General features: G+C 69.3%; 43 protein-coding genes and 1 pseudogene (1 of these 44 running past the window's edge). 17 read left to right on the top strand and 27 right to left on the bottom strand.

Annotated elements, in window-relative coordinates; genetic code table 11:
• Both ACZ7OI_RS16690 and ACZ7OI_RS16685 read right to left on the bottom strand, forming a co-directional pair.
• A protein-coding gene (locus tag ACZ7OI_RS16690) for a hypothetical protein (RefSeq protein WP_470265075.1) crosses the window boundary here: on the bottom strand, positions 1-724 show its 5' portion. It extends 107 nt beyond the left edge of the window; only the first 724 of its 831 coding nucleotides appear in the window; the start codon lies at positions 722-724; the stop codon falls past the left edge of the window.
• A 356-nt stretch (positions 725-1,080) separates the two neighbouring features.
• Positions 1,081-1,272 carry a hypothetical protein gene (locus ACZ7OI_RS16685; protein WP_470265074.1) on the bottom strand — a complete coding sequence of 64 codons (192 nt, stop codon included), beginning with the start codon at positions 1,270-1,272 and terminating at the stop codon, positions 1,081-1,083.
• 304 nt (positions 1,273-1,576) lie between these two features.
• Between ACZ7OI_RS16685 and ACZ7OI_RS16680 the strand changes: the two genes are divergently transcribed.
• Positions 1,577-2,563, top strand: coding sequence for an endonuclease/exonuclease/phosphatase family protein (locus ACZ7OI_RS16680; RefSeq protein ID WP_470265073.1), 987 nt, complete (start codon positions 1,577-1,579; stop codon positions 2,561-2,563).
• A 13-nt stretch (positions 2,564-2,576) separates the two neighbouring features.
• Here the strand turns inward: ACZ7OI_RS16680 and ACZ7OI_RS16675 are convergent, their stop codons facing one another.
• Positions 2,577-3,224 carry a hypothetical protein gene (locus tag ACZ7OI_RS16675; RefSeq protein ID WP_470265072.1) on the bottom strand — a complete coding sequence of 216 codons (648 nt, stop codon included), beginning with the start codon at positions 3,222-3,224 and terminating at the stop codon, positions 2,577-2,579.
• Between the two features lie 473 nt (positions 3,225-3,697).
• Between ACZ7OI_RS16675 and ACZ7OI_RS16670 the strand changes: the two genes are divergently transcribed.
• Positions 3,698-5,659 (top strand): pentapeptide repeat-containing protein, encoded by a 1,962-nt coding sequence (locus tag ACZ7OI_RS16670; protein WP_470265071.1) that lies wholly within the window; start codon positions 3,698-3,700, stop codon positions 5,657-5,659.
• Positions 5,660-5,749: 90 nt separating this feature from the next.
• On the opposite strand, the gene ACZ7OI_RS16665 is transcribed toward ACZ7OI_RS16670, so the two are convergent.
• Entirely contained in the window at positions 5,750-6,829 is a 1,080-nt protein-coding gene (locus ACZ7OI_RS16665; protein ID WP_470265070.1) for a TolB family protein, read from the bottom strand.
• Positions 6,830-7,725: 896 nt separating this feature from the next.
• Between ACZ7OI_RS16665 and ACZ7OI_RS16660 the strand changes: the two genes are divergently transcribed.
• The 6 genes from ACZ7OI_RS16660 to ACZ7OI_RS16635 all read left to right on the top strand — a co-directional run bounded on the left by ACZ7OI_RS16660 (position 7,726) and on the right by ACZ7OI_RS16635 (position 18,608).
• Positions 7,726-8,943, top strand: a complete 1,218-nt coding sequence (locus ACZ7OI_RS16660; protein ID WP_470265069.1) for a NucA/NucB deoxyribonuclease domain-containing protein — start codon at positions 7,726-7,728, stop codon at positions 8,941-8,943.
• Between the two features lie 19 nt (positions 8,944-8,962).
• The gene (locus ACZ7OI_RS16655; RefSeq protein WP_470265068.1) at positions 8,963-9,484 is read left to right on the top strand and encodes a hypothetical protein; all 522 of its coding nucleotides are present in this window, start codon (positions 8,963-8,965) and stop codon (positions 9,482-9,484) included.
• A 1,552-nt stretch (positions 9,485-11,036) separates the two neighbouring features.
• On the top strand, positions 11,037-15,518 hold the full coding sequence (locus tag ACZ7OI_RS16650; RefSeq protein ID WP_470265067.1) for an nSTAND1 domain-containing NTPase: 4,482 nt from the start codon (positions 11,037-11,039) through the stop codon (positions 15,516-15,518).
• Positions 15,455-15,772 (top strand): transposase, encoded by a 318-nt coding sequence (locus tag ACZ7OI_RS16645; protein ID WP_470265066.1) that lies wholly within the window; start codon positions 15,455-15,457, stop codon positions 15,770-15,772. The genes ACZ7OI_RS16650 and ACZ7OI_RS16645 overlap by 64 nt, the downstream gene beginning before the upstream one ends.
• A gap of 543 nt (positions 15,773-16,315) precedes the next feature.
• Positions 16,316-17,566, top strand: a complete 1,251-nt coding sequence (gene ltrA / locus ACZ7OI_RS16640) for a group II intron reverse transcriptase/maturase (protein WP_470265065.1) — start codon at positions 16,316-16,318, stop codon at positions 17,564-17,566.
• 133 nt (positions 17,567-17,699) lie between these two features.
• On the top strand, positions 17,700-18,608 hold the full coding sequence (locus ACZ7OI_RS16635) for an IS3 family transposase (protein ID WP_470265064.1): 909 nt from the start codon (positions 17,700-17,702) through the stop codon (positions 18,606-18,608).
• Positions 18,609-18,719: 111 nt separating this feature from the next.
• On the opposite strand, the gene ACZ7OI_RS16630 is transcribed toward ACZ7OI_RS16635, so the two are convergent.
• Complete coding sequence (locus ACZ7OI_RS16630) at positions 18,720-19,265, bottom strand: hypothetical protein (protein WP_470265063.1); 546 nt, start codon at positions 19,263-19,265, stop codon at positions 18,720-18,722.
• A gap of 379 nt (positions 19,266-19,644) precedes the next feature.
• On the opposite strand from ACZ7OI_RS16630, the gene ACZ7OI_RS16625 reads away from it, so the two are divergent.
• The gene (locus tag ACZ7OI_RS16625) at positions 19,645-19,965 is read left to right on the top strand and encodes a MerR family transcriptional regulator (RefSeq protein WP_470265062.1); all 321 of its coding nucleotides are present in this window, start codon (positions 19,645-19,647) and stop codon (positions 19,963-19,965) included.
• A gap of 670 nt (positions 19,966-20,635) precedes the next feature.
• On the opposite strand, the gene ACZ7OI_RS16620 is transcribed toward ACZ7OI_RS16625, so the two are convergent.
• Complete coding sequence (locus ACZ7OI_RS16620; protein WP_470265061.1) at positions 20,636-21,040, bottom strand: hypothetical protein; 405 nt, start codon at positions 21,038-21,040, stop codon at positions 20,636-20,638.
• 539 nt (positions 21,041-21,579) lie between these two features.
• Between ACZ7OI_RS16620 and ACZ7OI_RS16615 the strand changes: the two genes are divergently transcribed.
• Positions 21,580-22,416: a hypothetical protein gene (locus ACZ7OI_RS16615; protein WP_470265060.1), complete on the top strand. Its 837-nt coding sequence runs from the start codon at positions 21,580-21,582 to the stop codon at positions 22,414-22,416.
• 92 nt (positions 22,417-22,508) lie between these two features.
• Here the strand turns inward: ACZ7OI_RS16615 and ACZ7OI_RS16610 are convergent, their stop codons facing one another.
• The 4 genes from ACZ7OI_RS16610 to ACZ7OI_RS16595 form a co-directional block, all read right to left on the bottom strand.
• Positions 22,509-23,351, bottom strand: coding sequence for a hypothetical protein (locus tag ACZ7OI_RS16610; RefSeq protein ID WP_470265059.1), 843 nt, complete (start codon positions 23,349-23,351; stop codon positions 22,509-22,511).
• Positions 23,352-23,524: 173 nt separating this feature from the next.
• The gene (locus tag ACZ7OI_RS16605; protein WP_470265058.1) at positions 23,525-24,175 is read right to left on the bottom strand and encodes a GIY-YIG nuclease family protein; all 651 of its coding nucleotides are present in this window, start codon (positions 24,173-24,175) and stop codon (positions 23,525-23,527) included.
• 103 nt (positions 24,176-24,278) lie between these two features.
• The gene (locus tag ACZ7OI_RS16600; protein WP_470265057.1) at positions 24,279-24,863 is read right to left on the bottom strand and encodes a hypothetical protein; all 585 of its coding nucleotides are present in this window, start codon (positions 24,861-24,863) and stop codon (positions 24,279-24,281) included.
• Positions 24,860-25,171, bottom strand: a complete 312-nt coding sequence (locus tag ACZ7OI_RS16595; RefSeq protein ID WP_470265056.1) for a hypothetical protein — start codon at positions 25,169-25,171, stop codon at positions 24,860-24,862. Before ACZ7OI_RS16595 ends, ACZ7OI_RS16600 begins: the two co-directional genes overlap by 4 nt.
• A gap of 380 nt (positions 25,172-25,551) precedes the next feature.
• Between ACZ7OI_RS16595 and ACZ7OI_RS16590 the strand changes: the two genes are divergently transcribed.
• A complete protein-coding gene (locus ACZ7OI_RS16590; protein ID WP_470265055.1) occupies positions 25,552-26,361 on the top strand; it encodes a hypothetical protein in 810 nt (269 codons plus the stop codon).
• A gap of 87 nt (positions 26,362-26,448) precedes the next feature.
• Here ACZ7OI_RS16590 and ACZ7OI_RS16585 read toward each other — a convergent pair whose 3' ends face one another.
• Complete coding sequence (locus ACZ7OI_RS16585) at positions 26,449-27,093, bottom strand: hypothetical protein (protein ID WP_470265054.1); 645 nt, start codon at positions 27,091-27,093, stop codon at positions 26,449-26,451.
• Positions 27,094-27,536: 443 nt separating this feature from the next.
• Between ACZ7OI_RS16585 and ACZ7OI_RS16580 the strand changes: the two genes are divergently transcribed.
• Entirely contained in the window at positions 27,537-27,974 is a 438-nt protein-coding gene (locus tag ACZ7OI_RS16580) for a hypothetical protein (RefSeq protein WP_470265053.1), read from the top strand.
• Positions 27,975-28,712: 738 nt separating this feature from the next.
• Here the strand turns inward: ACZ7OI_RS16580 and ACZ7OI_RS16575 are convergent.
• From ACZ7OI_RS16575 to ACZ7OI_RS16560, 4 genes are all read right to left on the bottom strand, one after another.
• Positions 28,713-29,102 (bottom strand): hypothetical protein, encoded by a 390-nt coding sequence (locus tag ACZ7OI_RS16575; protein ID WP_470265052.1) that lies wholly within the window; start codon positions 29,100-29,102, stop codon positions 28,713-28,715.
• Between the two features lie 736 nt (positions 29,103-29,838).
• Positions 29,839-30,069, bottom strand: coding sequence for a hypothetical protein (locus tag ACZ7OI_RS16570; protein WP_470265051.1), 231 nt, complete (start codon positions 30,067-30,069; stop codon positions 29,839-29,841).
• An 86-nt stretch (positions 30,070-30,155) separates the two neighbouring features.
• The gene (locus tag ACZ7OI_RS16565; RefSeq protein WP_470265050.1) at positions 30,156-31,247 is read right to left on the bottom strand and encodes a hypothetical protein; all 1,092 of its coding nucleotides are present in this window, start codon (positions 31,245-31,247) and stop codon (positions 30,156-30,158) included.
• A 30-nt stretch (positions 31,248-31,277) separates the two neighbouring features.
• On the bottom strand, positions 31,278-32,816 hold the full coding sequence (locus ACZ7OI_RS16560) for an NACHT domain-containing protein (RefSeq protein ID WP_470265049.1): 1,539 nt from the start codon (positions 32,814-32,816) through the stop codon (positions 31,278-31,280).
• A gap of 321 nt (positions 32,817-33,137) precedes the next feature.
• On the opposite strand from ACZ7OI_RS16560, the gene ACZ7OI_RS16555 reads away from it, so the two are divergent.
• Positions 33,138-34,244: a ThiF family adenylyltransferase gene (locus tag ACZ7OI_RS16555; RefSeq protein ID WP_470265048.1), complete on the top strand. Its 1,107-nt coding sequence runs from the start codon at positions 33,138-33,140 to the stop codon at positions 34,242-34,244.
• Here ACZ7OI_RS16555 and ACZ7OI_RS16550 read toward each other — a convergent pair.
• The 9 genes and pseudogenes from ACZ7OI_RS16550 to ACZ7OI_RS16510 form a co-directional block, all read right to left on the bottom strand.
• The gene (locus tag ACZ7OI_RS16550) at positions 34,241-36,364 is read right to left on the bottom strand and encodes an ATP-binding protein (protein WP_470265047.1); all 2,124 of its coding nucleotides are present in this window, start codon (positions 36,362-36,364) and stop codon (positions 34,241-34,243) included. The genes ACZ7OI_RS16555 and ACZ7OI_RS16550 overlap by 4 nt on opposite strands.
• Before the next feature lie 145 nt (positions 36,365-36,509).
• A pseudogene (locus tag ACZ7OI_RS16545) lies at positions 36,510-36,995 on the bottom strand (OST-HTH/LOTUS domain-containing protein); the annotation flags it as partial.
• A 134-nt stretch (positions 36,996-37,129) separates the two neighbouring features.
• Positions 37,130-37,702, bottom strand: a complete 573-nt coding sequence (locus ACZ7OI_RS16540; protein ID WP_470265046.1) for a hypothetical protein — start codon at positions 37,700-37,702, stop codon at positions 37,130-37,132.
• A 207-nt stretch (positions 37,703-37,909) separates the two neighbouring features.
• The gene (locus ACZ7OI_RS16535; RefSeq protein WP_470265045.1) at positions 37,910-40,135 is read right to left on the bottom strand and encodes a tyrosine-type recombinase/integrase; all 2,226 of its coding nucleotides are present in this window, start codon (positions 40,133-40,135) and stop codon (positions 37,910-37,912) included.
• A gap of 203 nt (positions 40,136-40,338) precedes the next feature.
• Positions 40,339-41,430 carry a tyrosine-type recombinase/integrase gene (locus ACZ7OI_RS16530; protein WP_470265044.1) on the bottom strand — a complete coding sequence of 364 codons (1,092 nt, stop codon included), beginning with the start codon at positions 41,428-41,430 and terminating at the stop codon, positions 40,339-40,341.
• 5 nt (positions 41,431-41,435) lie between these two features.
• Positions 41,436-41,942, bottom strand: coding sequence for an NYN domain-containing protein (locus tag ACZ7OI_RS16525; RefSeq protein WP_470265043.1), 507 nt, complete (start codon positions 41,940-41,942; stop codon positions 41,436-41,438).
• A 255-nt stretch (positions 41,943-42,197) separates the two neighbouring features.
• A complete protein-coding gene (locus ACZ7OI_RS16520) occupies positions 42,198-43,133 on the bottom strand; it encodes a hypothetical protein (protein WP_470265042.1) in 936 nt (311 codons plus the stop codon).
• A gap of 258 nt (positions 43,134-43,391) precedes the next feature.
• The gene (locus tag ACZ7OI_RS16515; protein WP_470265041.1) at positions 43,392-43,559 is read right to left on the bottom strand and encodes a hypothetical protein; all 168 of its coding nucleotides are present in this window, start codon (positions 43,557-43,559) and stop codon (positions 43,392-43,394) included.
• Positions 43,560-43,618: 59 nt separating this feature from the next.
• Positions 43,619-43,756 carry a helix-turn-helix domain-containing protein gene (locus ACZ7OI_RS16510; RefSeq protein ID WP_470265175.1) on the bottom strand — a complete coding sequence of 46 codons (138 nt, stop codon included), beginning with the start codon at positions 43,754-43,756 and terminating at the stop codon, positions 43,619-43,621.
• A 15-nt stretch (positions 43,757-43,771) separates the two neighbouring features.
• On the opposite strand from ACZ7OI_RS16510, the gene ACZ7OI_RS16505 reads away from it, so the two are divergent.
• The 4 genes from ACZ7OI_RS16505 to ACZ7OI_RS16490 all read left to right on the top strand — a co-directional run bounded on the left by ACZ7OI_RS16505 (position 43,772) and on the right by ACZ7OI_RS16490 (position 50,023).
• Positions 43,772-44,194 (top strand): hypothetical protein, encoded by a 423-nt coding sequence (locus ACZ7OI_RS16505; RefSeq protein ID WP_470265040.1) that lies wholly within the window; start codon positions 43,772-43,774, stop codon positions 44,192-44,194.
• 374 nt (positions 44,195-44,568) lie between these two features.
• Positions 44,569-47,718, top strand: a complete 3,150-nt coding sequence (locus ACZ7OI_RS16500; protein WP_470265039.1) for a hypothetical protein — start codon at positions 44,569-44,571, stop codon at positions 47,716-47,718.
• 592 nt (positions 47,719-48,310) lie between these two features.
• Positions 48,311-48,469: a hypothetical protein gene (locus tag ACZ7OI_RS16495; protein WP_470265038.1), complete on the top strand. Its 159-nt coding sequence runs from the start codon at positions 48,311-48,313 to the stop codon at positions 48,467-48,469.
• A gap of 615 nt (positions 48,470-49,084) precedes the next feature.
• Entirely contained in the window at positions 49,085-50,023 is a 939-nt protein-coding gene (locus ACZ7OI_RS16490; protein WP_470265037.1) for a hypothetical protein, read from the top strand.
• 522 nt (positions 50,024-50,545) lie between these two features.
• Here the strand turns inward: ACZ7OI_RS16490 and ACZ7OI_RS16485 are convergent.
• The 3 genes from ACZ7OI_RS16485 to ACZ7OI_RS16475 all read right to left on the bottom strand — a co-directional run bounded on the left by ACZ7OI_RS16485 (position 50,546) and on the right by ACZ7OI_RS16475 (position 57,267).
• Positions 50,546-55,003, bottom strand: coding sequence for a caspase, EACC1-associated type (locus ACZ7OI_RS16485; RefSeq protein WP_470265036.1), 4,458 nt, complete (start codon positions 55,001-55,003; stop codon positions 50,546-50,548).
• Complete coding sequence (locus ACZ7OI_RS16480; RefSeq protein ID WP_470265035.1) at positions 55,000-55,428, bottom strand: effector-associated constant component EACC1; 429 nt, start codon at positions 55,426-55,428, stop codon at positions 55,000-55,002. Before ACZ7OI_RS16480 ends, ACZ7OI_RS16485 begins: the two co-directional genes overlap by 4 nt.
• A gap of 801 nt (positions 55,429-56,229) precedes the next feature.
• Positions 56,230-57,267, bottom strand: coding sequence for a hypothetical protein (locus ACZ7OI_RS16475; RefSeq protein WP_470265034.1), 1,038 nt, complete (start codon positions 57,265-57,267; stop codon positions 56,230-56,232).
• Between the last annotated feature and the right edge of the window lie 404 nt (positions 57,268-57,671).

Below are 57,671 nucleotides of genomic sequence, written 5' to 3'. Positions count from 1 at the left end.
CAGGCCTGGTGGGGCCCGTCTCGCCGCACAGTTGCGCGAACATGTCGCGCTGGGCGCCGTTGACGAGGTCCTGGGTGAACTCCCTGCTGTGATCGTCGTCGGCGAGGACCAGGTGGAAGGTGATTCGCCTGCTGCCGGGCTTCTCCGCCAGTTTGGTGGCCGGGCAATGCCATCGGGTGCCGTTGTCGATGATGGCGCACGGCCCGTTCTGCAGGTAGTAGGTGCTGCGCTTGGTGCCGTCGTTGTCGCCGATGCTGACGAATTCCCACAGGGAGTACCCGGGGGCGGGGCGGGGCTCGAAGGTGCCGGAGAGCGTGACCGGGTTGGTGGACGTGCCGTTCTCGTGTCCTGCGCTGTCGACTTCCACCGAGGGGTCCGAGGTCGAGTCGGTGTTGGCGGTGCTCAGGATCGCCTGGGTGCCCAGCATCCCGCCGGCCAGCACCAGGATCAGCGCGAGCGCGAGCACTCCGACGGGGAGCCGGGGGCGGGCCCGCCTGACCAGGAAGGCGGTCATGAACCCGCCGGCCGCCAAGACGCCGGCGAACACGAGCGTGAGCCAGCGCGGCCCGCCGAATGGCCACCAGGTCGCGTTCCGCGCGAGGGTGACGGCGGCGACGAGCGCGGACATGATTCCGGCACACGCTCCGGCGTAGGTGGCTATGCGGTCCTTCGGATCCTTCACGGGGGCCGCGGGCTCGTTGGACGACTGGTTGCGATCCGGCACTGTTCCTGCTTTCCGCCGCGGTGGGGTCGCAGAAGGGTAGCGCCAAGCGGCAGCGGAGTCAGGGCGCTAGAGAGTCCTCGGCCGGTGCCGGCGGGAACCGTTCTGCCGCTTAGGAGCCTGGTGACCGGGGTGTGTTCGAGCATCGCGCGGCGGAACCCGAACGCCTCCGTCGCCCTCGGCCGGGGCGAAAGCTTGAGTAGTTGTTCTGGTGGCACCCCAACGGAAACCGGTCGCCCCTTCGGCGCCCTCAGTCCGAACACGATGGCGATGCTCGAGCTGAACTCCAGCAGCGCCTTCAAGTTCGTCTGGGGCGGCACGTTCGAACTCCGGGGCTGGGTGGTCCGTCCGGGGGGTGGTCAGTCGCCGTCCTTGTCTGCGTGACGGCCGGTCGTGCACTTGTTCGGGTTGTCGCGCAGGCATGCTTTGCCGTTCGCGATCCGGAGACCGACGTCGTCGAAGGCTGTCACCCAGTTCGTCGCGATCGCCTTTTGGGCGGCCGCGAGCTGGATCGGGCCTGAGCAGACGGCCTGGTTCAGTTTGTTCCCCACCGCGTCCTTCGGGGGCCGAACTGGACCTGGCCGCCCCAGCTGCCCGCAAGCGCGCCGACAAATCCGAGCGCAGCTGCCCACCACGCCATGAACGTCAGGGTACGGATGCGGTAGGTGACAACTAGCCTGATCAACTGGTGACGACTACGGCGTCAAAGTCGCCTTGCCGAAGATGGTCAGCCCACCAGCGTGGCGACGGATACCGTGGTCAGTCACAGGCCTAGGCGCCTTTACGATCGGCGGCCATGGGACAGAGAAGGCGAGTGGGAGCAGGGGACGCTGCCGCGGACCAGGCGGCGGGTTCGTGACCGGTCCGGGGTTCGTCCGGTTCGCCACGGCGAATCTGCACAACCTGTTCCTCGACGGCGAGGCGGAGCTGGACACGCCGCGCCGGCGCGCGCAGCTGGCGTTGCTGCGGTCTCTGGGTGCGGATGTGCTGGCGGTGCAGGAGATCGTCGCCTCAGATCCGGATCGGCACGCGAAGGCGGCGCTGGCAGGACGGCGTCTGCGGCTGCTGGGCGAGGAGCTGGGGATGCAGTGCGCGACCGCGTCCGGAGTGCCGACGGTCGCGGTCGGCAATCACGACCACCACACCGCGCTGCTGTGGACCGGCGGGATCGAACCGGTCGCCGGTCACTGGTACCCCATCAGCGGGGCGAGTTTCTGGCACAGCCTGGCACTGCTGCGGCTCGACGTCGGCGGGAAGACACCGGTTGACCACGGCTCGGTCCACCTGTCCTGGACCGGACGCGAACGGCGCTCCGACGAAGGCGAGCGGCTGCTGGCGGCGATGACCCGCCCCGCCGGAACCCCGCCCAAGCTCATCGCCGGCGACCACAACAGCGTCTCCGCCGCTCGGATCCTGCCCCCGCGCGAGGCGGGCGCCCCCTGGCGCGGCCCGTACTTCGACCCGGACCTGGATCGGGTGCGCTGGCGGCCCGGCCTGGGCAGCTATTGCGAGGTCGTCCTCGATCCCGCCACCGGCACCCGGACATGGACGGCGGACCGGCGGCCTACCGCGCACCTGGCGCTCGCGGGGATGCTGGACGCTGCGGTCGTGTGCGGGGCGGATCCGGAGCCGACGGTCGGGCACTGGCCCGGCAGCGAACACCCGCCCGCGCGGTTCGACCAGGTCTGGACCACCCCCGACCTCGGCCCGGCGCTGGCCGACTACGAGACCGTCGCGCGGCCGCGGGTCGTCGACGACGGCGTTCTCGACCCGAAACTCGTCGCCGACCACCTCGCGGTCGTGGCGGCCTACCGGCCCTGGCGGATCGGGCGGCGGGACTGAAACCCCTGGCCGCTCAGCGGTCCGCGACGACCGAGAGCGGACTGGCCTCGAGCGCGTAGCGGCAGAGGGAATCCGGGGCGGAGCCGAAGGCGCGCAGCCTCAGCGCGGCGGGCAGCGGACCGTCTTCGGGGCGGGTGCGCAGCAGCACCGACGGGACCAGGCTGGCGGTCCAGTCCCCGGCGCTGTCCTCGGTGACGGCGTCGATCCGCCAGACGCGGGAGGAGGTCGTTCCCCGGCGGCCGGTGCGCAGGTGCATCAGGCACCGGCCGGACCGGAACGTCACCGCGCTCACCGTGCCGGGACCGCCCCCGTGCAGCCAGTCGGCGGTCATCAGTCCGGTGTCGGCGACGTGGCAGAGCCAGGCGTCCGCGTCCGCGGTCTCCCAGCCCGGCCGCGCACGGCGCAGGAGCACCTCCGGGGACTGCCGCACGCCCCGCCAGGCCAGCACCGCGTCGTCGAGGTCGCGGCCGTCGGGAAACCTCGCGTCGACCACCCGCACCGTCGGCTCGTCCCAGTACGGACCATTCTCGACCGCGCCCGGAAGCCGCAGCACCACCGCCGTCTGCGGATCGCGGGGGTCCGCGGGCGGCTCCCACAGCACCGCGTCGCGCGCGTGCCCCTCGTCCCGCATCGCCTCCGGCCACGCCCACTCGAACCCCATGGCACCAGCATCTCAGAACCCCGGCCGGCAGAGTGCCCTCCCGACACCCGCGTGACGCTGGCGCGGGTCGCTGGCAGTGGGACGAGCTGGCCGGATCCCATCGGACGAGATGCTGGCGGGATCAGCAGGCGAGCTGCGCTGGGCCATTCGGCGGGACGTCGACGTCGAGCGTCGCGGGTGGCGTCTCGATTGCGAGGAGGATCGTCTAGAACGGTGCCGTGCCCGATGACAGCGACGATGTCGCACCGCGCGTTGTTCCCGACTGGCCTTCGTGTGTTCGGGAGGAATGCGCTGGTCGACGGATCAGGTCGTTTGAACACTGCCTCGCTCATCTGTCGGCCGACGATCTCGACAACGCACTGAAGAGCTTCGGGCCTGGTGCTGATCTGGATGTCCGAGGGACAACTCTGACCCCTGGCCTTCTTCAGGAACTGTTGGCAGCTTTCTCCGAGGAGGGGCCCGGCGGATCTGCTGTGGGGCCGCATTTCGGCGATGCGGACTTCAGCTACTGTCAATTCCTCGCTGAAGATGGCCATGAGGTTCAGGGTTCCAGCGGTTCCGTCGCCCTGTTCACCGGTGCTCACTTCGCCGGACGCGCCTGGTTCAACCGCGTGCGGTTCGCCGGCTATGCCAGGTTCGACAGCGTGCGGTTCGCCGGCGAAGCCAGGTTCCACGGCACACGTTTCGTCAAGGGCACCGGTTTCGTCAACGTGCGGTTCGACGAGGAAGCCTGGTTCCACGGCGTGCAGTTCGACGAGGACGTTGATTTCGAGCGCGCGAATTTCGGCGGGCGGGCCTGGTTCGGCGGCGGCGTGCGGTTCGCTGGGAAAGCTGGTTTTGGCGTCGCACGGTTCACCGGGAACGCCGACTTCCTCGGCGTAAAGTTCGCGAAGGACGGATGGTTCGCCGCTGCGAAGTTCGCGAGCGGTGCCATGTTCCGCGGCTCGCAGTTCGACGAGAACGCCGAGTTCGGCGGCGTGTGGTCCGGTGGGTTCGCCGAGTTCCGCGACGTGCGGTTCGCCGGTGACGCCGGGTTCAGCGACGTGTGGCTCGCCGGGCAGGCCGGGTTCAGCGACGTGCGTTTCGACGGGTACGCCAGCTTCAACGGCGCGCGTTTCGACGAGTACGCCGAGTTCGACGGCTCGCAGTTCGCCGGGCACGCCGAGTTCAACGGCGCGCGGTTCGACCGGCAAGCGAAATTCGGCGGCGCGCGGTTCGAGGCATGCACACGTCTCGGTCCGCTGGTGGCGCCGGTGCTCGATATGGAGCGTGTGTCGTTTGCCCGGCGTGTTGTGGTTGAGGTCGAAGCAGGTGTGCTTTCGGCGGTCGACACGCGATTCGAAGGCGGCGTGGAACTTCGCGTGCGCCGCGCCAGGATCAGCTTGCGACGAGCCTTCTTCGGCGCTCCGTCATCGGTCAGCGGCATGCCGACGCCCTTCGTCTCGTCAGGGGGCGAGTCTATGGATGCGGGTCGCGAGCGGATCACGGCTTGGGCGGACGCGGCGGAGGGCGGCGGCAGCGCTGAGGCAGACGCATCCGATCTGCCCGCAGGGACCGGACCGCTCGACGCGTGGGTGCCGCAGGTTCTGTGTGTGCGGGAGACCGACGTGTCTCAGCTGACGCTGGCGGATGTGGATCTGCGGTGGTGCCGGTTCGCCGGGGCGCACCAGCTGGACAAGCTGCGCCTGGAAGGGCTGGGGCCGTTCAACGGACCGCCGCGGAAGTGGCAAGGCGGCTGGGAGTGGCCGCCGGTGTGGCGGTGGGGCTCGCGTCGCGTGCTGGCCGAGGAGCATCCGTGGCGCGCCGGACGCCGCAAGTCCCGCGGCTGGACCCCTGATCTGCCCGACCTCTCCGGTGCCGCCGATGTCCCGCCGATCACTCCGGAGCGGCTCGCGGTGTTGTACCGGTCGTTGCGGAAAGCGTTCGAGGACGCCAAGAACGAGGCCGGCGCGGGAGATTTCTACTACGGTGAAATGGAAGCCCGCCGGCACGCCGCGCCCACTCCCGCGCGGGAGCGGGTCCTGCTCACCGCGTACTGGATGATCTCCGGTTACGGGCAGCGTGCCGGGCGCGCGCTCGCGGCCCTGGTCGTGCTGATCGGCGTGCTGTTCGCTCTGCTCACCCAGTGCGGGCTGCCCGCCGGTGCCAACCTGCAGCAGATGGCCGGCACAGTCCAGACAGCCGTGACCGGGCAAGCCCAGCAGATCACCGTCGATGTCAAACCCGCCCAAACAGTCCTGCCCCCGCCGAGCGAACGCTGGACGGCGGACCGCATGGGCACGGCGATCCGCGTCGCGCTGGGCTCGGTGATCTTCCGCGACACGGACCAGAAGCTGACGTCTGCGGGCATCTGGACGGTGATGGCGGGCCGTGCACTCGGCCCGCTGCTGCTCGCGCTGGCGGCGTTGGCGATCCGGGCTCGCGTCAAACGCTAGGTGCCATGGGGCCGCACAGCTGTTCCGCGGCGAGCGCAGAATCGGCTGTCGTGGTCGTCATGCCGGAGTCCTGCGCTGATGTTGGTCTCGTCAAGGGGTGCCACGCCGCGCGCCGAGCACAGCCTGACGGTCGCTGACGGCGGGCCCGTGCGGGCTGTTCGCGGCGGTCGAGGTCGCCGGTGCGGCGCCGGAGTGCACGACGGCGCCGCCGGGTGTCCGGCCGGAGGGGCGGGGCGGGTTTGGGTCGGGGAATGCGGCCCAGTCGCCGGGCACGGGATAGTCGTCGTCGGTGTGGATCGGGGTCCGGTTGGCGCCGTCGGGGTTCATCGTCAGCAGCCGGTACCGATAGCCGTCCATGAACAGGATCAGGGCGCTGTCCGGGGACCAGACGGGGAACAGGTCGGCATTGTTGCTGTTGACGGAGATGTTGGTCGGGTGGGTGCCGTCGGCGTTCGCCGTGAAGATAAAGGTGCCCGACCTCGGATCGAGTTGGTATGCCCAGAAGGCGATCTTGGTGCTGTCCGGGGACCAGCGCGGACCGGAGACAGTGTGGCCCGGGATGCTCACAAGAGGGGCGTTTCCGGTGCCGTCGGGCTTGACGGAGTAGATCAGTCCGCCTGAGCTGTAGGCGATCCTGGTGCCGTCCGGGGACCAATCGGCGTAGTCGCCGCTCGCGCCGAGCGCGACCGGGTCGGTGCCGTCGGCGTTCATGACCGTCAGTCTGCCGCTGTTGCTGTAGGCGATTTTGGCGCCGTCCGGGGACCAGGTCAGCGACCCGGAGCCGGCGTAGGCTCCGGACGTGAGCTGGGTGATCTCGGTGCCGTCCGGGTTCATGGTGAAGACTTGAACGTCGGGGCCGGAGCCCCGTGTGAAGGCGACTTTGGTCCCGTCCGGGGACACGCGCGGGGAACCGGAGGAGTAAGCGCCCGCGCGGGTGAGCGCGGTGATCCCGGTGCCGTCCGGGTTCATCGAGAGAATGGCGGAGTTCCGGGTGCAGAAGATCTTGCCGTTGTCCACGGGGAACGCCGCCTGCGCAGGCCCGGCCGTCGCCGCGGGCACCGCCGCGGCGAGCATGCCGCATGCCGCCAGCGCCGCCAGGCGGCGGAGTGCACGAGACCGAGGTCTCGCTGCCGGAGCCGGGGTTTTCCGGACTCGCCTGAAATGTGTCATGGGAGCGGGTTCTCCTTCGGCGCCCGGGTGGCGGCCCGTCGGTCCAGAACCGCATCGGTCACAACCGGGCGTTCCTAGCGCAGCCGCTCCGGCGCACGGCGTGCAAGCCGGCGCGTGACGGCCGGCGTCCATGCTCCCGCATATCCGAGATCGCGCGGAGGGGCCGGAACTACCGCAGAACAGCGACCTGCGGCCTCTTGCGCCGCACTCGGCAAGCGACCTCGCGCATCCCGACGCGCCCTGTTCGACGACAGGCCAAAAACGACGTCCAGGTTTGCCGAGACGGCGGAAACTTCCGCGGCAGCGACTGCGCCGAAAGCAACGCAAGCCGGCGCACCCCGCAAGGCGCACCCGGCCGGCGAGATCCGCCCGATCGAGGTGTCGAACTTCTTGCAGGAGAACCTCGAGAGCATCCCGTCGAGCACGACGTCGTCCCGCGCACGAAACAGTTCCTCGTTCACGCGCGCAACACCCCTCGGGCCTTCTGTCCGGCTGCGAGAGCAAGCCGTTTCCCGTGGAGGTGTACTCCGAATGCGCAACCTGCTCATTCACATAGTCCAACGAGGAACGGATGGGGCGGAAATGCGTAAAACTCGTCGAGTACTTCTGTGGATTTCGCACATTCTGACAAGCTGACTCGAGCGGTCTCGTTGCCGTGCTGATGCACAGTCGGCGTTGTTGGGCGCATCAGGCGAACTGTGTCCGATGCGATTGGACACAGTCGGCACGTGCTTGTAATTTGATCGCGCCGGTCGACAGAGGGCACGTTGACGAAAATTGTGGGCGACTTGCGCGGCGAGGACATCAGGCCGATCCGGGTCATGCTGTCCCCGCATGAACTGCCGACGCGGAATTATCCGACTCAATGCGACAACAGCAACGAAAGGATCTGTTCAGTGCGGAAAAATTGGCAACCAGGGCGAAGACGGCTGACTTTTACGCGGAAGGCAACGGTCGGCGTCGCGTCGCTTCTGGCGTTGTCCTGGTTGCACTTCGGTGCCGCCGACGCCGCGCCCGCCGGAAGCACAGCTCCGCCCGCCCCGGCCGCTGTCGCGCCCCCGGCACCGCAGGTCGGGCCGCCCTTCACCTTCCACACGACCGACGACTGCCAGACCGTCAAGGCCAAGATCAAGGCCCATGCGTTCGGCTCCCAGGGCCAGGTCGCCTGCATTACCCGAGCGCTGGCGGACAAGAAGACCAAGGTGCCGGCCAGCGGAACAATCCCGGTCCCGGAGTGGTGCACGAACGACACCGTCATCTCAACGCGGTTCGAAGTCTGCGGGATGTCGGTCTGGAACATCGAGGTGGTGACGGTCCCGGGCGGGAAGCCTGTCGGCGGCATGCGCGTCAACCAGCTGGGCTATCTGCACACCGACTACGACAAGATCGACTGGCAGTACGAGGCGGTGCAGACCTTCGAGAACATCTGGGGCGACGCGGACAATACAACGGTGACCGCGACCGGCTGGTGCCACGGCGACTGCCAGGTGGAGAACCAGTTCTGGCCCACGCAGATCGCGAAACAGCGAGCACCCGGCGAAGAACCCTGGGAAGGGTACGTCGTCGGCGTGTCCAACAAATACCAAGCCAATGAGATGGGCAACGGCGTCCTCGGCGGCGAGACGACGCTGAGCAACCCGAAGTGGACGAACCTCCAGATCAGCAACGCCGGTGACGCCCCGAACGTCCGCTGCGACAACGTCCTGTGGAAACAGCAGGCGGCCGGTTGCGTGGTGTCGGCTGCGATACCGGAAATGTTCTACGAGCTCAACGGGCCCTTCCCCGAACTGGCCAGGCACATCAAGCGAGCGCAGGCAAAAAACCTGCCCGGCGTCAAAGGCAGAATCCCGCCCGCCCCGCTCACCCGCGCCATGGCCCAGAGCGTCAAGGACAAGAACAACGACAAAGCGTGCCCGGCGAGCCTGCCCCGACCGAAAGGAAAAGACTGCGACGAGTACCCTTTCCAGTCGACGTGGCAAGGCGCAGCCTACGGCCCGTACGACATCGACATGATCGACAGGGACCAGAACCGCAACGGCGGCACCGCGTTGAAGGTGTTCTACAACCGGGAGCGGGTGCTCGAGGAAGACCCGTTCTGGGTGACGATCCGCTAGCCGAGCCCAGGAGGGGCGCATGAGCAAGCCGGTGGGGACCGCGACCGCTGACCTGTACGTGAGTTACGGGAACTTCGTTGTCCGGGACTACGGCGGGGAGGACGGGCCAACCCCGCGACTGGCCGCCGCCAACGGTCTCCTGGGGGCGGATTCCAGCGGGGCAGTGGTCCTCACCGGCATTGCGACAGGCCGGGTGACCGTGACCCTGGAGGTGCTCGACGCCGAACCCGACTCGATCGGACTCGACGACTGGGACGACGTCGCCGAGGTGTCGATCGAATCGGAAGAGGGCGACCTCCTCGTCCACGACCTCGGAAGCGACCCGCCGACGGAGTTCTTCGAACTCGGCCATGTAGGACCCGGCACCTACAGACTGCGCGTACACGCACGAGGCCGCGACACCGCTCCCGGATCCCGGGCCGACATCCCCGTCGAGTTCTACCGACTCGCCATTTGGCCAGCACCGGAATCGCCGGAAACGGTCTACAAGCAGACGGATGCATTCGGGAACGAAGTCCGCACTCAGTGGAAGAGACCGTGACGCGTCGCCACGCACGTTGACACCGCGAAACATGCCCGTGTGCGCGCGGACCGGGCACCCGAGCAGCAAAGCGGCCCGCGACTGCCGCTGACCCGAGGCCCGGACGCGGGGGACCGGCTACGGGCATCCTCAATCGGAATCCTGCGCCCCCAGGTGCTGCGGTCAAGCCGGTGCCACGCCGCGCTTGGTGACGACTCGAGTCTCTTTTCGATCACAGGCGCGGGCAATCGCTGCCAGGCGTGCAGGTCGCAGAGTTGCAGGGCGACAACCGGCAGCTGTGGCTACAGCTGTTGTGACTGGACCCCGTTTCTGCCGCGCGACGAGGACGACCGTCGCCGGCGGCCGTTTCCTGCGGCGGTTCGTCCAGTCCCGTCCGGTGTCGGAAGCCCGGATCGCCGACAACGTCTCCCTCGTCGATGCGTATCGCGGCGAGAACCGCCATCCGGCAGGAAGCGGGTCGCTCGGCACGTCGTCCGCCACGAGCCACATCCGCCACGAGCCACATCCGCCACGGGCGCCCACGACCGCCGACGGCCTCGTGGATGCAGGTGTCACCGGCCCAGATCCGCGTCCACACCGGCGGTTTCGACCGGTCACTCATGGCCGGGGACGGTCGTTTTCCCGCGTTGCGCTTCCGGTCAGCGGGTGCCGGCGTTCGCCACGAGCACCAGTTCTCCCACATCCACATCTCTCGATCGCCTCTGTGCCTCATGCGGCTGCGTAGGGTCTGCTGACCTCGACGCGGAACCCGCGGAGGCGCAGAGCGTGCCTCCTCCGGCGCAGTCTCCCCGCACGTGCTTCCTCGGCACCGGGCGCCCGGCGGCGATCCGGCCCCGCGCAGTCCTGTCGCCGCGTCTGGCCGCATCGAGGAGGCCAGCGTCGGCCGCGCCCACGTCGCGGAGGAACGCTTGCTCGATCGCACATCCTGATCCGCGCTGGTCAAAGACCCCGCATGACGTGCGTTACCGCCAGCCGGGCAACGGTTTCGCGGCGCGCCACGCGGCCGGGGTTCCCCGGAATGCGCTGTCTCGTACGACGAAACGTTTGCTCCCCACTGTCATCGCGACACCGCCGTTCTCCGTAACACGCGGCGGGTGTTACGGCCACGGGTCTCAGCTCAGCGACCGGCAGCGAAAAGAAGGAAAACGGAATCGAGTCGCGGAATTGAGGAGAAATCGTGAATAAGGTCCCTCTGCGACAACGGCAAGCGTCGCCACCGGAGGCCCGGAGTCAACTCGAGGTTGTGTTCGCCGGGTTTGTGTCACGGGAAGCCTGCCGGTGAGCCTTCCTGCATATCGTGCGGAAGGGCGGCATGAGAACCGTTGCACGCGGAAGCACGCCCGACGCGTTTGCTTGCGTCGCAGGGGAACAATGGCGGTCAGCGTGTTGCTCGTCGTCCGCAGGAGCACTCGGCGGTGCCGCCCCGGAAGCCCGGAGCCGGCTGGGTTGCTGCATTCCTCGGCGGGACCGGAAACGACGGGCGCTGGTTGCGCTAGTGTCTCGTGAATGCGTGGTGCCCGACGCAACAGCAAGCTGCAGAAGGCGCGGATCCATGGGGGAGTCGTTGGCTGATTCGGCGAGGGCGTCCGACGGACACGGCGGGACCGCGGGTCCTTCTGCGGGCACGCACAACACGATCTCCGGTCCGGCGACGGGTTTTGTCGTGCAGGCCAGGGACATCCATGTCAATCTCGCTTTGCGGCTGCTGTCCGCCGGCGCGCACGACAACTACATCGCCGAGGCGCTTTCGGACATGGCCGGCCGGCCGGAGTGGGCGCAGAGTTCCGACCCGGTGATCCTGCGGCGGCGGGAAGAGCTGGCCGGCGAACTGGTGCGGTTGATCCTGGGGGACCCCGCGACGCTGCGCGAGGCGATGGACGCGCCGGTGCCGGCGACGGGGCAGGGCGGGTCTTCCGCTGCTCCCGCCCCGCCGGCGTGGGTGCTGGACGAGACTTCGCGCGTGCTCGAGCTGGTGGATCGGCAGTTGTCGGCGCAGCGGATCGCGCAGCAGGCGCACACCGACCTGGTGGAGCGGATCGCCGTGGACATGGCGCAGCTTCGCCGGCAGGTGGCCCAAGGACAGACCGTCGTCCGGGCCGAGCCGGCCGGGACCGACGACGGCGAGAGCGAGGGCGAGGATCCTGAACAGCCGCCGGCGCCCGGGGTGTGTCCGTATCCCGGGCTGGCGGCGTTCCAGCCCAGCCAGGCGGAGTGGTTTTTCGGCCGGGAGGAACTGACCGCCCGGCTGGTCCAGCAGTTGCCGTTGCAGCAGCAGCGGGGCGTGCCGCTGTTCGTCGTCGGCGTGTCGGGGGCGGGCAAGTCGTCGCTGTTGCGGGCGGGACTGGTGCCCGCCCTCGTCCGCGGGGACGTGCCGGTGCCCGGATCCGAGGACTGGCCGCACGTGCTGCTCACGCCGGGGTCGCAGCCGTTGACCGACCTGGTCGCGCGGGTGGCGCTGCTGGCCGGCATCCCGGCCGGGCAAGCGCTGGAGGACGTGCGGCCGGACCCGGCCCGCGCCGCGCTGCTGGTGCGCCAAGCCGCGGTCAACCAGGCCAGGCAACGCGGTCTTGAATCGCACCCGATGCGGGTGGTGCTCGTGGTGGACCAGTTCGAGGAGATCTTCACCCACGGCTGCGACCCGGCCGAGCGGGCGGGGTTCGTCGCCGCGTTGCGCGCGGCGGCCGCCCGGGTGGACGGAGACACGGCCACGCCGCCTGCTCTGGTGGTGGCGGGCCTGCGGGCGGATTTCTTCTCCGCCTGCGCCGAGGAACCCGGCCTCGCCGACATCTTGCAGGACAACCAGATCGTGGTCGGCCCCATGAGCGCGCACGAGCTGCACCGGGCCGTGACGGAACCCGCGGCCGCGGCCGGGCTGACCCTCGCCGGCGGCCTGGTCGAGCTGATGCTGACCGACCTGGGCGCCGACCAGCCGCTCCCCGTGCCCGCCGAGGGCCCGGAGACGACGGACCGCCCCGGATTCGACGACGACGCCGCGCGGCTGCCCGCCGCCTACCCGCCGGGAGCCCTGCCGCTGCTGGGGTACGCGCTGGAGGCGACGTGGACGCGACGGCGCGGCCACACCCTGACCGTGTCCGGCTACCGGGAGACGGGCCGGGTCCAGGGCGCGATCGACACCGCGGCGACCACGATGTTCGAAAACCTGACCGCTCCCCAGCAGCGCGTCGCGCGCAGACTGCTCCTGCGGCTGGTGGCCGTCGGGGAAGGCCGCGACGACACCCGCCGCACGGTGGCGATGTCCGCGCTCGTCGGCGACGACGAGTCAGCACGCCCGGTGCTCGACCGGCTGGTGGAAACCCGGCTGGTCACGGTCGCCGAGGACAGCGTGGAGATCACCCACGAGGCCCTGCTGCGCGCCTGGCGGCACCTGGCGGACTGGCTGGCCGAGGACCGCGCCGGCCTGATCGTCCACCAGCAGCTCGGCGACGCCGCCGACGCCTGGGAACGCGAGCATCGCAGCGCGGCCACGCTCTACCGCGGAACCCGGCTGGCCGCCGCCCGTGCGTGGGCGCAGGACCACGCCGCCGACATGACTTCGCCGGAACGACAGTTCCTGCACGCCAGCATCCGTGCCGACCGGCGACGCACACTGCTCAACAGGACCGTCGCGGCAGTGTTCGCCGTGCTCTTCGCGGGCGCGATCGGCGCCGCGGTCATCGCCGCCCATCAGACCGAGAAGGCCGAGCAGCAAGCGCGTGTCGCGACCGCGCGCGGCCTGGTCAGCCAGGCCGAGAGCCTCCGCGCCAGTCAACCGCGAACGTCACTGATGCTGGGCATCGCGGCCGACAAGATCGACCACAGTACCGAGACACAGGCAAGCCTGGCGAACACCCTGGCCGCCAGCCGCTACGCCGGAACGGTCGCCGGACACGACAGCTCGGTGACCGCGGCGGCGTTCAGCCCGCACGGGAACGTCCTGGCCACCGGCAACGACCAGCCAATCGTGATCTTGTCGGACGTCACCGACCCGGGTAGACCCCGACAGCTCAGCATTTCGGCGACCGGCGGACGCACCGACGCGGTGGCGTTCAGCCCGGACGGACACATCCTCGCCACGGGAAGCCGCGATCGCGATCGCGGCGTGAACTTGTGGGATGTCACCGATCCGACCAGACCCCGGTGGCTCGCTGCTGCCACCTCCGGTGACGGGTGGGTGGTCTCGGCGGCGTTTAGCCCGGACGGGCACGCCCTCGCGGCCGAAGACGGCAACGGCTCCGCAGTCTTGTGGGACGTCACCGACCCGACGAAACCCCGTCCGCAAAGCACGCCCCTGACCGGCGACGCCGACACTGGCAACACGGTCGCCTTAGTGGCGTTCAGTCTGGACGGACACACCCTCGCGACGGGAAGCCGCGATCACAGCGTGATCTTGTGGGATATCGCAGACCTGGCAACACCCCACCAGCTCGGCGTCCTGCACAGCGCCGACAAGATTGACGAGGCTGCGTTCAGCCGGGACGGACACACCCTCGCCACCGGCGGCAGCGGCGGCCTGTTGTTGTGGGACGTCACCGATCCGAGACGACCCCGCCAGCTCAGCACTCTCGCCGGCTCCACCGGCTCGGTGCCCGTGATGGCTTTCAGCCCCGACCGGCGCACCCTCGCCGCCTCCGGCCCGGGCAAGACGGCGATCCTGTGGGATGTCACCGATCCGAGACAGCCCCGCCCGCTCGACACTCTGACCGACCACACAGACGTGGTGACCGCGGTGGCGTTCAGCCCGGACGGACATACGCTCGCCACCGCCAGTCTGGACGGCACTACCGTCTTGTGGACTGTCGCCGACCCGGCGAAGCCCAACCAGCTGGGCGCACCCCTGACCGGTCGTGTAGGCGCGGTGACGACGGAGGCATTCAGGCCGGACGGGCGCGTCCTCGCCACCGGCGGACGGGACAGCACGACGGTCTTGTCGGACGTCACCGACCCGGCACACCCCCGCCAGCTCAGTGTTCTGCCCGACACCAGTCCGGTCAAGGCAGTGGCGTTCAGCGAGGACGGGCACACCCTCGCCACTCTCTCGGGCCGCCCCAATGACGACCCCGACGACCCTGTCGAATCCGTCGACGCCACCGCAGTCCTGTTATGGGACGTCACCGATCCGAGACAACCCCGCCAAGCCAGCACTCTCCCCGGCTCCGGCTCCCCACATCCGGTGCGGGCGTTGGCGTTCAGTTCGCACGGGCACACCCTCGTCACCGGAAGCATCGGCACTGTCGAGCTATGGGACGTCGCAAACCCGGAATGGCCTCGCTTGCGCCCCAAATCGGATAACCGCGCCGGAACGCAGAGCGTGATCGCATTAAGCCCCGACGGACGGACCGTCGCCACCGAAGATGGCCGACGCAGCGGCGCGTACCTGTGGGACATCGCTGACTCGAACATGACCACCCCGCTCAGCTCTCTGCACGGCCACATCGACTCGGTGACCGCGATGGCGTTCAGCCAGGACGGGCACACACTCGCCACCGCAAGCGCCGACCACAGCGTGATCCTGTGGGACGTGACGGACCCGGCCAACGCCCACCAACTCGGCACGCCCCTGGCCGGCAACGGCACCGTCGAAACGGTGGCGTTCAGCCCGGACGGGCACATCCTCGCCACAGGCAGCAGCGACCACACTCTGTCCCTGTGGAACGTCACCGACCCGACACGACCCAACCAACTCGCCACTCTGACCGGTCACACAGACCATGTCGCCGCACTGGCGTTCAGCCCGGACGGGCACACCCTCGCCACCGGAAGCACCGACCGCACCACGATCCTGTGGGACACGACCGGAATCAGAGACCTGCTCAACCGCCCCGCCGACCACGCGTGCGCGCGCACCGGACGCGGCCTGAACCCCGAGGAATGGGCCCGCTACGCAGGCACCGGCCTGCCGTACCTGAGGTTCACCCCGGGCAGTGGACACCGAGTTAGCAGGACCAGTCGTCCTGCTGGAAGGATGTCTGCATGCCTGCTCGCAAGCGCCGGTCGTACACGGCGGAGTACAAGGTCGAGGCTGCTCATCGCGTGATCGATTCCGGCCGGACGATCGCCGAGGTCGCCCGCGAGCTGGGAATCGACGCGGGCATGTTGAGCGTCTGGGTCAAGGACGAGCGGCGGCGGATCGCCGCGGCCGAGGTCCACGGCGAGAAGCCCTTGGGGGCGGCCGAGCGGGCCGAGTTGCTGCGCCTGCGCGGGCAGGTGGCCGAACTGGAGAAGGACAACGCCTTCCTGGTAAAAGCTTCGGCGTACGTGTGTCCTGAACAGCAGTCGCTGGTCGCGTAGGTGCGTCCGGTGGACTGGTGGTGCTGTGTGAGAGATGGAGGTAGGCCCTCCGTCGTCGCCGTGCAGGCGGTGATGACAAACCACCATGAGCTGCGTCGGTCAAGAGCCGGGGTGGTGAGCGTCATGGAAAAGACGAGCCAACGAGCCCGTCAGGTGTGGATCGTGAAGGCGAGTAAAACCGAACCCTTGTTGACGTGTCGAAATGCTTAAGGTGACATCAGAACCGGGATGTGTATGCGGTTCCGGGATAAGTCAGAGAGATACCCTGTTTACTGCTCTGGCGGTGTCCGGCATGAAGAGGGCGCGAGCACGATCCAGGCTCTTGCATGGAACAGGAGAACCTGTCGTTCTGGAATCCCCGCCTTGTTGGCGGGGTGAAGGGAGTTCCTCAAGCGGCAGAAACCGTGAGAGGCAGAGTACCGGTCCAGAGCACAGGGGCGGACCGTCTCGTAGTAGTGATGAACCTCCTGTAATGGGTGGGGAGCGAAGGGGACGGATCATCCAGGTTCAGGCGCCGATCAACCACCTTGGTGGGAGGAGTCGGTGAATGAACCACGATCCAAGCCGTTCGATATTTCCAAACGTCTGGTGTGGGAGGCGTATCGGAAGGTCGCGGCGAACAAAGGTGCGGCGGGGGTTGACGGCGAGTCCATCCAACAGTTTGAGGCAGACCTGAAAGGTAACCTCTATAAGCTGTGGAACAGGTTGTCGTCGGGTAGCTATCTTCCGCCGCCGGTGCGTGCCGTTGAGATCCCGAAGAAGGCAGGCGGTGTCCGTGTTTTGGGGGTACCGACCGTGGCGGATCGGATCGCGCAAACGGTGGTCTGCATGGTGTTGGAGCCTGAGGTGGAACCGATTTTCCACGAGGACTCCTACGGGTATCGCCCAAGTCGGTCGGCGCATGATGCGTTGGCCGTGACTCGGCGGCGATGCTGGGAGAACGACTGGGTGATCGATCTGGATATCCGGGCGTTCTTTGACACCATCGACCACGAACTATTGATGCGCGCGGTCGAACGTCACACCGACCTTCGGTGGGTGTTGTTGTATGTGCGTCGCTGGTTGGCGGCGCCGATGCGACACGTCGACGGAACTACGACACGCCGGGATCGTGGGAGCCCGCAGGGCTCGGCGATTTCACCGTTGTTGGCCAACCTGTTTCTGCATTATGCGTTCGATGCGTGGATGTCTCGAACCTATCCCGACGTCACGTTCGAGCGTTATTGCGATGACATGGTGGTGCACTGCCGCAGCAAAGCTCAGGCCGCGTTCATCCTGGACAAGATTGGTGCCCGGATGGCTGAGTGCGGGCTGGAGCTGCATCCGGAGAAGACCCGCCTGGTGTATTGCAAGGACTCGGGCCGTCCGTACTCCCACGAGTATGAGCAGTTCACGTTCCTGGGGTATACCTTCCGGCCCCGCTTGGCCAAGAGCAGGAAGCATGGCACGTTCTTTGTCAGTTTCTCGCCTGCGGTCAGCCGGGACAACCTGGTTCGGATTCGACGTGTGATCCGGGGCTGGCGTCTCCACCGGCGCAGTGACATGACCTTCCGAGAGATCATCACCTACATCAACAAGCATGCAGCTGGATGGATCGCCTATTACGGGCGGTTCTATAAGTCTGAGTTGTATGCGGCGTTCGCTGGCCTGAACGAGTTCTTGGTGAAGTGGGCCATGCGGAAGTATAAGACGTTGAAGCGGCGCAAAAAGCAGGCGTGGGCGTGGCTGATTGGTATCGCGAAGCGGTATCCGTTGTTGTTCGCGCATTGGCGTCTCGGTGCGGTGCCGACGTGAACGGTCAGGATTGGATGATGGGAGCCGTGTAAATCGAGAGGTTTACGCACGGTTCTGAGAGAGCCGGGCGGTGAGATCCCGCCCGGCCACTCGCCTTTGCCGCGATGCAGAAGAACCGGCCCGGTTCGCTCTGATGGCCAAGTACGCCGGCCCCGAAGAGCTTGCCGACACCTCCTCCTCGCCCCGGCGCACGCGGTTCTCGGTGCGGCGCATGGCGCGGCTGCTGGGTGTGTCGAGGGCGGGCTACTACGCGCACGCGAAACGCGTCGCGGCAACGGTATTGACGCCGCGGCAGCAGCGCCGTGCCGACCTGGAAGTGAAGATCGCCCAGGTGCACCGGGACTCCCGCGGAACCTACGGGTCGCCGCGGATCACCGCCGAACTGCGCGACCGCGGCGAGGCGGTGACGGCGAAGACCGTCGCCAGGATCATGGCGTCGATCGGGCTCGAGGGCATCAGCCCGCGCACGTTCAAGGTCAAGACGACAGTCGTCGATCCGGCCGCGTCGTTCCCGCCGGATCTGGTCGACCGCTGCTTCGACCGGGACCGGCCCGACGCGGTCTGGCTGACCGACATCACGTATCTGACATGCGGCGAGGGCGACATGTTCCTGTGCGCGGTCCGGGACGGCCACTCCCGAAAAGTGTTGGGCTACAGGATATCCGACCGCATCAGCGCCGAGATGGTCACCGACGCGATCGACGACGCGGTGGCCGCTCGCGGCGGCAGATGCCGCGGCACGATCCTGCATTCCGACCGCGGCGGCGAGTTCACGGCGAACGTGACGGCGCAGGCGTGCTTCCGTCACGGGCTGCGCCGATCGATGGGCGCGACCGGAATCTGCTGGGACAACAGCCCGGCGGAATCGTTCTGGTCGACGTTCAAACACGAGCACTACTACCGGCACGTCTACGCGACGAAGACAGAACTCGTTGCCGCAGTTGACAATTGGGTTCTCTTCTACAACAGTAAGCGGCGGCACTCCTCGATCGGGATGCTCACTCCCGACGCCTACGAGAAATCACTGTCAGCGGCTGCCTGAACTGGGTAAGCCCCTGTCCACCGTTCGGGGTGAACCTCAACCAGCAAACCTGCACCTGACGCAGCCTGTCGGTCGGGCAGGGCCGGTGCGCGCCTCCGCCCGGGCGAAGAGTCAGCCGATGCCGAGCTTGGATTCGGCGGTGGTCCAGTCGGCGAGCATGGTTTTCTGGGCCGCAGCGAGGGTGGCCTTCTTCGCGCAGACGGCTTTTTTCACCGCGTTCTCGACCGAGTCCTTGCTGGCGGAGTTCTCGTTGCCGGAATGCGGTTCGGGCCAGAGGTTCTTCGGGTCCTTCGGAGCGCCGCCGAGTTCGAGGGGGAGGAAGTGGTCTTCCTCGTAGTCGCTCATGTTCGTGTCGGCGTAGCCGTAGTCGGCGATGCCCTGCTTCTTCAGGCCGTTGGTGTAGCTCACGGGCGGCCGGATCGTCGCGGTCCAGCCGGACTGGCAGATCGTCGAGCCGATCGTGGACTGGGTGACGTCCGGGTTCGTCGCCCCGGGCGTGCATTTCGGATCGGGCAGCGGCAGATACGACTGCGAACAGCTCGCCGCCGGCACTGCGGCCGAGCGCGCCGCCGCGGCGGCATGCGCGACGGGCATGGTCAGGAACAACGATCCGGCCGCCATGACAACCGGGACCGCGAAACGTGCAATGCGAGACATCGGGATCTCCTTCCCCAGGGGCAAGGCCGACAGACTCCGACAGCATCCGGTCAAACACCACCGGCATTCGGAGGAATCCGTGAAAATTTCACCCTCCGCTCAGCTGCAACCGCCGCAAACGGCGCGCTCAGGCGAAAACCGGTCAACGGCGGGCAATCTCACAGGTTCCTTGCTTCGCCGTTCGCCGCGTCGCGGGCGTAAGCTCCTCGGCGGACCTGGACTCCATTGCGGGCGGCTTTCCGCGCTGCGGCTTCAGCTGCTGCTGAGCTGCTGTCTTCCAGGCGCGAATTTCGTGTGCCAGGAGGAGATTTCGTGTGCCAGGAGGAGATCGAGCTGTGGCAAACCGGCGGTATCGCGCCCTTGCGCTCTACGAGAGAACATGACGACGCGGGAGATCGGCGACGCGCTGGGCGTCGATCCCAAGACGGTGTGGCGGTGGCTGGCCGGATCGGACGTGCCGCGTCGTCGTCGGGGTCCGCGAGGACGCACGGATGTCCCGGACAAGCTGATCAGGGAACTGATCGAAGACTTCGGTCTCTCTTATGCCGAAGCCGCTGACGAGGTGGGCATGTCGAAGTCGGGTGCGATGCAGAGGTGGTGGCGGATTATCGGCCGCCCGCGGGCCGACCGTCCGCCCGAATCCGCGGGGGTCGCATTCGGCACCGCATTGTCGTGTGACGCACGACGTCGCGGGAGGTGACGGCACGGCCGGTCATCGGTGGCGAGCCCGGCGGGCTTGAACGGCTGCGTCGCAGGCGGGCGCCGGGCTGGTGGACTCTCCGCGCTCGGGTGCCGATCCTTGGCCGGATGTGGTGTAAGGGAACCGTATTGCTCGGTGCTGAGCCTGATCTCGATGCCGAGTGCCGCCGCGGTGAGGCGGTTCCGCTCCGGGGTGAGCGTCCTTTCGAGAACCTGATCGCGGCCGCAGATGGCTTCGATCGCCGCTGACAGGTAGCGAGGCTTCCGCACCGAGATCGGCCGTCTGCGGGCTGTTCCTTCGGGCTGGAAGGGACAGCCCGCCGAGGTCGTTCTGGGATTACTTCACAACCGGCCCCGGCGGCCCCGGAGCCCCGCGAACCGGGCCTGCTGCGGGGACGGCCCAAAGCTTGCGAGACCTTGTGCCCCGGGCGGCCGCGTCTGCTCGTGTTCGCCAACGCTGACGCTTCGTGGACGGGTCGCGATCCTGTCGGGCAAAGGCGACGGCAGGAAGCGGCCGCGGGGCGCTCGGGTCGCGGGGGCTCGGCGTTACGACACCGCGGTCCTGCACGACGGTGGAGTGCCGCGAGCCGTACGTGGGGCTGTCCGCACCTGGACGAGCGCCATTGAGTCTGCGGCGCCGGTGTCCGTGCGGTGTCGGTACGGCCAGGGCGTCACTTGCAGGGCGGCACGATGTGGTTGTGGAAGTGCCACGCGTTGTTGACATACGGAGCGAAGGTCCACCACGGATCGGTGCCGTTGTTGGGGACTGTGGAGCCATTCGGGTTGGGGTAGGAGACCTTCCAGGTGCGGTACCACACATCTCCGGCGGTGCCGACCTGTCCGGCGGAGACCCAGCAATCGATGTCCACCGAGCCTCCGTAGCTGTCGTCGGCGAGCCCGACCTTGTTGCCGGGCGAGTCATAGGGTTGCCAGTAGATGCCCACATGAGCGCCGGTGTCGATCACCGCCCAGAAGGACGGGAGCGGGTCGGCATTGGCGCTCGTGGCGCTCCCGAGGAGTCCGGCCGCGGCAATGGCGGCCGCGACGGAAGCGGTGAGGAATCGACGCAGTCTCATGATCGAGTGCTTTCTGTTCGGATGGACGGGTGAATTGCGCACAGGGCACGAAGGACCGGGTTCCTCTCTGTGAGGGCGGCCGCGTCGCCGGCGAACCCTGCGACGCCGCACGAGGCCCCCGGCGTCCTCGCTCGTCGTCGGGCCTTGTGCGGGGCCCGGCTGCACGACGTTATGGACCCGGGTCCGCCGATCGTCCTAGATTCGTCCTATTGCGAGGGCGGTCCAAGCGCGGCTGATCGCTCAGGTCCGGGCGCGACACGAGGTCCGGCGTGCTGGAGCCCCTGGGCACCTGGGCCGCCGGGCGCGCAGCGACGCAGTCCGTCAGGTCCAGGACCCGGTGTCAGGGGCGGACGGACCGGGCCCGCCAGCCATGCCTCCGGAACACCGGTGGTCTGGGCTTGTCGCCCAAACGGAGCAGAGTAATACTGTGAGTCAGATCCCGGGTACGGCGTTCGGACGACGCCGATGTTCCGTCGGAGGGAACGACGGTACGGCCGCAGGGCTGTCGGGATGGTGCGGACTCGCGCGGGGGTGCGGAGTTGGAGACATTGCCTGCGATCGGCGCGGACATCCGGTTGGCGCTGTCGGTCGGTTCGATGGCGTGGCACGGGTATCGCGTGGTGTGCCCGCAGTGCGGGGCGTGCGGACGGTGGGGCCTGGTCGTGTGGTCGCTTCCCGAGGAGTGGGTCGTACGGGCGAGCGGCTTGTGCGAGCGGGGGCATTGGGTGGACAACCCCGTGATCACCCCCGAACTGGTGATGAGCATCGTGCTCACGGGCGAGGACCTCCTGGTGGCCGGCGAAACCGGGCAGGACCGGCTCGACGCTGCCCGGATCGGCTGGACGCCGAGCGTCGCGGACCGCGGGGACTCCGGGCCCGCAGCGGCGCGGCGCGAGGAATGGCCGCAGCGGGGTTCCACCTCGCACGAACGCTGGGAACGAGCGGCGCTGTACCGGACGTGGCGGGCGGCGACCGACGGCAGCGGGAACGTTCCGCCGTGCTGGCTGGAGGCAGCCCCGGCGTCCCGGCCCGCGGACACGGTGCATCCTGATCTCGCGGGGGACCGCGCGCTCGGCCCACGGTGCAGTCCCCGCGTCGACGGCTGGTTTCTGCAGCGCGTCGGGATGCAGACTGTGCCGCGGCTCCTCACGCCCACCAGCCTCGACCGGCATGATCCGAGCCAGTCCTGGCGCACCGCGGAAGAAGCGGAGGCGGCCATCTCCCCGCAGCGGTTGCGCGGACGCTGGCCGGTGCGCGTCGTCCGAGGCGAACCCGACGCTGGGCGGCAGGCGGCGGCCGAGCGGCCGAGCCGTCCCTCCGGCCCAGGAAAGACGTGCGTCGGCGCGCAGGTCGGGACGACGGACAAGGGCGGCTAGGGCGGGCAGGTTCCCGCGGGGCTGTCCAACGGCCACGTCTGCTGTCGGCGTTGCCCGGGTCCGCGGCCCGAGCCCTGGCCGCTCCGACGGGTTCAGTACTGGTTGTCGCCCCAGAGCAGGCGTGCGGCATCGAGCGCCGCGTCGCGATGCTCGCGGTCGCGGGCTCGCAGGCACTGGGCCAGGGTGGGCTCGTCGTCGCTGACGGCGGCGGCGTGGGCGTGGTGCCAGGCGGCGACGGCGCGGCAGTGCAGGGTCAGCCTGCCCCACGGCGTGGCGGGGTGGGGCGGTCCGGCCTGGTCGTGGACGTTGGCTCCGAAGCGGATGTCGTCGGCGTAGCGGCGCATTCCGGTCTCGTAGTCGGCGCGGGCGAACCGGTCCGGGGAGGAGTCCGGGCCCAGCTTGCTCAGGGTGCCGCGGCGGGTCGCGCCGGAGCGCCACAGTCCAGCGATCTCCCCGGGTTCCGCGACCGCGGCGGCCAGGTCGCCGGTGGGCACGCCGGCCAGTTCGCCGGGATGCAGCCGCCGCATCGGGAAACCGGTGCCGAGCCGGTTCCGGTCGGCCAGGCGCTGGATCGCCACGCCCAGCACCAGCACCGCGTCCGCCGCCTGCTCCGGCTCCAGGCCGTGCTCGGGCCGCGCCCCGGCAGGGGCGTCCTGCTCGAACCAGGTGTGCAGCACATCGCTCCAGGCCAGCGCCGACGTCCACGCCGTCCAGAGTCGGCGGCCCTCCAGCTCGGCCAGCCGCGCCTCGACCGCCGCCAGCTCGTCCCGGAGCCGGTCCGCCGCCCGCCGGTATGGGCACTCCCCGTCCGGGGCGTCGTCCGCGCTGGCCTCTGCCAGCCTTGTCTGCGCCTCGATGCCGGCGCGCAGTTCCCGCGCCCGCTCGGCCGCCGCGACGGCGTCGAGCGCCTCGACCGGAACCTCTCCCTTTCCCATGAGCCCCAGCATGCCCGGTCAGCGGTCGCGGTTCGACGCGGCGCCGTCGGCGTGTCCGGGGGCCGGAGTCGTGGGGCGCTGCAGGAGCTGCCGGAGGTTGAAGTCGATCCGGCGGGCCCGGCGGTTGATGGCGCGCAACTGCAGCTGTTCGCGTTCGGCAGCGCTGCGCCGGGTCAGAGGGCGACCGCGGCCAAGCCCTTCCCGGCGTCGGCCGAGATGTCGTCGCTGACGCGGGGAACCGGCGGCCCGGTGCGGTCGGAGTAAAACGGGCTATCGGACACGAGCGACAGTGCGGCACTTGACCGTTGGGGTCGACGACGCGTTTCGGCGGATGCGCCGACGTGCCGTGCGCGCGGGCGCGACGCGGAACCGGCCCAGCCGGGGGAGGCTGGTTCAGGCGCCGTCGCGGCGAACCCGCTGCTTCGGGTAGCGCGGTGGTGGTCGTTCCGAAGCCGGCGGGTCGTGCCGACGCAGGCGCGATGCCATTCGATCAGCCGTCGCTCGAGCGTCTGCGCCTCGGCGTGGCTGGAGGTGGTGGCCCACTGCGGGTGCGCCTGGCGAACCGTGAGCACGTGCACCACTGTCACCTCCCACGACGAGTCCGGGTCGTAGCCCGAGATCCACTTCCGGTAGTTGCCCAGCCGCGCGGCCAAGGACCGGGCGGACCCGATGTAGGGCACTGCTTCCCCGCTGGGCCAGACGTAAACCCCGGGCGCGGCGGGATGAGCGCCGGTCGAAAAGCTTTGCCCTGAACCGAAATGCGCGGCCAGGGCTGGAGCAAGCTCCGCAACGGTCAGGACGTCGAGGCTGAGGGAAGCAGGCATGGCGGGCAGGCTAGACGCGCGCCCTGACAATATGGCCGCGATCGTGCCGGTCGTCGCGCGTGAGGACGGCGCCGTTGCGCTCAAGGTGCGTTGGTGCGCGGGATCACCGGGGAGGGAAGCCGGTCCTCGCGAGTGCTTGCACGGCTGTGTCCGTTGCGTCGTCGCCGTGCGTCGCGCGCCGTCCGTCCGCGTAGGTTCTCGCGGTCGAGGCGTAGAGGCGGCGCGGGTCGTACGGCACGGGGGAGGAGTCGTCGGGCCGGTCGCGCCGTGCGTCGGCCTCGTGGTCGACCATCAGCCGGATCCGGTCGTAGGTGACGGCCGGGTGCTGCCAGTCGTGTCCGGCCGGGCACGTCGCCCACGCCTGGTGCGACGCGTCCCCGAGCGCGGTCAGGACCAGCATGCGGTCCGCGCCGCATTCCGGGCAGGCCGCGACCTCCGGGTTCGGCGCGGATTTCAGCTCGAACGCGGAACTCACGCGGATCGCGTACCGCGGCGGATCGCCGCCGTCGGCGATGATGGCCTGTTCTCGCTCGTGCGCCGCGACCTCTCGCGCGAACGCGCTTTCTTCCCGGTCGAGGAGGATGCGGTCTTCCACCACCCAGTCGTAGCCGTGGTCGCTGTCGTAGGCCGTCCCCGCGGTTTCCCGGTCCAGCCGCGCACGCACCGCGTCGATCTCCTCCAGCCTCATCGCGGCCTCTCCTGCGCGTCGTGCAGCCGGGTCCCTGCGGCCCGGAACCCCTGTTCCTCCAGCATCAGAAAGCTCGCCGCAGCGGAACTGACGGTCGCGGCGTCGACGGCCCGGCTGCGCGTGAAGCCGCGACGGTTGTGGAGCAGCGCCGCGGCTTTGGCCGCGCGGGGGCCGTCCGCGCACGAATTGTTGGCCAGGCGGGGGACGTCGACGGTGGGACCGTTGTTCGGCTTCATGCCTCGGCACCCGGCTGGTTCGTGCCGGTGCCAGCGGATTCGCCCGGCGGCAAGGCTTGACGCTGCGCTCATGCCGTGACTGTAACCGAGCGATGACAGGCACGCCTCGATTCACCGGATCAGGGCCTTGACGGTCGTCGTTGTCGAGGAAGCCTGCCGAGGTCGCAGGACTGTCTCCGGCGTCGAGGTACGTCTGCAGACCCCGGTCATCGCTGCCGACGGGCGGGAGCAAATCGAGCAGCCGTTGGCCCGCCGCGACAGCGAACCCGGTTGCCAGTCCGGCGAGCATCCGCCCGGCGATCGGCTGCACGGCTCAATCCGGTGCCCGGGCCGGCGGCACGCGCAGCGGGGCGGTGTGCAGTTCGGCCGGCAGGGCGAGGGGGAGAAAAGAAGCGGGCGCAGGGACAGGGGGCTTGGCGTTACGAATCCGCGGTCCTGCGCGACTGTGGAGCATGGGTCAGAAACGTCCGGACGAAGAGGCCGCGTTCGCGATCGTCGGCGGAGTCCTGGGCGTCCGGGTCGAGCCCTACGACTGCGACGGTCGTCAGAACGCGGTGGACGCGCTGCTGCACTACCCCGACGGTCGTGAAGCCGCGTTGGAGGTGTCGTCCCTCGGTCCGGAGTCGGAAGCCGCGATCATGAACGTCCTGGGCAAGGTGAAGCATCGACGGACCGTCGACGGGCTCCGGCGCTCGTGGATGGTCACGGTACCGCGTGATTTCCCGCCGGCGGAGGTCAGGAAGCTGGATGAGGTGCTCCGCCTGTGCGAGCGACACGACGCCACTTGCCTGGACCGGCTCTATCTCGGCGAGCCGTCGCAACCGGGCATCCGGGAGGTTCGGGCATGGGTCGATGCGGGGCTTCGCGCAGAGGTCGTCACGGTGTCCGGGGATCGCCCGCCGACCGTTTTTCTGACGCTCGACGGCATCGGCTGCATCGTCGACGGCACCCAGCGTCTGCTGGCCGAGGAAGTCGCGGCCGCGCTGTCCAGCGAGAAGATGCAGTCGAAAATACGCAAGGCGGCGGCGCTCGGGCACGACGAACGCCACCTGTTCCTCTGGGTGCGGATGAGCGCCTTCTCCCCGGAGTCCGCCGGCAACATCTGCTTCGGCGGCCCGCTCCCGGACGATCCGCCTCGGTTGCCCGGCGGCCTGTCGCAGGTGTGGCTGTGCGGGGGTTCCATCGGCGGCGCCGTGCGCGCGATCTCTGGCGACCGGTGGACTCGCGAGACCGCGTTCGTGTCCACTGCCCGAACGCCTTAGCCTTGCTCGGGCCGGACTCCGCTGCGGCCATCGAGGCCGTGCGGGGGCGACAAGCTCGGACTCCGGCGCGGGCCTGTCCCGGTCAGGTCAGTCGCCGTCCTGGTCTCCGTGGCGGCCGGTCGCGCACTTGCTGGGGTTGTCGCGCAGGCACGCTTTGCCGTTCGCGATCCGGAGACCGACGTCGTCGAAGGCTGTCACCCAGTTCGCGGCAATCGCCTTCTGCGCGGCCGCGAGCTGGATCAGGCCTGAGCAGACGGCCTGGTTCAGTTTGTTCTCCACGGCGTCTTTCGGGTTCGGGATCTTTCCCGGTTCCACCCACAGATTGCGCGGGTCGTCGGGCGCGCCGCCCAGTTCGAGGCTGACGAGGTGGTCGTATTCGCCTTTTTCCTGCGGCGACAGGCCGTACGACCGTGCTGACGCCGCCTTCATCTTGTTCGTTTTCGCCGTCGGCGGCCGGACGGTTTTCGTCCATCCTGACTTGCAGATAGTGGATCCGATGGTGTCCTGGCGGACGTCGGGGTTCACCGCGCCCGGCGTGCACTTCGGGTCCGGCAACGGCTGTCCGTCCCGGCTGCCGACCTTGCACGCGCCCGCGCCGGGCATCGCAGCAGCCGGATCGCCTGCCGCCAAACCGGAACTGCCCGCCCCTGCCGGCGCCGCCCGGCTCGCGGAGCACCCCACGACCGCCGCCGCGCACACTACGAGAATCCCGCTGCGGACGAAGAACTTCATCTTGGTCGGCTCCTTTGCGATCGGTGTTCTGCGGACGTTCCGGCCAGGCGGTTTCCGTCGTGAATCCGTGGCGCGCGCGGATTGCGGGGGAGCCGACGGGCCATGGCGGGCGGGGGTTCGGGGAGCCGGAGTATGCCTGTCGCCGGGCCGGCGATCGTGCAGACACTCTCGGCCGCGTCGCAGGCGTGGCGAAGGCCACGTCGGACCGCTACGGCCGCGGCGGGTTCCGAGGGCGTTCTCGCATGGCTCGGGCTATGCGTCCGCGCAGCCGGGCACGGCGTTGCGCTCCTCGCCCCTGCGCCCTCGGTTGGCGATGGTTCAGGAGCGGCGGCCGCGTGTTCCTCGATGCCCTGCCGGGTGCCGAGGAGCCGGGAGCGGGGAGAATACGTTCCGTGCTTGCTCAGTCATCGAGTGTTGACCGTCTGGCTGCGGCGACGAGGGCCTTGTTCGAGGTGGATCCGGCCGACACCGGCAGGGCGGTCGCGGTGCTGCGGTCCGGACTCGCCGCCGTGTACGCGGGCGGGATCGCGGTCGCGGTCGACCCGAGGTGGAGGGCGAGGCACCGTCGCGCGAGTTCGGTCGAGTTCGACCTCGCCTACTGCCTGGCCCGCGTCGCCGTGCCGTTCGGCGAGACCGGGTTGCCCGAGCGCGTCGAGGATCCCGAGGCGCTGTTCGGGGCGGACGCGGACGCCGCGGTCGCGGCGATCGTCGCGCACTGCTCAGCGGCGGGCCTGTGTGCCCGGGAGGCGGCGGAGCGGTGCCGGGACCGCGGCGCGCGGGACGATCTGGCGCGCACGGCCGGGTTCTGGGACGACCTCGGCGAGGCGTGGACCGGGGCCGCGGGAAGCTGCGGCGACGGCCGGGCGTCGACGGCCGGATGAACGCGGGCTTTGGAGCTGCCGGTTCCGCGGATCTCGCCGGGCTGAGACGGCGGCCCTCGCGGCGGATCGGCAGGGCGGACTGAGCCGTTGACGCGGTTCGCGGTCCGTTCGTCGATCATCAAGTTGCGGGGTTGCGCGCTGCGCCGCGACCTCGCGGCACGGCGTTGGTCGGCCGGGCCGGCACGGGCGTTCGACGTCGAGTGTCCCCCGTGCTAGCGCCGGGAGGGGTGCCTGAGCCGATCCCCGATAGCCGTGCGATGGATCGCGGGCAGCAGCTTGTCCCGCAACTCGATGCACGTCCACGAGTTCGGCGTTGTGCCAGAGCAGCAAACGTCCGTCGGGCGACTGGCCGGCCAGGTAGCGGTTCGAACCTGCGGCCAACACCGCTCCGCTCGTCGCACCCGCCGGCAGCGGCAAGTACGACGGCGTTCAGGTGCACTGATCCTGAGTCCGTGCGTGCGCAGGAGCAGTTCCCTGCGCACAGCATCAACGAAACAGCACAACGACCATCACACGCGGCGCATTGAGCCCCCTGGCGTCCTCGCAGTCTGTGGCAGCGGGTGTGGATCGGTGAGTCGGTGGGGAGCCCGGTCTTGGGCCGGGCACGTGCAGGACGTCGACGTCGAGGTGGTGCGGGTCGTCGAGGATAGGCGGGCCGCCACCAGGCGCAGTGCGTGGTGCGGAGTTCGCTGCGGCGGCTGCGACGGGGACGCGAGCCCGCCACCCCCGAAACCGGCACTAGTAAGCGGCGGAGCAGCGGTCGGAGTCGCCCGCGTTCGGCTGGTCCACGCAGACCGCCGTCTTCACCCCCGCGTCCAGGAACCAACGGGAGGTCGCGTTGCCATATGCCCCGAAAAATTGCCTGTCGTGGTCGTAATTCGTGCCGTTCACGTACGTGCGCAGCCATACCTCGCAGGTGTGGGTGGTCAGATTTGTCGAAGTGTAGTGCACCCAGTCATGTCCGTCCGCGAACTCGCTGCCGAGGAAACCCACGCAACCGTTGGAGGCCACGGTCCCCCGCAGCGTGTCGGCCTGTGCGGCCGGGGCCGCGGAGACAGCTCCGGCCGCGGCGAGAGCGGCAGCGGCCAGGGACGCCCCGATGATGGTCTTGAATCGAAAACGTGACATGTCAATCCCCTTGGATAGTCGACGGTTCGTTGACGCAGAGGCCCTCGGTGCGGCGCAGTCGCCTCCGTGAATCCGCCCCTGCGGTTGCGGACGGCTGGCTCGATGTCGGCTGGCAACGGTCAGCGTGCCGGTGCCCGGTACCCGTCCAGTACCTGATGGGTTCCCTCGGGCCTGACGACGGGGCCGTTGTGCGAGACCGAGGCTAGGGGCTGCCGTCCTGGATCCGTCCTAGATCCGTCCTTGCGCGCTCCGCTCGCCTGAGCACGTGTGACAAGTCGATGGTGACAACCAGACTGCTGCGACCGGCCCGAATCGCCGGCGCGCCCCTCTCCGCTGGTGATAGTTACGGTGCTTCGGCTCAGGTGATCGAACCGTCGCCGCTGGATGTGCCCGTGCGTCCGGGAGGCGGGCGGCACCGGTACTGCCTGAACGGTCGCTCGCTCGACGTCGGCGGACGGAACTCGTCGCTCGATCACGGCTTGGAGACAGACTGCCGCCGGTGCGATCTCTGCGAGGAACTCGGGCTGGAGCAGGCGGCGTGGGTGGAGGCCGATCTGCGCGTGCGAGGCCGGGCGGGTCGGTGTGACCGAGCAGGTCCGGGTCGACACGGAGTGCAGGCGGCTCGGGGCCGCTCATGCTCGGGGAGCCGGTGTACTGCACGCATATGCGCGACGAGGACGACTCGGTCGTCTGACCGGACGGGCCGTAAGAAACCCGGGTGCACTCGTTATGGCCTCTACCGCAGCGCGCGGACCGGTTCGGGGTCCTGTGCTGCGGTGGCGGGTCCGCCGGACCGTCGTGAGCGCGTCTGCCTGCCGGGATCTGCGTCGCACGATCGCTGGCAATGACCGGCGTTCGGCTGCAGCATTCCGGTGCGCTGCAGGGTTTCCTCGACGACCACGAAGCGCAGATTACGCGGAAGCAGGTCGCCGCGAGGAGTCGCCGACACGAGGAACTGGGCGCTCACGACGTGCCGGGCTGGCTTCCGGCTGCCCGCGTTCGGGCGGAGAGCACCGCGGGGCCGCCAACTGACTTGATCGGCGCTAAAGCGCCTCAGGATCTAGGCGTGGCGAGCCGGATTTGAAACTCGCGGTGCCGGAACTGCGTGGCGGTGCCGGCGAGACGGAGGAGTCCTGCGGCGTGCGCCCAGTCGAGGAAGCGCCCTGGGCGGGAGGGAAGGCTGTTGGTGCGGGCGAAAGAGCGCACCGTGAGCCAATAACGTCCCCACGGGGTTGGTCCGTCTGCGAGCGCAGTCGACAACCCGAAAAGGATTCCTGCCGCGAGAGCCACGAATAGTCCGACGATGCGATGAAAAACTAAGAATGCGCCGAGAGTCCAAAGCGGTGCTAATACGCAGAAGACTGTCGCGCCACGCAGCATGGCCAACGTCAGGGCTTGGCGTTGTGGTTCGCTGGGGCTTGCGGCCGTCTGCAGGCGCGAGTTTCCAGCATCCATGAAGCCAACTAATGCACCAGCGATAAGGAATAGTGCGACCACTGCTAATATCGCTATTGCAATCGTCGATCCGAAGGGATGCGCGGAATCAAACGAGTACACGAAGAGTCCGAACAGGGCGCCAACGGGAATCCCGACTAGGGATCCAATTCCAGCGGTCTGCGCAAGCTCGCGAACTCCGGCTCTTGTCAATGTCAGGTGGAGGGAAAAACGCTGCAACGGCCTGGTGGTGCTTATTGCGGAGAACCGCACAAATAGCACTGAGATCACCAATGTTATTCCAATATTCGCGATCCATTGCCCGGGGGATTGCAGCCCGAGGTTGTCAAGGCCGAAAGCTCCGATTGCGACACTCGTCAGTTGCGGCAGGATGCCCAGGCAAGTGACGTATGCAGCAGCGCGGTAGCGGATGCGGCGGCCTGGATGATGCTGGGCGCCTGTGCTGCGCCAAAGTTCGTAGAGGTGGAGGTCGACCGAGGAACGGTCGTGATCGCCCATCCAGGCGAGATGGTCGGCGAGGGTCCGCAGCCAGCGTTGCACGTCGTCAGGGTGATAGCGGGTGCCGTCGGGGCGGGGCCGGTTTGCGACGACGGCGGGGATCAGAAGTGCATAGAGGTTGTTGTCGAGTGTGTCGGTGTCGAGGTCGCACAGGGCTTTCGGCGTGGTTGCCGGTTCTTCGTAGACGGTCACGGCGAGGTAGAGGTGCAGCGGGGAGGAGAGTCAGAGGGCCAGGTCGCAGCCCTTCTCCTCTCGCAGGCGAGCTGCGACGGGGTGCCATCGCGGGGCGAGGCGGTCGGGCTGGTCGCGGGCGGGGAAGCGGTGGGCGAGCCAGGCGATGACCTGCTCGACGTCGAGCGGTTGCATCGTGATGACGGTGGTGTCCTGCAGAACGCCGCTGGCGGTGCGGTCGGCCGTTGCGGTGGCGAGGTGTTGATAGCGCTGGCTGCGGCTGGCGAGCACGACTGGCCAGCGGTCGGGGCCGGGGTAGAGGTTGAGGGCCGCGATGATCGCGCGGGCGCGGACGGGTTCGGCGTCGTCGGGGTCCATTTCGTCCAGGCCGTCGAGGATAGGCAGGATCCAGCCGCGAGCGACCAGCGCGCGGGCGATTGGACGTTCGACGCCGTAGACGGTGGCCAGGTGGCGGGTGATCCATTCGTCGAGTTCAGTGCGCACCGCAGGCGGCGGTCGGTCGGCGGCGGCGGTGAATGCGGGCAGGCTCATCCGTACCGGGACGACGATTCTTCCTGCTGCTCCCGGGTCGCTGTCGGCGCGGGCTTTGTTAGCGAGGTCCAGTAGGAGCTTGATGACCAGCACGGTTTTGCCGGCGCCGGGGTCGCCGAGCACGACCAGTCGTCCCAATTGCAGGCTGCGGTAGTAGCAAAGGATCGTAGCCAGCGAGCCCGAAGCGTTGCCGCCATCGGACCTCCACCGCACCAGTTCTGGGTGGGGTGGAGCTTCCGCGGGGTCGAGGCAGTCGCGTTGGGCGAACCCGACGTTCGCGGGTTGGGAATCGCCGGCTCCGGCGAGAAGCTGTTGCAGCGCTCGGTTTTCGGCGGTCAGGATGCGTTCCAGCAGCGATCGAGCGTGGGCGGCCAATACTCGAGGATCGTCACCGCGGGGCCGGGGCCACGCGCTGATCGCCAGCATCGCTGCCGCCGCGGCGAGCAGCGCGAGGGGCGGCGCGAGGTGCCCGTCGTAGATCCATCGGCCGGTCAGCCACAGCAGGCCGACCACGCTGACGACGATTCCGGCGGTTTTCCATCGTCGTAAATTCCGGGGCCAGACGCGGGGGATCGCACCGACGAATACTGCGGTGCTGCTGCCGGCTGCGTGGGACACGGCCTCGGTCGCAGCGTCGCGCCGGCATTCTTCGCCTGGTGGCGCCGCGCCAGAGCGAAACTGCTGTTCCGAGGCGGCCGCGGAGTACTGGGCGGCTGGGCGCGAGTCGCGGCGCGCGGCCTGGTCGAGTGCGCGCGCGAGAGCCGCATGGCGGCGTCGCCATTGTTCGAGCAGCACCTCCCGCGGCGGCATGGGCAGGTCTCGGTCCTCGCCGATCTCCAGGCACGCGATCACGAAGGCGCGGATACGGTCCCACTCCGGCAGTCCTTTGACCCCGCAATTGAGCAGGCTCGAGATCGTCTGTGGCACGAGCAGTTTCTTGTTCTTGTTGTGCAGCGCGGCCAGCGTCGGCCGCCCGGCCAGGTCGCGCAGCTGGTTGAGCTGGTCGGCGAACCGGGCTCGCGGGTCCTCCGGTTCCACTCGCGGCAACCCCCTCCAGGTCTCTCCCGAGTTCTCCCGTCTCCCAATTCGGGAACTGTAGCCCGCGCTGGGGCAGCCGATCAGGTTTTCCCGAGTCCTCCCGGAATGAGGCACTCGACCGGCTGAACGGCGCACCGTCGTCATGGGCAGGCCGACTCCCTTTGACACTCTCGGACATCGGAGCGAGTGCTCCGGTTCGGTGGCCTGCGTTGGCGATCTGACGGGAGGTGGGTGGTGTGATCGTGTTCGTGGAGATCGAGCAGGAATCGACGTTCTGCAATCCCGACCAGAAAAACTGACCGGGGAAGGAGGTCGAGCGCCATGTGGCGTCCGAGGATCAAATTCGAGCACCGGCCGGTGCGGTACGGCGACGGGCTGGTGCGCATCGGCGGCAGTGCGCCCGGGATCGCGCGCGGTCTGCGTGATCCGGACGGGTCGGTGTGGGCGTTGCTGGCGCTGCTGGACGGGTCGCGGACGGTGGGCCAGGTCGCCGACGATCTGGTCTGCCGTTTCCCGGCGCGTACGCACCGGGAAGTGAGGGAGGCAGTCGGTGAGCTGAATGCCGCCGGCCATCTGGAGGACGCGGCGGAAACGGTGCTGAGCGCGTTCGAGCGGGAACGCTACAGCCGGAGCCGCGCGTACTTGCGGGCGTCGGATCGCACTCCCGGACGCAGCAGCTGGGACGCGCAGTTGCAGTTGAAACAAGCGCGGGTCGTCGTCGTGGGAGTGGGTGGCGCGGGATGCGCGGCGGCGCTCGCGCTGACGATGTCGGGGGTGGGGCAGCTGCATTGCGTCGACGCGGACGTGGTGGAGGTGTCCAACCTCAACCGCCAGTTCCTGTTCACCGAGCGCGACCTAGGCCGGGCGAAGGTGGACGCCGCACTGGACCGGCTCCGGCGGCACAACTCGCACGTGGAGCTGACCGGGTCCACGGAACGGATCGAGGGCCCACGCGAGCTGCGCGCACTGGCGGTCGCCTGCGACGTGCTGCTGGTGACCGCGGACCAGCCCTCCAGCGGGGAGATCAGGTCGTGGGCGAACCAGGCGTGCCGCGCCACGGGCACAGCATGGGTGCACAGCGGCTATGACGGGCCGCGAGTCAGCATCGGGATGTTCCGCCCGGGCACGGCAGCGTGTTACGACTGCGCCCGCGCCGCCGAGGCGCACCGGCGCAGCGTCGTGTCCCCGCGCACCGCCTGGGCACCCGGGGATTCGATGGAGCGCGTGCAGGCGGCCAACGCGGTCTCGGCCGGGACGGCGGGCTTGTACGCCGCGCACGCGGTGATGAGCCTGATCACCGGGGTGCCGGATCTGGCGGCCGATCGGGAGTACGGCATGAGCCTGACGACGTTGCGCGACTACGACATGCTGCGGCTGGACCGGCCCTGGCCGGCCTGCCCTGTGTGCGGGAACGACGGCGACGGCTAGCTGTCCGGCGGGGCGGCGGCGCGGGCGGCGACGTCGCGCCACCGCTCCTTCGCGGCGTCCGCGGGGAGCCCGAGATCGGTGTAGTGGGCGACGGCGTGCTGGAGGCAGTCGGCGGCGCGGGCGAGGTCGCCGGCGTGCTCGAGGCAGGTGGCGGCCAGCTCCAGCGCCGGTGCCGCCAGCTTGCCGGTGCCGGGCAGATCCTGGTAGGCGGCCAGCGCCTGTTCGGCCAGCTCCAGCGCGAGGGAGCGGCGGCCTTGGGCGAGCCGGGCGGTCGCCGCGCGGTAGATGCTGTGGGCGTAGCCCACTTCGTCCCCCGCCTGGCAGCGCAGCTCGCGTTCGCGATCGCTGTGGGCCAGCGCCTGCTCGTACTCTCCCAGCCGGATGGCGATGGTGGCCAGGTTGCCCTCGATGACTGCCTGGGTTCGCACCAGGCCGCGAGACCGGGCAAGCGGAAGCGCCCGCTGATAGCAGTCGCGGGCGCGCGGCAGTCGTCCCCGCTTCAGATGCAGCTCGCCCAGGCCGATGAACGCGCTGTAGCGCTCGGGGTTGCGGGGCGTGTCAAGGCTGGTGAAACCGGCCTCTGCCTCGTCCCACCGCTCCAGCGTGCTCAGCGTTTCGCTGCGCGATTCACGGAGGAAGAACTCGGCGGCGGGATCGCCGAGAGCTTGGGCGGCGGTGACGCCGAGCGTTTCGACCTCCAGCTGGACAGTCCACAGCGGGCGGGGCAGGTAGATGAGGAAGCGCGACGTGGCCGCCAGTGCCAGAACCGGGGCGCAGACCCCGTCGTCGGCTGCGCTGCGCGCTGCGGCGTACAAGGCGGGTTGTTCAACAGTGAGCCAGGCCAGCGCCTGGCCACGATCTGTCAGCTCCGGTGGAGTTCCGACCTGCTCGATCTCGACTGCGAGGAACGGGAATCCCGAAAAGAGCAGCTGATCGGCGAGCTGCGCGACGCGGGCGTACCAGGACACGACACGGCGGCGCGCGGCGCGCTGCTCGCCGGTGGGGTCGAGGCGGGCGCGACTGCGGGCGTAGGCATGCAGCAGGTCGTGGATCCGGTACCGGTTCCGGTCCATCGGCTCCACTAGGTGCAGCTCGGCCAGTGCCTCCAGGTGTCGGTACGCCTCTCGCTCGCCCATTTCGCACAGTGCCGCGACGGCGGGGACAGAGAATTCCGTGCCCGGATGCCACCCGATCTGACGGAAGACCGTTGCCTGATCGCGGGTGAGGCGGGCGTAAGACCAGCCGAAAACCGCGTCCACGGCATCCCCTGCGATCCCGCTGGCTCCGTCGTCTGCCACTTGGCCTTCTCTGATTTCGTCGACGACGTCGGCGATCTGCCAATGCGGGCGCGACGAGACTCGAGTGGCAGCGACCCGGACGGCCAGCGGCAGCCCGGCGCACAGCCGCACCAGCTCGTCCGCGGCGTCGGGCTCGCCTTCGACTCGGGTCTTTCCGACCACGGCATGCAGCAGCGCGCGCGACTCGGCGGGGGCGAACAGGTCGAGGCTGATCCGGTGCGCTGCTTCGGAGACGATCAGGTCGGTGAGGCTGTCGCGGCTGGTCACCACCGCCATGCACCCGGCGGCTGCGGGCAGCAGGGGACGCACCTGCCCGGCTGAAGCGGCGTTGTCCAGTAGAAGCAGCATCCGGCGGCCCGCCACCATCGACCGGAACAACCCGGCCGCGGCGTCGAGTTCGCATGGGATCCGCTCCTGCCCCACGCCGAGCGCTGTCAGGAACGAGCCCAGAACAACCGCAGGATCCAGTGGCGCGCTCGGGCTGTAACCCCGCAGGTTCACGAACAGCGCGCCGTCGCGGAACCGGTCTTGCACCCGGTGCGCCCACTGCGTGGCCAGCACGGTTTTTCCAGCCCCGCCGGTGCCGTCGAGGACGGCAACGGTGCTCGCGGCCTCGGCGTCGCGTGGCAGCACAGCGTCCAGCACGGACATCTGGCGTTCGCGGCCGGTGAAGTCCCGTACCGGGGCAGGCAACTGCCGCGGCACCAGTACCCGATCCGGAACCGGGGCGGAGACGATGACTTGCCCGATGCTGCCCGCTTGCACCACGGATCCGGACACAGACCCGCCGATCGTGTTTCTGACGCCGTGCGGTCCGCCCACCCAAGTGAGTCTGACCCGGTACCGGTCGGGTAGGTAGCCGGCACCACCCTGATGGGCTATCGCGGCGCGGGCGGCTTGCCTTACTCGCCTGGCATCGGCGAACCCGGTCTGTCCGGGTGCAGGCGCTGCAGGTCCGGGTCTGTGATCAGGTGTCGTTGGAGGACGAGGCCACCTGCTTGTTCGGCCGGTATCGCTTGTCTTGGGCGTAGACGACTGCGGGTTTGCCGTCTCCGGGGCTGCGTCGGTCCAGTTCGAAAAGGGTGGTCGCGGTGATGAGGTGGCTGAGCTTGGCGTAGCCGTAGTTGCGGGAGTCGAAGTCGGGCCGTTGTTTGGTGATGATGTTGCCCACGGCGCTCAGCGCTGCCCAGCCGTCGTCGTCGGAGGCTGCTTCGACGGCGTTGCGCAACTGGCGGACCAGTGCGGTGTCTGCTTTCAGTTGCGCGGCGGAGACGGCCGTTGCTGATGTGGCTGCGGGTTCGGCCGGTGGGGTTGGGCCGTGGGTGGCGGCGAGGTTTTCGGTGTAGACGAATTTGTCGCAGGCGGCGACGAAGGGCTGGGGTGTTTTGCGTTCGCCGAATCCGTAGACGGTGAGGCCGGATTCGCGCAGGCGGGCTGCGAGGCGGGTGAAGTCGCTGTCGCTGGATTCTCTGAACTAAGCCGTGCATGCTGTTGTCAGGCCGGGGAAGATGGATCAAGCTGGCTGGATTGCGTCCTGGGCGATGCTGTAGTCAAGACGATTTCGCGACTGGGATGGCGTTGTAGTAGTCAGGTCTCCATGCCTCTCACCAGGCCTGCCATTTGGATCTGCGCGTTCTTGAGCCGTTGATAGGATTCGATCACGTCCGTCTCAAACTTCATCGGCCAGTCCACCTTGGAGTGCAGTGAATATTGCGCTTTCTCCTGCTTCCATCGTAGATGCGTAATCCGCCAGGCGTTGTAGTGTTCAATGAATGCCATGAAGGAGTCTGGCATTTGGTTGCCCGCCATAAGGTGTGTCTTCGACGACAAAAGACTCTGGATCGCCTCATTGCGCGGCATGAACTCATGGTCGACCCAGAAGAGCCAGAGTGCCTCCTCCTCGGCGCTGAGCGGTTTGTCATTCAGGAACACGATGTTGCGCCCGAGTGTGTCGCAGAAGTCCTGCCACGCTGACCGTCCCTCCTTCACTAAGAACAAGAGCGGCCCGTAGAGCTGTTCCAGTTGCTGTTCTACATGTGTGAGCCGCGCCTCGGCCCGCCTCCGCCTTACCTCAGACCGGCTTCCCAGCGCGCTGTTGACGACCCATCCGGCAGAAGTGGCCGTAGCAGCGATTAACGCCGCCAGGAGTGTCGGATTCATAGAATCTGATTATGGTGCATGTTGACTTGGCGGTCCATCGCTTCTCTGAACGTGTGGTTTGCTGTGGCCTGGGGTGGCACTCCGTCGCTCAACGCCTGGTTGCGCGGGAGAGCGCCTGCGTGGGCTTTGGCCGGATCTGCTACCAGGCGTGGGTTCCACTTCTCTGAACGTGATCATGAAGGTGTGCCGCTGCTGCCCTGCTGCTGATCACGATTCCCTTGCCAGATTCGGCATTCCGAGATTGACGCTTCCCGCGGCGCTGGCGCGCTTGTCGATCTGGTCAAGTTTGTCGTTGGCGCCCGAGAGGCTGATCTGGAGTCCTTCGACCTCGCCGAGCCAGCCCTCGCGTTTGGCCTCGAGGATGCGGGCGATCAGATTGTCGCGGATCTCGGCGAGTCGGTCGCGTTGGGCTGGGTCGGGCCAGAGCATGGGGCAGCGGATGCAGGCGTGTTCGTGGATGCAGGGGGTGCTGAACGCGCGACCGCAGGTTCCGGTGGAGACTTTGCGCCGCTCGAAGTGGCCGAGGAAATCCTGCCATTCGGCGTCGGTGGGCACCCGGTATTCCTCGCTGGGGCGCAGCGATCGCCGACGGGCGAGGAAGGCCAGGTGGGACTGGATGGCCTCGTCGGGATAGACGGCCTTGTAGCCCATGGTGACGTTGATGTCGGAGTGGCTGGCGACGATCTGTGCGATGTGCGGCGGAAGTCCATTGACGACGGCGTCGGTGATGAACAAGCGCCTGAAGTCGTGGGGGAGGAACCGCAACGGCTCACCGGTCGCGGGGTCGGTCAGGCCAGCGTGCTCGATGGCGACGTTGAGCATTTCCCGGATGACCTTGGCTGCGATGGCCCGTTGTTCGGTTCCGAAGGGGCGCTGGAACAGCAGCGGCATCGGCGGCGACCAGACACGTTCCTGAGGGTCGTAGAGGGGAGTGAGCGGGATCGCGCCGCTGGCGCCGCGGACGCGTTGGATGATCGCCGACAACACTTCGGCGAGTTCCGGGGGCACCACCAGCAGTCGTTCCTGGTCGGTCTTGGACGGGGCGATCTGCAGCAGCGGCACCAGCTCACCGGTGGTGGGCAGCCGGTATTGGACCAGGCTGTGGTGCGAGAGTTCGGTCAGTTCCTCGACGCGGATCCCGGTGGCGCGCAGGACCTCGACCGCGGCGAAGACCCAGAAGGCGTAGTCCTCCTCGTGGACCAGGTCGCGGCGTTCGCCGGTGACCGGGTCCGCAGCCCAGACCTTGGCGGCGGCCGAGCGCTTGGGGGCGATGCGGGTCAGGGTCTGTCCGGCGGCGGTGAAGGATTCGCCCGGCGGGGTCTGCCGGGCCGCCGTGAGCAGCGCGGCGGCGTCCTGACGCCGCTGGCTGACGCTGCGGGCCAGGACCGGCAGGACGGGCAGCCGCTCGCGGGTGCGTGCGTCCATGCGGGACTTGCGGCGCCGATTGTCTTTCTTCTGGTTGATTTCCTCACTGCCGACGGGGCAGGGGGTGACCCATCGTGCCCAGCGTGCCGGGTCTTCGACGGCCCAGTGCGCGATGACGAGGTAGAAGGCGCGCACCGGGATCAGGCAGCCGCGGTAGTTGATCCGCTCGACCGTGGTCTGGACCGTGCGCCCGTCCGGGGTTCGCGTTGTGCGAGTGAGGGTGCGCAGCCGCTGCTTCCAGGCGGCGGCAACCTCGGTGGGCAGGTGGAGGCTGTCGATGCCGGGATGGTGTCGCTCCAGGTCGGCCCAGAACAGCTTGCCCAGGACGTTGGCCAGCGACACGAGGCTGGTGTAGTCCAGCGCGGGCTGGCGCTCCCGCAGGTAGTCCACCAGCAGGTCCCGGATCGGCCGGCAGGCCAGCCCGTAGCGGTCGATCAGCTCGTCCGGGTTGAGCTGTCCGGCAGTGCGCAGCTCTCGTAGCGTGGCCGGGGCCTGGCCGTCGAAGACGCCCATGGTGTGCAGGATGCGGTAGAAGGTGTGCACCGCTCCGGTCCCGGTGCCGTGTGCGTTCGCCTCGATCTCCAGCAGTTCCAGTACATCGCCGGTGGTGATGTCAGCGATGGCGCCGCCTTTGGCCGCGAGGATGATCGCCGTGCGAAGGCTGATGCGGCTGGCGTCGGCCCGGTTGATGTTCGGGTCGGCCGAGCACAACGCCCGCAGCCGAGCGAACCCTTCGTTGTCGCGGCACTGGGCCAGGACGTTGGGCAGGACGCCCCGGCGGAACGCGGCGACGATCAGCAACGAGACCGACGGTCTGATCGCGTCGGCTGCGATGGCCAGATAGAGGGCGCGGAAGAACGCGTCGTGCTGTGAACTGGCCGTCACGCCCCGCCCTGCCAGCCAGTCCATCGGGATCTCCCGCCAGGCTCGCCCGGCGTCTTCGAGGCCGCTGGCCAGCCACCGGTCCTGCCAGCTCTCGCCCGCTTGGTCCTCCAGCCAGTCCAACATCAACTCGAGCCCGCGCTCGTGCGAGCCGCGGTTGCGGTTGCCGGGCGCCGCCGAAAACGGTGGGCGGGTCAGCCGCGTCCAGAGCGTCTCGCGGCGGACGCAGGTCGCCAGCCAGCCCGAGGCTTGCGGACGAGCCCGCCTCGGCGAGGCGGGCGATGTTCGCGGTGCCGCTGCCGGGGCGTGTGGCTCCGTGCTGGTGGCCGTCATCGTGGTGCGCCGTCGAACAGGACGGCCAGCGTGTCGGGCCGGTAGCCCGGCGCGGGCGGCGGCACCGCGCGCCGGGCAGCTGTGCGGGTCTGCTCGGCGTGGTGGGCCAGTACCCGCCGGATCACGTCCTCCTGGCGCGGCGTCGTGTAGATCTGGGTGGTGGTCAGCAGCGCGTGACCGAGCACGAACTGGACATCGGTCAGCGGCAGTTCGGGGTCCTCGGCCATCCGGTAGGCGGCCGTGTGGCGCAAAGCGTGCAGGGTTGCCGCGCTGCCTGCTGCCTCCGCTGCCCGCTCGAACATGCGGTGCACCGCGTGATAATTCAACGGCCGCGCCGGTCGCCGGAGGGTCCACCACAACGGCTGCCGTCGGCCCTTCACGATGACTCCGCCCATTTCCACCTGATAGAGCCGCAACCACACGAACGCGTCGGTCGAGGCCGGCAGCTCCTGCTCCGCGCCACTTCCCTTGCGCACCACCGTGATCAGCCGCCTTCCCGGATCGACACCAGCCTGAGTCACCGATAGCAGCTCGGAAGCGCGTGCCCCCGTGGAGATGTAGAAAGCCACCAACGCCCGGTCCCGATGCGAGGGCAGCCGGGCGAAGATCTCGTTGAACTCCTCGTCCGGGATGCTGCGCGGGATCCGTTTCGGCACAACCGGCCGATACAAGCCAGTGCGTTCCTTGCGGTGCGGCTCCATCGGATTGTGATGCGCGTGTGCCCGCCGACTCCGCCGCGACCGGTCCAGCGGGAACGGGTTGACCAACGGCCCGCTGCCCGCGTCCAGATGAAACCCGTAGAACCCGCGCAGGACCGTCTCGCAGTGCGCCCGGACCGACGGCGCGTAGGCCAACCCGGTCGACGACGGATTCGGGCCGGGGTTCACCTCGCGCCAGTGCGGGCGTTTCGGCTTGCCCGCCACCAGCATCCATCGGCAGAAGTCCCGCGCTTCCGCTCGTGTCGCCCGCTCCCAGGCGACCTCGACGGCCCAGAGGAACCGGAACCAGCGCAACAGGTCCATCCCATAGGAGCGCAGCGTCGTCTCCGCTCGACCGGCCGCCTGCAAGTCGCCGAAGTAGGCCGACACCGGCTTTACTGGCCGCCCGGCCGGGTCAAGCAGCCGGAACGGCAACCACGGATCGCCTGTCGCCGCCACCGACCGCTGTCAGCGGGACGACCAACGTCGCCAGATCCCGCGGTGACTCCAGGTCGTCGATCATGGGCGGGGACCGTAACCAACCCTCGCGATATCACCGCACTGACCTCCGCGAACTCGGAAGTTAGTTCAGTCAACAGGTAGACGATGCAGAACCCGTTGAAGCGTTCGGAGTAGAGCAGGTCCATGGCGTCGATGACCATGGCGGCGTCGGTGGCGTTTTTGCCGGTGGTGTAGGCGAATTGCTGGACGGGTTGGATGGACTGGGCGAGCAGGTGGTCTTTCCAGCCTTTGAGGTTGGTGCCGGTCCAGTCGCCGTAGGCGCGTTTGACGTGCGCGGTGCCGTATTTGGCGATCTCGGCCAGCAGCGCCTCGATGATCGAGGGTCGCGCGTTGTCTGCATCGATCAGCACCGCGAGTCTGACGGCGTTCTCACCGGCCATGGACGAGTCACCTCCAGACGACATCGCGAGGCTAGTCGCCGAATCCCGCCTGCGACAGGTGATCTCGCGGCGTCCTCGCCGATGCCTCGATGCGCGAGTTCGTGCGGGAACTGGCTGAGCCGCCGGTTCCGGGGTCGGGCCCCGCTCCCAGACCGGCGGGGTGGTCGGCTCGAGGAAGGACCGCAACGCCTCGCCGACGTGCAGCCCGCTGGTGGAGGTGGTGCGGCCGGTGTCGTCGGCACCCGGCGCGCCCGCTCACCGGGTCGGCTCCGGGACCGGTGCCCGGCTTGAACCGGTGCGAGCTCCGCAGATGCGCGGCGACAGCCCCAGGGTCGGGCCGCCGGGAAGGGGACTGCCCTGGCCGCGGCACGGGTTCCGTTGCGCGTCCAGGCTTACCGGAGGCGGCGTGGCGGGGTGGTATTGGTAGCTGTAGTCCAGTTCGCGGAAGGCGAGGCATACCGCGAACGGCTCGTCGCCGAACTCCCGTCGCAGGAGTCGCCAGTTGCGGGCGAGGTATTCGGTTGCCGCCCAGGTGGTGTCGCCCCGGAAGCCCAGGCAGAAGATCACGGTGGTGCCGCGGACCGCGTCGTGCACTTTTTCGACAACGGCGAGCGTCATCGCGTCCGAGGCGACCCGTTGCCCGAGATCGGGGCCGTTGAGCACTTCGGCGTACCGTGCTTCGGGTGGCGGTCGGCGCGGGTCGGCGTCCGGGTGTTCGTTCGACAGTCGCAGGGTCACCAGGTTTTCGTCGAGGTAGAGCCTGCGGATGCGGTTGCGGGTCGCCGCGCCGACCACGATGAGGTTGCCGCCCAGCCCGGTGAAGTGCTGGGGATCGTCGGTCGCCGCCGGGCTCACAGTGGTGTGAAAGTCGTACTTGTGGCCGCCGAGGTAGATCGCGTCGACCAGACCGCGGACGAGGTCCGGGAGCCGAAAGGACGCCGAGCCGAACAGTCGTGTGATCGCCTCGGAAGCGCGCAGCTCGTGCAGCGAAACGGAATACCCGCGCGGGCGGGTGCTCGTTGCGGTGTTCCACAGGTTCGACAGGCAGACGATCAGGTGCGGGTTGGTGCGCAGGCCGAAGAACCTGCGGAAGCGGCGTTGGCCGAGTCGGACCATTCCGGCCGCGGCGAGGCCCAGGCCGATCCAGAACACGATGTTCGCGATGACGTTGGTGGCGATGTTCAGCAGCACCGCATCAGCGTGGTCCTCCGCGCCTGGCGAGCGTCCGGCCGGTGATCCGATCGTTAGACGGGCAGCGTCCGGCGCGGCAGGGAACCTGCCCGACTCCGTGCTTGTCCCGCGCCCGATGAACGGCCTGGCGGGGGGCGCCGGCGACCGGAGCCGCTGCGGCGCGTCCGGTGGTCGCTGACGGGAGAAGTCGCAACGGAATGCCCGTTGTGTGGGCAGGCGTCGTGGCGGCGATCGGCTGCCGTGAGGCGCGCAGCTGGTCTATTGCGGACACTGCGGGGCGGCGTGGACTTGTGCGTCGTCACCGCCGGACCGATCGCGCACGGTCCGGTAGGTCTTGGCGTTTCGCAGCGAGGACCTGCCGGTGTACGACGCGTAGACGGCGAGCAGGCTGTCTTGCTGCTCGCGGGAGAGATCGTGGCGATCCATCACCGTCAGCTCGAACGAGTCGACCGCGACCCCGGCCACGATCTGGCCGATCTCCGCGTTCAGCAGCGCTTCCGGGGAATGCGCAGCGCTTCGCTGATCTTCGACAGGCGGATCTCGCTGGGCCGTGCCCCTGCCATGATCTGCGATATGCGGCCGGGCGTGACGCCGCCTTTCTCGGCGCGTTCTTTCCGGGACAGGCCGGAGAGGGTGAGATGGCGGTGGAGCGTCTACGGACACGGGATGGGCGTCGCGGCGCGCTCGCGCTGCGCGACAGCCTCGGACGCCATCTGCTGCCGCTCGGAACCGTCGCGCTGCGACGCGCGATCGCCCGCGCGGGCGAGCATGCCTGGGCCATGTCGAGCCTCCAAGACCTGTGCAGCGCCGAGTCCGATGGCGCAGCAGACCGCGCGCCCGGCCTGCTGCGCCGCTACTTCGACCGGCTTGCCGCCGCGGCCACGCACCGGACCGCGATCGTCGATGCTCAGATCGACGTCTTCACCCTCAGCGCCCCGCCGCGGCGCCTCCTCGCACCGCGCGTCGCGGTCTGCACCCTGCTCGGCCCCCGGCAGCAGCGCCGGGCTGAACCGCCTTTCACCGCAATGGAATCTCGCATCCTCGAACGGCCGTCGCAGTAGCGCCCGACACGGCTGTCGCGCCTTTCGCCCTCCCCGTAGCGCGGGCACGAAGGATGCAACGGCTTCACTCTGTCACCTCTCTCTCCGCGGTGGTCGGCCTGCGTTCCGACGATCGGCTGGCTCAGGTCCGCAGCACCCGGCGGAGGGGCGGCATGCCCTGAGCGGAGCTTGGGCACGCGGCCTGGCCTGGTCGGCCAGGAACGTCCGGAGACTTTCCCGGCCTACTATGGACGGAGGTGCGGGCGGCCGTTGCGTCCGCTCCGTTCGCGCCGTCGCCGAGGAGGTTCGCGTTGCCGTCGAGTCCGTCATGGCGCGCTATTCCGCTCAACTCCCCATTGCTGGCCGGGCCTCAGGCGGTGACGCCCGCATCGGTTATGGGAAAGCTCGACCTGCTGCCCTTCGACAAGATGTCGTGGGAAGACTTCGAGCGGGTCCAGGGGCGCATCCTGCGCGACGTCGAAGGCCTGCGGCACGCCCAGATTTACGGTGAGCGGGGACAGAGCCAGGCTGGGCTGGACGTCGTCGCGCTCGCGCCCGACGGTTCCGGCGTAGCCCTGCAGAGCAAACGCTACAAGCAGTTCGGCCCGGCTCGCCTTGAGGCCGCGGTGAAGAAGTTCCGCGAGACCACGCGGCCATTCCCCGTCGACCGCCTCATCATCGGGGTGTCCTGTCCGGTGAGAAGGACCGCAGCCGTCGACAAACTGGCCGAGTTGCGCCGCGACCTCGCGCCGATCGAGCTGGACTTGTGGGACCAGCAGGAGCTCTCCGAGCTGCTTCGCGAGTGCCCGGAGATCGTCATCCAGTTCTTCGGGCTCCCGACCGCCGAGGCGTTCTGCGCGCCGTTCGAGCTCGCGCCCCGGCAGGTTCCCCACACGGACGCGCTGGCAGTCCGGGAAGCCCTTGCGCGCACGCCCGAAGTGACGACCGGCGCGGCGGGACTCCTCGAGGAGGCGCGCACGACATCCGACGGCCCCGCGCGTGCCCTGGAACTCGTGGAAGAAGCCCAAGCTCTGCTGTGCCAGGCGAAGTTCGGCGGCCACGCGGCCGGGCACGAGCCCGAGCGGACCCGCCTGCTGGTCGAGCTCGGCCGTCACGACGATGCCGCGCGCGACATCCTGGGAGAGCTGTGGACCGCGCTCGACCAGGGAGCGACGACGACCGCGCAGATGGCTCAGCACCGCCTCCACCGGATCCCGCAGGACTCGACCGACGACACCCGCGTCGCCGATCTGCGCGCCGTCGCCGACGCGGCCATGGACCTCTATCTCAACCCCTTGGCCCACCTGCCTGCAGCAGCCGAACTGGCACTCGGGGACACCTCCGACGAGGTTCGTCTGGCGGTTCTCGCCGGGGAGTCCGCCCTGGCCAACGACTCTGGGCGATGGCTCGAGGACGCGGTCCCGGTGCTGGCTTCCCTCGCGGCGGCTCGCGGGGCCGACGAGGTTTTCGCGACGCGTCTGCGGCTGCTCGTGGCCGAGACGTCCGGAGACTGGTCGTCGGTGTTGGACGACGCGCGCAAGCTGCGTCTCGGCTACGAGCTCAGCGGACTGGTGTCGGCTCGCTACGCCAGGCATTGCGCGCTGGCGCAGCGGTTCGAGGAAGCCGACGCGTTGTGGGACGAAGCCGCCGGCAACGCGAGCCTGGCGGAACGCTGGGACGATGCGGCGCGGTGGATCTTCAGCCGCCGCGCCTTTCGCGCCCGCTGGCGGCCCTTCACCAGCGACGGACTCCTGCCCGTCCAGACCGCGCTTCGGGACAGGGGCCCCGCACGCCCGATCGTCACGATCGACGACGACGCGTACGAGGAAGCCCTCGACGACCTGCGGCGCGGGAAACTGCGGCCGGGCGCGATCTCCGCCCAACGCGCGCTCCGAGACGCCGTGGCGACCGGCGACTGGGCCGCCGAGGAACGGGCCCGGCGGCTGCTCGGCGAGATTCTGCGCGAGTCCGACGAACCCGAGCAGGCCGCACGCCACCTCGTGCGCGCCGGCGACACGTCCGGACTCGCCGAGCTCGCGCGGTCGCTGCCCGCCCGCTTCGTCGACGTCACCGCCGAACTGTCGGCAGACAACTACTGGAGGGTCGGGGCAGCCTACAGAATGCTCGCCGCACAGGCCGACCTGGTGCCCGACGACACGATCGACGCCGTCGTCGACAGCATCGCGCGGGACCTCTCCGCGGCGGAGGCCGGCTCACTCGTCGATCTCCGGTTCTTCGCGACCTCGCGGTACCGCGGCGCGGTTTGCGCGCTGGCGGGGATCGCTCACCGGTTGAGCGCCGAGGCCGCGGCGACGGCGGTTGCCCATTTCACCGGACAGCCGCCGGTCGAGCCGAACCACTACCGGCACCACGACGCCGACGAAGCGACCGCCGTCGCCCGCATCGCCATGACCCAACCGGCCCTGCGCGCCCGGGCGATCGGCCACCTCGTGCCGTTGCTCGTCCGCTCCGAACCCTCGCGCACACCGGTCACCGACAACGCCGTCGGCGCCCATCTCGATCTGGCCCGGCCTGCCCTGGACGAAGCCGCAGCACACGGCAACACGTGGGCACGGGAGATCCTGGCGGAGCACGCCCCGGACACAATCGACGCCGCGGCAGCAGAAGCCGCACTCGTCCGGCTCACGACGCCGCTGGTCCACGTGCCGAACACGTACTCGACGGGCACCAACGCGATCAGCGACTCGCTGCTCGTCCGCGGCTTGCCGAGCCGGAAAGTCGAGCCGGCTGTCGGGGAGCTTCTCGAACGGACGAGAGACCCACGCGTCGGGTCCAGCGACCGCGGCAGCTACCTGCTCGCGGCCTCCAAGCTGGCGCCTGTCCTGACCAAGACACAGCGGAGCCGCCATTTCGCCGCCGCTCTTGCCTGCGCGACGGAACCGGCCCCGTCGGCGCAGGACGTGCTCGAGGCGACGATGACCCACAAACTCGGCTCCATGCTGCTCGTCTCGCCTGATCTGGACAGCCGGGACCGGGCGATGTACCTCGCCGCATGCCTGGCGACCACCAAATCGCAGCGCTCGGCAGCGAGACAGCAGGCGTTCGTCTTGACCGGAGCAGGCCGCACCGCCGGCTTCTGGACGACCAAAGCACTCCAACGGCTCGGCGACACGCTTAGCGAAGATGCCAGCTTCCTCGCCGGCCAGAACTGGCCGCTGCGAGCGCTCGCCGCGATCACATGGACCTCCAGCGGCACGCCGCCGTACCTCGGGGCGCTGCTCGCCGACGACGACGAGATGCGCGTGCGGAAAGCCTTCGCGGAAGCGCTCGCCACGACGGAGGAGAAGGACTTCCAGGCCCCCGTGCGTGCCCGCCTTGCCCAAGACCCCAGCTACAGCGTGCGCTGCGCGCTCCGCGACGAGTACGACGGAACGTTACGCCTGTGCGGCGCGAGCTGTGTACATGCCGTCCTGCCGCCGCGGTTTTGGCGCGACGAACTGCCGGAGTTTGCGATCGGGCTGTGGACCGACTCTCGCATTCCGACGTCACGCCTGGACGGGGGGCGAGGGTGGGCGCCGGGCTGAGGCTGGTGGAACCCGGTTCGCGCCAGTCGAGCTCGTGTCGGACGTCGTGTCCGACGGCGTTGGCCTGAGGGCTGGAGCGGGTGACGCGAGGCTCGAATACCCGGTCGGCGCGGCCGGTTTCGGGGTCGATGTCGGAGCCTGGGAACCGAGCAGTTGTTCGGACTGTGCGCTGTTCCTTGTCACCCGGTCCAGTGCTGGACGGGCCGCGGCAGAAGGCGAAGGATCGAGGGGCGGCCGCGAGTTGGCGGCCGAGCACGGTGCCGGCGAGGACAAGGCCCGCTCGTCGGCAGTCGTTGTCCGTGCGGGAAGGACATGCCCGGGGCGACGGCCGGGAGTCCTCGATCCGGGCTTTATCACGATGGAGGCGTTGCGTCCCGGCGTGCGGAGCCGGGCGCGACAGCGCACCCGCGGCCGTTCCGCGGGTGACGCACACCGTGCTCTGATCAGGCGGGCACCGGTGGGGGAGGACGGTCCCGCGTCTGCGGGCGCTCCCGATGGGTTTCTCCGTCGGTCATTGATTCGTGCCCGCGTGCGCCGCGGGGCGCCTGGCCGTGTTCTCGCGCGCCCTCGACCCGGAGGGAGGTGAATCGTGATGGGCCGGGAAACCCCGATGGACCGGGAATCCGCTGACCGGATTTCCGCGGCCGCGGACCGCGACCCGACATCGCCGACCGCGACCAGCGGGTTCGACGAGCGGGCCCAGTCCGCCGCCGACCGCAACGACCACGGCGACGAGGAGGAGGACGACTGAGCGAACCCGGGGGCCGGGCCATGGTGGTTCCGTGGCCCGGCCCCCGGGGCTCGGCGACAGGCCAGGCGCGATCCAGGTGCCTGCGTCGTCGGGCCATAGACCGCGTGCCCTGCCCGGACGCCGCGGGGTCGCTCTGTTGTTGTGCCTCGCCGCCGCGGCGGGCGGATCTGCTGCTTCTGGCCCGAGTTCCGTTCGTCCGGCCCGGCTGGGGAATCGATTCGGGCGTCACGGCTTTGGTGCAGTTGGCAGCGGATCGGGGCAGTCTTTGATTCATGCTCTCGATTCATGTCGGCCGGTGGGCCGCGAGGTCTGCGCGGGAGTTTCCCGGGCCGGGGAAACACAGTGTGCCCGCCCTGATAGACATCCGGTCATGCTCGCGGGCGAAACAGCAACGGGTTCGTGGCGGTGGATGCCACGTGCTTCGTCGGCTCGCGCACGGAGGGAGACAGTGGCCGCTGCGGCGACGACAGGAGCGGGACCGGCACGCAACGCGACTGCCGCGCCGATCGCTCGGGTGCGCCGCGGCGGTGCCTTGCCGCCCGGAGAGTTCGCTCGGCGGGACGCGGCGCTGCCGGGCGGGAAGGCACTGTGCATGCCGATCCAAAGGTCGCCGGGATGAGCGCTGGCAAGGAACGCGCGCCCGGTCCCGCTGCGGCGCGGGAGGAAGCGATCCCCGACTCCGTCCTGGGTGGAATCCCGGGCCGCGAGGCCGGTTTCAAGGACTGGGTGCGTCGGGCGAACGATGCCGTCGACACCGTGACCACTCGGATGCTGCCGGGCGGACGGTTTCTGCTCGCGGGCGTGCAGCGGACCGCGCTCACCACGAAACCTGAGCGGTGGAAGCTGGTTTCGCTCGGCGTCGATCGCCAAGGGCTGTGGCGGTTGCGCCGTGCCGCCTGCGCCGTCAGTCTCGGCGGGCAGCTTGCCGGGGCGGGCATCGCCGCTGGTCTTCTCTCCCTGACGATGAGGATCGACAGCAGCGGGAGCCCGAATACACGCGATGCTGCCGAGTTTCTGTCCACCGCTGCCGTCGTGATCGGGCTGGCCGCCGTGCTTGCGCTCACCACGTGCCTGTCGCCGCGTCGTCGTCTGCGTGCCGCGCTCGTGCGGTGCGTCCGGTTCACCCTGCTGCTGGACTCGCGCCGGGTGTGCTTGTCGTCGCAGCGGTTTCTGCAGCGCCGGTTGCACGACCCGGTTTTCCGGCGCAAGACGATGGAGGCGTTGGCCTGGACGATCAACCGGGACACGGCCCGGCTTGCTGGGCAGCGGCCCAGCGGCTCGGGTTTGGGCGCGGCGCTGCTCTGGTACGCCGAGAACCCGTTCGACCCGAAGCGGAGGCCCACGCTCGAGCACTATCTGTCCGACGTCCTCGCCGCGGCGGCGTCTGCCGAAGCCGGGCTTCCCGCCGTCGATTTCGTGCCTGCGCGGCGGTTCCGCACGATATCGCCTCGCGAGCGGCTGCTCGCGCTGCTCAAGAGCGTCGCGGGCGGCGCGGTCACCACCGGGGTCGTCGTCGCGATCGTGACCGCGGTCCTCCGGATCTGGTTCAAGTGAGCGCGGCGTCGTGCCTTCGGCAGACGTCGGTGGGGGCGCGACCCGTACTGACGTACTGCGGGTAGAACACGCCGCACATGCTTTGCAGTTCAGCGCGAGCCTGGAGCGGTGCCCGGAGAACAGCCGTTGATCGTCACCGCGTGCGACGGTTCGGGCATCGACGAACTGCAGGACCTGAGCCGTCCGCCGGCCGCTGCGTTGACCATTTTGCCGAGTGGCGATGTCTCTCCCCGGTGCACGAGTGCGCTTCCTCTCATGCCGATCAGATCAGCGATGCTGATGTCGTCGACGCAACATCCCCGATAGTCGACTTTCTCGCGAACTCGGCGAGAAAGACACGCTCCCGGCTCGCTCGCCCGTGAGCGTGCGGCGTCGTCGCTCCTGTGGTCGGCGGTTCGACGCTGGTCGACCGGGCTTGATATGGACCGGCCTCCGTTTGTCCTGGTCCGGTCCGGCTTTCCCTGTGCAACGGCAGGGCTCCGCGTCGTTGCGCGTCGGGCGGGGCCGTCCCTGTCGTCGCACTCATGGTTGTCCGGTGGGGCACACCGGCCCGTCGGGGGCGGGGGCGAGCTGGCTGGCTCGTTCGTCGGGGGTGAAGTCGCGGTGGCCGATGATGCGGCAGAGGTCGCGTTCCCAGGTGGCGGGGTCGAGGGGGAGGATGCCTCCGATGCCGTCGGCGCCGGCGTAGACGAGGGCTTTGCCGTCTCGGGCGACGTCCATGAACGAGTAGGGGTTCTTGTCGCGGCTGCCGTCGGGGCGGCCGAATTCGTAGGAGTCGACCGAGGTCTGCTGGCCGAGTTGGTAGATGCGGACGGAGTTGTTCGCGGCGACGGCGTAGCGGTCGCCGCCGTCGAGGAATCCGGCGTACCACGGCTGGCTGCCGATGCCGGTGAGGCTGCGCAGGGGGCCTGCCTCTTTGCGGGGCGGATCGCGTTGCCACAGTTCGGCGATGGATCCTTGGCGCAGCAGGGCCATGTGGCGGCCGCTGGGCTCGTATTGGATGCCGATGAGGTCGGGGACCGTGTCGACCGTCGCGGTGACGCGGCCGGTGGTCAGGTCGACGACGCGGACGATCGGGTCGCCGTGGGTGATGACGGATATCTGGTTCGCCGCCGGGTAGGGGCCGACGGCGACCTGTGTCGCGGCGGCGGGGCGTGGTGCGGGCAGGAGGCTGGTCGCGTCGAAGCGCGCGAGCTGCCGGCCGGTTCGCGGGTCCCATTGCTGGACCTGGGCGTCGGACACGGTGACGAGGTTTCCGGTGCGGTCGAAGAAGTACAGGAAGCTGTTGTCCGGGGCCTTGTGCCCGGTGCGGAGGTAGTCGGCGGCGGTGGTCGGCGGCGGGGCTGCCGGCATGGGGGCGGCGATCCGGGCGGTCTGGCGCAACGTCGTCGCGTCGCGGATCGTGACGACGTTCGCGGCGTCGCGCGTGGCGAGCAGGCGTCCGTCGCTGCTGAGCCGCAGGTCGTCGGGAGACGGTTCCAGCCGGGGCCCGGGGGCGGGCGCTGTGGCCAGCAGGCGGTCGTCGTCGGCTCCCGCGGGCCGCAGTTGCAGCGACCCGTCCGTCATCAGGCTGATGGTTGTGCGGCCGTCGGCGCTGATCTGCAGGGCGGTGACCTGCGAGGGTTGCAGACCGGGTGCCAGCTTGGTGTAGACGATCGCCGTGGCGTTCCCGTCGCTGGGGCTGTTTTTGCCAGCGAACCACAGTGCTCCGCCGGTCGAGACGAGTGTCTGCGGGTACGAGGTGACGAAGTCGGCTCGGACGCCGGTGCCGGCGCTCGTGCCGTGTTCGAAGTCGACCAGTGTCAGAACGCCGCCTCCTTCTCGTATGGCGACACGCAGCCCGGTCGCGTCGGCGGCTTCCAAGTCCCCGCATACGCGGTCCTGGGACTGGACCGGCCGGCCCACGGAGGCGCCGTCGGCGATCCGGTTGAGACGCAGCATCGCGGGCTCGTCCCCTCGGGGCTGGCAGGCCGCCACCGCTGTCCGGTCGCCGGAGACGAGGTAGCGCTGGCTCTTCCGGGGTTCGAGCACGGTCCGTGTCCGGCCGGTGGCCGTGTCCACGGCGACGAGGCCGACCGGCAGGTCGGGGTTGCCCAGTTCGGTGTTGTCCGCGAGCAGGGTTTTGTTGTCCGGGCTGAACCAGAGTCCGTTGCCGGTGTTCGGCGGTGCGGGCACGGACCCGGCGATGCGCCCGGCGTCGAGGTCCCACCACACCAGGCGGTCGTCGGTGGGGACGGCGACGAGTTTCCCGTCCAGCGACATCGTGGCCGCGTTCTCGGGGTTGCTGTCGTATGTCTTGAGCTTCCGGACGGCGGGCAGGGCGTGGACGGGCCCGGCGGGCTGGTCGGCGTCGGGATTCACGTCGAACCAGCCGGCGTTGCCGTCCTCGGTGACGAAGGCGGCGCGTTTCCCGTCGGGGGAGACCAGGGTGTAGAGCACGTATCCGGCGGGAACGGGCTGGCTGCGGACGGTTCCGGTGGCGGCGTGGACGAACAGGACCGCGCGGCCGAGGTCGGTGGCGGCGAGGACGACGTTGCCGTCTCTGCTGGTGTTGAAGCCGGCGAGCGCGCCGGGCAGGCCCGAGAGCACGTGCGCGGAGTTCGAGTGGGCCAGGTACTGGCGCAGCAGCTGGTTGCGTGCTTCCTGGGTGGGGGCGGTGCGGTAGGCGGCCAGCGCGGTCATCACCGCCAGGGCCGGATCGGACGAGGAAGAGTCCTGGGACGCTTGGGCCAGCGCCCGGGAATTGGCCAGGGCTTCGCGCTCGCTGCTTTCCTGCCGTGCGTAGGCGAACAGCGTGCCGAACAGCAAGGCGGCGACGGCGAACACCGCGAGGCTGGAGATCAGGGCCCGGCGGCGGCTGGTCCGCGTTTGCCAACGGGCTCGGCCGCGGTCGAGGTAGTCGCGTTCGGGCCCGGTGAGGTCCCCGTCGCGTTCGGGCGTCCAGCGCCGCGCCTCGGCGAGCGCGGTGCGGGTGGGCAGCAGATCCGGTACTTGTGCGCGGCGCTGCCAGCGATCGAGGTCGTGTCGCAGGGACTCGCGCCAGAGCAGGAACGCGCGGTCGGCGTCGACCCATTCCCTGAGCGCGGGCCATTCCCGCAGCAGGGCTTCGTGGCTGAGCCGCACGGTGTCGCGGTCGAAGGTCAGCAGGCGGGCCTCAGCGAGCCGGTCGAGCGCCTGCCGCCCGGCTCCGGGGTCCGGGAGGCCTTGCTCCAGTTCGGCGCGGTCGGCGGGCCGGGCGATGTCGAGGGTGTCCTCGCCGACTCGCGCCAGCCGGGGGAGCATGCGCCGCAGGGCGTCCTGGCCCGCCTCGTCGAGCGCGTCGTAGACGGCGTCGGCGGTGGTGGCGATCGCCTGGGCGATGCCGCCGGTCTCTCGGTAGGCGGCGACGGTCAGGCGGGTCCCGGCGCGGCGGGACCAGATCGCCCACAACGCGTGCGACAGCAGCGGCAGCGCTCCGGCCGCGGCCTGCCTGTGGTCCGTCGCGCCGAGTTCGTGCAGGATCAGGTCCGCGAGGCCCTCGTCCAGCACGAGCCCGACGGCGGCGGCCGGCTGCTCGATCGCGGCGCGCATCTCGCCGGGGGCCATTGGCTCGACCAGGACCTGGCGCTCGCGCAGGGCCGTCACCAGTTCGGGGTGCGACGCTGCCTGGCCGTAGAAGTCGGCGCGCAGCGCGCAGAGCACCAAGGCGGGGGCCGGGTCGTCCTCGACTGGTTCGGCGAGGGCCGCGAGGGCTCGCAGGAACGCGGTGCGCTCGGCGGGGTTCTCGCACAGCGTGAACAGTTCTTCGGTCTGGTCGACCACGACGACCAGCCGGTGCCCGGGCCGCTCTGCCAGCAGCCGTGCGGCCAGCGCGGCCGCCTGGGCGGGATCTTCCCGCAGGCGGTCGGCGGCGGCCGGGTCGGCGGGACCGAGCTGGACCGCCAGTCGCCTGAGCGGGTCCGTGCCGGGTGTGAGCTGTCTGGCGGGCCAGCCTTGCGAGCCGGGGACGCCGGGCAGTCCGTCGCGCCGCAACCGGGCCAGGAACCCGGCGTTGAGCAGCGAGGTTTTCCCGGATCCGGACGGGCCGACCACCGTCAGCAGGCTCGGGGTGTCCGGGCGGCGGGCACAGGCTGCCGCGGTGTCCAGCACGCGCCGGGTCATCGGTTCGCGGCCGAAGAACACTGCGGCGTCCTCGGTCCTGAAGGCGTCGAGGCCGGGGTACGGGCAGCGGATCGGCGCGGGCGGCTCCCTCGGCTGTTCCGGAAGCGATGCCGCGGCGGCGTTGGGTGCGATGACCAGGTTCCCGGAGCGGTCGCCGGCCTGGCGCCTGGGCCACGGCCGCTGTTGCTCGCGCAGCTTCCGGAACACCGCGTCGTACACCGCGTCCAGGGTCAGCAGGTGCGGCCCGCGCGGGTCGCCGTGCTCGAGAACGGCGAGCAGCGCGCCGGTGAACGCGGTGTGCTCGGCTCCTTCGGGCGCGAGGGCGAGATGTTCGGCCGAGCCGGTCAGGTACATGCCGTGCACGGGCTCCGGCGCGAACACGGAGGCGGGTGCACCGTCGAGGGACGCCCTGCCGGAGAAGCAGCAGTCCAGCACGACCACTACCGACGCCGCTCTGCTGGCAGACAGCGCTTGGCGCAGCGAGGAGAACGACAGCGCCTGGTGCTCGGCCAGGCCCGGGGTGAGCCGGTCGGTGTCGCGGGCGGCCAGGTACAGCTGGTCGTCGGGGCCGAGCAGTCCGTGCCCGATGAAGTACACCAGCAGCACTGTGTCGGCCTGCCTCGCGGCCTCGGCCACGGCGGTGGCCATGGCCTTGGCGTCGGCGGGATCGAGCAGCGCGTCGAGCTGGTGCGCGGGCAGGCCGCAGCGTTCGATCAGTGCCGTGCGCAGGCGGTCGAAGCTGCGTCTGGCCGAGGGCAAGGGCGTCAGGGCGGGGCCGTCGTGGGTGGTGGTGGCGATCAGCAGCACCCGCACGCCGGGGCCGGTGAGGTCGGTTGTCATGATCGGTCGAGGCGTCGTGCCTCGTTCCTCCCGTCGCCGAGGAGTGTTGCGATCTGGTTGACGTGCTGCTCAAGAGCGGCGGCGTCCAGCCCGGATACGTTGGTGGCGGTCAGTTCCGCCGAACGGCCGTCTTCCAGGGTCAGGGTGAGGCGCACTTCGCTCCGCCGGGAGCGCAGCCACGCGATGACCGCGGGAGCGAACGCGGTCGCCGCTCCGGCCGGCCCCAGCGCCACCGCCAGTGCTTCCAGCACCGGGCCCATCGTCCCCGGCGCCGGCGGTGCCTCCCGGGGTACGACTCTGCCGCGCAACTGGTCGACATCGGCCAGCCACGTGCGCAACGACCGCAAATCGCCGGCAGTGTCCGCGCTTTCCGCGGTCACCTGGACGTCCACAATTCCACCGCTTTCGTAATCGAACGGGCGCATCGGCCGACGGCGCCGCCGTTCCCGCCGTGTCGGCGAGGCCGTAGCGCGTACGCGGGTCCCATAGCGGTCGGCAGCCTGAAATGAACCCGGGCCGGAGGAATGCGCGTACAGGACACAGATACACCCGCACGGCGCGCGACACGGCGGAACGTCCGGGCACGTCGGCGACGTCATCCGGATGGCCCAGCGACGTCGCGCGCGTCGGCAACGATGTCTCGTCGCATTCGGCTGTTCCTGCGGATCCAGGGTCCGCGCCGACAGGGGGTGAAGTCGCCGGCTGGCGAAAGGAGCCAGCCGAACCGCATCCGCCGGATGGCGAGCCGGCGGGCGGGCGTCGTGGGCGGGCAACGTTGTCGTGCCGGAACCCGTTCTCGCGCCTGGATTCGTGGTCTGGGACCGGGTTCGGCGGCGGCGGGCTTTCGTCGCTGAGGTCGACGTGCTGCACACTGGAGACGAGAATTCCCGCGCCGAAGCTGGGCCAAGTCGCCTTGAAGCACTGTATCGACAGTGCGGCGGGTCCGGCATTGCGGAAAACGAATATTGCGTTGACGAATCCCGCGAAATTCCTCACGCGATTCTCGGTGACACATGGCGGGGAGGCGGCGAGACGCGAATGGGAGAGCTGCGCTCGCTTCTGCGCGGAGTGCCTGAATGCCGAGAGCACCGTCCTTTGCGGACGGTCAGTGGTCCGGGCGGCATGCCGGAGATCTGCCCGGTTCCTGCGGGCGCACCGTGGGCGAGCCAGCTCGTCGTCGACGACGACGGGCGATCCGCGGAACCGCAGCGCGGGCGGCGCAGGGTTCACGAGCCGGGGCATGCCTCGGGGCCAGGGTTGTGGCCGACGATGAGCCACTGGCCTTTGTCGACTTGCTGGACGGTGAACGTGCCGAGCGCGGGTCCGCCGGTGACGTGGTATGTGCAGGAGTCGATGACGACGGTAGTGCCCGGGGTTTCGCCGGCCACGGAGCTGGGCAGTGATTCGGCGTAGTCGTTGACGGTGGTGACTTTGCCGGCGAGGGTTTCCGCTGCGGTGCGGCAGTCGGGAAGGCCGGTGTCGGCGGCGAACTTGGTCTGTGCCTGCTCGCTCATCTGACCGCAGGCTTCGGCAGAGGCGTGTTGCGCGATGTTGTTGTAGACCCTCCGCACGGCTTCGTGCGGGTCGGTGCTGAGGATCCGGTTGCTGTGGTAGGTCCCGCCGCCCTGCTTCGCGATGTCCGCGCTGGACGTCCCGTGGTCTTCGGGGAACAGGCGGGATTCGAAGTGCCGCACGGCGTCGGCGGCGCCGTCGTTTCCGCCGACGTTGTAGCTGATCACGGACGTGGTGCCCACGACGGCGACGAGTGCGACGATGCCCGTGACGATGCCGCCGGTGCCGATGCGGATCGTGCGTTTGGAGTTGTCGATGTCGCCGCCCGCGACGTTGCGGGCCCGGAACCGGCTGTTGTTGTCCTGGGTGACGACCACCTGCGCGCCGCCCGCGGTCGCTCCGTCACCGACGTGCCGGTGGTGGATCTCGCGGACCGCGTGCTCGAGCTGCCCGGCGAATCCGGGATCGGCGTGGGCGGCGTCGGCGAGGACCGCGCCGACCATCTTCGCCCGGTCGGGATCGTCGGGTTGCTCCGCGAGCGCGTCGAGCGCCGCCGTGCCGACGGCGGTGCCGCGCAGGCGGGGTTCGATCACCTGCCACAACCGCTCGACCGCGGCGTCGCGGACTTTCTCGCCGAGCTGTTTCGCGCCCTGGGCCAGATAGCCGGCCGCATAAGTCCCTGCGACAGCGGCCATGCTCGCGATGTCGTCCACTTTCAACGCCCTCCCCGGCGACTGCGTGACCTCGATCACTCGAAGTGGAGAGTACCGGTTCCCTTCGCTCCAGGGGACTGCCGGCCGCCCGGGCGGCGGCTCACCGCCAATCGCTCGAGAGGGGGCCGGACGGCGGGGACCAGCTGACGGTCCGCCTCGAGTCGACGGGAATTGGCGAAGGCCATGCAGCAATGGCGCTCCGCCGTCCTGCCGCAGGCAATACACCCACCCGGCGCGGAGTCGGCGCGCCTGCCGCCGACGGCATTGCTGGACGCGGGAATAACCGCTGCGGCCTCGGGAATTACCGATTCTGGGGGCTGAGTCGACAGCGCCGCTCGGAGACTGGGCGTGACGTCGGTGCCGGGCCGCTCGTCGGCGGGCACCTCGCAAGCCTCGATCAGGCTGTAGTCGGAGCGGCCGAAGGCGAGGAGGACGGCGACGTC

Source organism: Amycolatopsis sp. NPDC114503 (genome assembly GCF_055633655.1).
The sequence above is the reverse complement of the archived record's forward strand: the minus strand, read 5'-3'. Positions and strand labels throughout refer to the sequence as shown.

Coding starts and splice junctions, on each gene's coding strand:
- ACZ7OI_RS16575 (WP_470265052.1), bottom strand. CDS start 29,102: ATGTCACGTTTTCGATTCAAGACCATCATCGGGGCGTCCCTGGCCGCT.
- ACZ7OI_RS16585 (WP_470265054.1), bottom strand. CDS start 27,093: ATGAAGTTCTTCGTCCGCAGCGGGATTCTCGTAGTGTGCGCGGCGGCG.
- ACZ7OI_RS16480 (WP_470265035.1), bottom strand. CDS start 55,428: ATGCGCCCGTTCGATTACGAAAGCGGTGGAATTGTGGACGTCCAGGTG.
- ACZ7OI_RS16675 (WP_470265072.1), bottom strand. CDS start 3,224: ATGGGGTTCGAGTGGGCGTGGCCGGAGGCGATGCGGGACGAGGGGCAC.
- ACZ7OI_RS16610 (WP_470265059.1), bottom strand. CDS start 23,351: ATGGGAAAGGGAGAGGTTCCGGTCGAGGCGCTCGACGCCGTCGCGGCG.
- ACZ7OI_RS16490 (WP_470265037.1), top strand. CDS start 49,085: ATGAGCGCTGGCAAGGAACGCGCGCCCGGTCCCGCTGCGGCGCGGGAG.
- ACZ7OI_RS16485 (WP_470265036.1), bottom strand. CDS start 55,003: ATGACAACCGACCTCACCGGCCCCGGCGTGCGGGTGCTGCTGATCGCC.
- ACZ7OI_RS16505 (WP_470265040.1), top strand. CDS start 43,772: ATGGCGGTGGAGCGTCTACGGACACGGGATGGGCGTCGCGGCGCGCTC.
- ACZ7OI_RS16535 (WP_470265045.1), bottom strand. CDS start 40,135: ATGTTGGACTGGCTGGAGGACCAAGCGGGCGAGAGCTGGCAGGACCGG.
- ACZ7OI_RS16590 (WP_470265055.1), top strand. CDS start 25,552: ATGGGTCAGAAACGTCCGGACGAAGAGGCCGCGTTCGCGATCGTCGGC.
- ACZ7OI_RS16620 (WP_470265061.1), bottom strand. CDS start 21,040: ATGAGACTGCGTCGATTCCTCACCGCTTCCGTCGCGGCCGCCATTGCC.
- ACZ7OI_RS16515 (WP_470265041.1), bottom strand. CDS start 43,559: ATGGATCGCCACGATCTCTCCCGCGAGCAGCAAGACAGCCTGCTCGCC.
- ACZ7OI_RS16525 (WP_470265043.1), bottom strand. CDS start 41,942: ATGGCCGGTGAGAACGCCGTCAGACTCGCGGTGCTGATCGATGCAGAC.
- ACZ7OI_RS16625 (WP_470265062.1), top strand. CDS start 19,645: ATGACGACGCGGGAGATCGGCGACGCGCTGGGCGTCGATCCCAAGACG.
- ACZ7OI_RS16540 (WP_470265046.1), bottom strand. CDS start 37,702: ATGAATCCGACACTCCTGGCGGCGTTAATCGCTGCTACGGCCACTTCT.
- ACZ7OI_RS16665 (WP_470265070.1), bottom strand. CDS start 6,829: ATGACACATTTCAGGCGAGTCCGGAAAACCCCGGCTCCGGCAGCGAGA.
- ACZ7OI_RS16500 (WP_470265039.1), top strand. CDS start 44,569: ATGGGAAAGCTCGACCTGCTGCCCTTCGACAAGATGTCGTGGGAAGAC.
- ACZ7OI_RS16555 (WP_470265048.1), top strand. CDS start 33,138: ATGTGGCGTCCGAGGATCAAATTCGAGCACCGGCCGGTGCGGTACGGC.
- ACZ7OI_RS16495 (WP_470265038.1), top strand. CDS start 48,311: ATGGGCCGGGAAACCCCGATGGACCGGGAATCCGCTGACCGGATTTCC.
- ACZ7OI_RS16650 (WP_470265067.1), top strand. CDS start 11,037: ATGGGGGAGTCGTTGGCTGATTCGGCGAGGGCGTCCGACGGACACGGC.
- ACZ7OI_RS16600 (WP_470265057.1), bottom strand. CDS start 24,863: ATGAGGCTGGAGGAGATCGACGCGGTGCGTGCGCGGCTGGACCGGGAA.
- ACZ7OI_RS16635 (WP_470265064.1), top strand. CDS start 17,700: ATGGCCAAGTACGCCGGCCCCGAAGAGCTTGCCGACACCTCCTCCTCG.
- ACZ7OI_RS16595 (WP_470265056.1), bottom strand. CDS start 25,171: ATGAGCGCAGCGTCAAGCCTTGCCGCCGGGCGAATCCGCTGGCACCGG.
- ACZ7OI_RS16655 (WP_470265068.1), top strand. CDS start 8,963: ATGAGCAAGCCGGTGGGGACCGCGACCGCTGACCTGTACGTGAGTTAC.
- ACZ7OI_RS16645 (WP_470265066.1), top strand. CDS start 15,455: ATGCCTGCTCGCAAGCGCCGGTCGTACACGGCGGAGTACAAGGTCGAG.
- ACZ7OI_RS16605 (WP_470265058.1), bottom strand. CDS start 24,175: ATGCCTGCTTCCCTCAGCCTCGACGTCCTGACCGTTGCGGAGCTTGCT.
- ACZ7OI_RS16630 (WP_470265063.1), bottom strand. CDS start 19,265: ATGTCTCGCATTGCACGTTTCGCGGTCCCGGTTGTCATGGCGGCCGGA.